We start from the raw sequence: 55,762 nt of genomic DNA, 5'->3' as shown, positions 1-55,762 counted from the left end.
CGGGCAGGCCCAGGCCCGCAAGGTGGCCTCGGCGCTGTCCGGGCACGACGTCACCTACGTGCTGGCCTCCCCGCTGCAGCGGGCGCAGGAGACGGCCGCGCCGGTCGCCGAGGCGCACGGGCTCACCATCGAGACCGACGACCGGCTGATCGAGGCCGGCAACCAGTTCGAGGGCCTGCGGGTGGCGGTGGGTGACGGCGCGCTGAGCCGGCCGCGGCACTGGAGCAAGCTGCGCGACCCGTTCACCCCGTCGTGGGGCGAGCCGTACCTGGAGATCGCCCACCGCATGCTCGGCGCCGTGCACCGCGCCCGTGCCGCCGCGGAGGGGCACGAGGCGGTGTGCGTCAGCCACCAGCTGCCGGTGTGGACCCTGCGACGCTTCGTGCAGGGTCAGCGGCTCTGGCACGACCCGCGTCGGCGGCAGTGCGGCCTGGCCTCGCTGACCAGCCTCGTCTTCGAGGGCGACGAGATCGTGGACATGGTCTACTCCGAGCCCGCCGGAGCCTCCGACCCCCGGGTCACCGGGGCATGACTGCGCCCGCAACCCGCACGCCCCGCCGCGCCACCGCCGTGCGGGCCAAGGTGTGGACGGCGCTGCTGGCCGGGCTGACCGTGCTGGTCACCGGCTGTGCCACCGGGCAGGACGCGGTGGCCCAGGGCGGCACCTTCGACTTCGTCTCGCCGGGCGGCAAGACCACGCTGACCTACGACCCCGCCGACACCCGCGGCACCATCGGCAACCTGACCGGTCCGGACCTGCTCACCGGCGAGCCGATCACGCTGGGGCAGTTCCAGGACGAGGTGGTGGTGATCAACCTGTGGGGCCAGTGGTGCGGCCCGTGCCGGGCCGAGGCGGGCACCCTGCAGAAGGTCTACGCCGACACCAAGGACACCGGCGTGCAGTTCCTGGGGATCAACGTCAAGGACCCGCAGCAGGACAAGCCGCGCGACTTCGTCCGGGACAACAACATCACCTACCCGTCGATCTACGACCCGTCCATGCGCAGCCTCATCGCGCTGGGCAGCAAGTACCCCACCAGCGTCATCCCCTCCACCATCGTGCTGGACCGCGAGCACCGCGTCGCGGCGGTGTTCCTGCAGACCCTCACCGCCGACGACCTGCTGCCCGTGGTCACCCGGCTCGCCGCCGAGTCGCCGTGACCGTGCTGGCCGAGGGGATCGGCGACAGCTTCCAGAGCACCGCGGCCACCGGGCCGCTGCTGCTCGCGCTCGCGGCGTGCGTGCTGGCCGGCATCGTCTCGTTCGCCTCGCCGTGCGTGGTGCCGCTGGTGCCGGGCTACCTGTCCTACCTGGCCGGCGTGGTGGGCGCCGACGCCCCGGCCGTGACCGCCACCGACACCAAGGTGCGCACCAGCGGACGCTGGCGGGTGGCCGGGGCTGCCGGGCTGTTCGTCGCCGGCTTCACCGTGGTGTTCGTGCTGGCCACCGTGTCGGTGTTCGGCCTTATCTCGGTGCTGCGGCTGAACACCGAGGTGCTGCAGCGGGTGGGCGGGGTGGTCACCATCGTCATGGGGCTGGTCTTCGTCGGCCTGGTCCCCGCCCTGCAGCGCGACACCCGCCCCGAGCCCCGACGCATCCCCGCCCTGGTGGGCGCGCCGCTGCTGGGTGCGGTGTTCGGCCTGGGCTGGACGCCGTGCCTGGGCCCCACGCTGACGGGCGTGCTGTCGGTGGCCGCCGGCACCGAGGGGGCCACCGCGGCCCGGGGCGTGGTGCTGGTGGTGGCCTACTGCCTGGGCCTGGGGCTGCCGTTCGTGGTGCTGGCGCTGGGCTCGACCCGGGCCCTGCGCAGCGTGGGCTGGTTGCGCCGGCACTCCCGCACCATCCAGGTGGTCGGCGGCATCGCGCTGGTGGCGGTGGGCGTCGCCCTGGTCACCGGCACCTGGACAGACCTGGTCGGCTGGCTGCGTGACGGGCCGATCGCCGAAGTGACCCTCCCGATATGAACGAGCTTCCGAATGAGTGAGCGGCCATGACTGTGACTGAGGACCGCCCGCGCCCCGCGCCGGCGTCCCCGCCGAGCGCCCCCCGGCGAGCCTGGGAGCTCGTCCGCAACGCCTGGCGCGTGCTGGTGAGCATGCGCACCGCGCTGATCCTGCTGTTCCTGCTGGCGCTGGGGGCCATCCCCGGCGCGCTGCTGCCCCAGCGCAGCCTGAACGAGGGCAAGGTCGCCGACTACATCGCCGAGCACTCGGTGCTGGGCCCGCTGTTCGACCGGGTGGGGCTGTTCGAGGTCTTCGCGAGCCCCTGGTTCGCCGCCATCTACGTGCTGCTGTTCATCTCCCTGGTGGGCTGCATCCTGCCGCGCACCGTCGAGCACTTCCGGGTGCTGCGCTCGGAGCCGGTGGCCACTCCCCGCAACCTGGCCCGGCTGCCGCACCACCACACCGCCGAGATGGCCACCGACGTGGACAGCGCCGCGGCACTGGTGCAGGACCGGCTGCGCCGCTGGCGCACCGTGCGGCGCACCGAGGTCAGCGGCGAGGTGACCATCTCCGCCGAGCGCGGCTACCTGCGCGAGGCCGGCAACCTGGTCTTCCACCTGTCGCTGGTGGGCCTGCTGGTGGGCATCGCCGCGGGCAAGCTGTTCGGCTACGAGGGGCAGGTCATCTCCATCGCCGACGGCGGCGGAGGTTCCACCTTCTGCAACACCTCCACGGCGGCCTACGACTCCTTCCGGGCCGGGCTCAGCGCCGACGGCACCGGCCTCGAGCCGTTCTGCGTGCGCACCGAGTCCTTCGAGGCGCACTACCTGGAGACCGGTCAGGCCGACTCCTTCCACGCCAAGGTCAGCTACCAGACCGGCGAGGACCTGCAGACCAACACCTGGCGCCCCTACGACCTCAAGGTGAACTCGCCGCTGCGCCTCGGCGGTGAGCGGGTGTACCTGCTGGGCCACGGCTACGCCCCGCGGTTCACCGTCACCTACCCCAACGGCGAGACCCGCACCGACATGGTGCAGTTCCGCCCGGCCGACGCCACCACGCTGCTGTCCGAGGGTGCGCTGCGGATAGACCCACCGGCCGGGATGTACCCCAGCGCGGAGGAGCGCCGCAAGAACCAGCTGGCCATCGAAGGCCTGTTCGCCCCCACCGCGCTGTTCAACGGCACCATCCTGGGCTCGTCGTTCCCCGACCTGCGGGACCCGGCCGTCGCGGTGGACATCTACCGCGGTGACACCGGCCTGGACGCGGGCAAGGCCTCGTCCATCTTCTCCCTGGACCCGCAGCTGGCGGCTGACGGCCGGCTGGTCAAGGAGGAGCGGGTGAACCTGCGCCCGGGCGAGCTCGCCACCCTGCCCGACGGCACCACGGTGAAGCTCGACGGCGTGGAGGAGTGGGTCTCGCTGCAGACCTCCCACGACCCGGCGCAGATGTACGTGCTGGTCTTCGCGCTCACCATGACCGCGGGCCTGATGGTGTCGCTGCTGGTCAAGCGGCGCCGGGTCTGGGCGCGGCTCACCCCGGCCACCGCTACCGACGGGACCCCGACAGGCCGTACCGTCATCGAGCTAGGGGGGCTGGCCCGCACCGACCAGGCGGGCTGGGGCGAGGAGTTCACTCACCTCTCCGAGGAGCTCGTCAGCACCGACGGCCCCGACAACAGCGCCGCGCACTCCCGCAGCACCCAGCCCGGCTCCACCGAGCCCGCGTCACAGTCACCCGATCCAGAGGACGGTCGCTCCTAATGCCCATCGATCCTGACCTGTCGCGCTACAGCGACCTCGCCTTCGGCTCCTCGATCGCGGTCTACATCCTGGCGCTGGTCTTCGTCCTGGTGGACTTCGCCGGCTCGCGCAACGGCGTGCTGCAGTCCCGGGCCGCCGGGTCCCGCACCCGGGAGAAGGCGCTCGTCGGCGCCGGCAGCACGCCGACCGGCCCCGGCCGGGTGGAGGCCGCACCGACCCGTCCGGTCTCGGAGCGCTTCGGCCGCATGGGAGTCGCCCTGGTGGCGCTCGGCATGCTGCTCAACGTCGCCTCCCTGGTGCTGCGCGGCATGGCGGCGAGCCGGGCGCCCTGGGGCAACATGTACGAGTTCGTCTCGCTGATGTGCGCCATCGCGGTGGCGGCGTGGCTGGTGGTGATCCGCAAGCCCGGCATGCGGCAGCTGACCGTCTTCCTGCTCGCCCCGGTGATCTTGCTGATGTTCCTGGCCGGCACCGTCCTGTACGCCCGCACCGCCCCGGTGGTGCCGGCGCTGCGCTCGTACTGGCTGGTCATCCACGTCTCGGTGATCACCGCCTCCACCGCGGTGATGATGGTCTCCGGCGTGGCCAGCCTGCTGTTCCTGCTGCGCCGCCGCCACCCGGCAGGCAGCGAGGGCTCCTCGGCGCTGGGCCGGCTCGCGCTGCGCATGCCCACCGACGCCGCGCTCGACCGGGTTGCCTACCGCACCGCCATCTTCGGCTTCCCGCTGTTCACCGCGGGGGTCATCCTGGGCGCCATCTGGGCGGAGGCAGCCTGGGGCCGGTTCTGGGGCTGGGACCCCAAGGAGACGACGGCCTTCATCGCGTGGGTGCTCTACGCGGCCTACCTGCACGCCCGCGCCACCGCGGGCTGGCGCAACACCCGCGCGGCCTGGATCAACATCGCCGGCCTCGCGGTGATGATGTTCAACCTCTTCTTCATCAACATGGTGGTGTCCGGCCTGCACTCCTACGCAGGGCTCAACTGACCACCACTTCACCTCTGGCACAACGACGCACCGCGGCACTGAGCCGCGGTGCGTCGTTGTTCGTCCTGCCGTTCGGGGGTTGTGCGAGGTTTCCCACACGCCAGCGCAGTCTTCGATAGCGTTGGTGCTGGCCTGCGTTGCCGCTGCGACCAGCGGCAGCACACGTCGGGGTGTGTGGCCGCCGAGCGGAGCGAGGGGAGCAACACGGGTGAGTGACCAGCAGGACCCAGGCCCGGCATCGCCGGGGTGGGCAGAGTCCTCCGCCAATCCGCCCCAACCACCCCAGCACCAGACCTCCCCGCGGGAGCGCCGCGAGCCCCCGGCCGGCGCGCACGGCGGGGGCGGGGCGCACTCGGCGAGCCGGGGCGGCGCGGCCCTGCAGACCGGGCCGATGCCGACGCCGCTGTCCCCGCAGGGCTCGCCCCGGGACCCGCACCCCTCGGCCCCGCCCCAGGCGGCCCCGCCGCTGCAGGTGCCGCAGCAGCCCGCGGTGGGCTACTCCTACGCCGTGCCGCCACAGCCCGCTGTGCCCGACCAGACCCCGCGGGGCACCGGGGAGCGCACGCTCACGGTGGAGGACCTCTCAGCCGCGTCGCTGCTGGCCCAGCCGCGCAGCGTGCCACGCAGCGGCTGGCGCAAGGCCGTGTACCTGGCGTCCGGGCGCACCGTGAACTTCGGCCCCAGCGCCGCCGACCTCGCCCGCGCCGAGCTGGTGGCGCGGATCAACCAGCCACTGCAGGGCTGCTACAAGATCGCCATGCTCAGCCTGAAGGGCGGCGTGGGCAAGACCACCACCACGGTGACCCTGGGCTCCACGTTCGCCTCGCTGCGCGGCGACCGGGTGGTCGCGGTGGACGCCAACCCCGATCGCGGCACGTTGAGCCAGAAGATCCCGCTGGAGACCGCGGCCACGGTGCGGCACTTGCTGCGCGACGCCCACCGGATCACCCGGTACAGCGACGTGCGCGCCTACACCTCGCAGGGGCCCTCCCGGCTGGAGGTGCTGGCCAGCGACAGCGACCCAGCCGTGTCCGAGGCGTTCAGCGAGGAGGACTACCGGCGCACGGTGGACCTGCTCGAGCACTTCTACAACATCGTGCTCACCGACTGCGGCACCGGTCTGATGCACTCGGCGATGAAGGGGGTGCTGGACGAGGCCGACTGCCTGGTGCTGGTCAGCTCCACGTCCATCGACGGTGCCCGCAGCGCGGCGGCCACCCTGGACTGGCTGGACATGCACGGCTACCAGGACCTGGTGCGGCGCTCGGTGGCGGTGATCAACGCGGTGCGCGCCGGGTCGGGCAAGGTCGACGTCAACAAGCTGGTGGAGCACTTCGCTGCCCGGTGCCGCGCGGTGCACGTGCTGCCGTTCGACCCGCACCTGGAGGAGGGCGCGGAGGTCGACCTGGAGCGGCTGCGGCTGGGCACCCGCGCGGCCATGCTGGACCTGGCGGCCACCATCGCCGACGACTTCCCTGCCTTCGCCGCCCGGTAGGGGCGTCTGCAAGTACGCCCTAGCGGCGTCCAGGGAGTCTGCAACCGCTACCGAGTGCGTCGGTAGCGGTGTCGGTGGCGGTAGCGGTGACCCGGCCGGGGCTGCCCCGGAGCGCCGAACGCCGCCCAGCGCGGGGCTGAGCGGCGTTCGGTGGTGGTGATCAGTCTGGCGGGGGGATCGAGTCGGTCTCGCCGTTGCCCCGGCGCCCGTTGCTTCCTGGGTCGAGCCGGCGCAGGAAGTCCGGGTCGTCGTCGGGCCCCACCACCCGCGTGGTGCGGCTGCGGGTGGGCCTGGCCGGCTGTTGGGGGCCGAACGCCTTCCAGCAGAGCGCGGTCAGGGCGACGAGCACGATGATGGCAGCTAGGTAGAGCACGGGCGCACCTCCTGGTGCCAGGCTAGCCCGTCTGCCAGACGCTGCCGGCGACCCCCGGCCGGAGGCCTAGACCGCGTCGCTGGTCGGCTCGGTGGTGAGCGCGGTGATGAGCGCCTGCACCTCGGACTCCCGGAAGCGGCGGTGGCCACCCGGGGTGCGGATGGAGCCGAGTCGACCGGCCGAGGCCCAACGGGTCACGGTCTTGGGATCCACCCGGAACATGGTGGCGACCTCTCCGGGGGTCAGCAAACGCTCCGAGCGCGACGTGGTGACCAGTGGTGTGAGTGCCATGGGGTGCCTCCAGCATTCCAGACGATTCGGACGTGCGCCGTCATAGTGACAGCGAAACCTCCAGGTACTCGAGTGGTTGTGCGCTGGTAAAGAGCAAGTAAGGGGCAAAAGGGACGTCCCGGGCATACGTCCGGCCCGCGTAACCTGGACTCGTGGCGCACTCTGACCCCAGCTCCCCGTCCTCCTCGTCCCCGGCATCTGCGTCTGCGCAGCAGCGGTCCAGCACCCGTTCGGCGGCCGCCGAGCCCCAGCTCGACGTCCGGGTGGCCAAGCGCTCCCTGATGCTCAACGTGCTGGCCTACACCGGCGCGCGGCTGCTCATCGTCGTGGTCGTGGTGGCCATCCTGCTCGGCGCCGCCGCCCTGCTCGACGTGACCATCCCGCTGATCGTGGCACTGGCCATCGGCGTGGTGATCCAGCTGCCCCTGTCGTACGTGCTGCTGGCCCGCCTGCGGGTGCGGCTGGCCGGCGACCTGGACGTGGTGGGCGCCCGCCGCCGCGAGGACAAGGCCCACCTGCGCGCCCAGCTGCGCGGGGACGGCTGAGCGGTGGCCGAGGCCGCGGAGGTCGTCGACCGCTCCGCCTCCCGGGCGTGGGTGGACAACGCCGTGCGGCTGCTGGAGGCCGACGCCCAGCGCAGCGCCGACACCCACCTGCTGCGCTACCCGCTGCCCGAGGAGTGGGGCGTGCAGCTGTACCTGAAGGACGAGTCCACCCACCCGACCGGCAGCCTCAAGCACCGCCTGGCCCGGTCGCTGTTCCTGTACTCCATCTGCAACGGCTGGGTCGGCGAGGGCACCACCGTCATCGAGGCCTCGTCCGGGTCCACCGCCATCAGCGAGGCTTACTTCGCCAAGCTGTTGGGACTGCCCTTCGTCGCGGTGGTGCCCGCCCGCACCAGCCCCGCCAAGCTGGCGCTGATCGAGGAGCAGGGCGGCCGCTGCCACCTGGTGTCGGACCCGTCCACCCTCTACGCGGAGTCGCGACGGCTGGCGCAGGAGAGCACGACCCGCGGCGGCGGGCACTTCATGGACCAGTTCACCCACGCCGAGCGGGCCACCGACTGGCGGGGAAACAACAACATCGCGGAGTCGATCTTCACCCAGATGCGGCTGGAGGAGCACCCGGTGCCCACCTGGGTGGTGGTGGGCGCGGGCACCGGCGGCACCAGCGCCACCATCGGCCGCTACGTGCGCTACCGGCGGCTGGCCACCCGGCTGTGCGTCGTCGACCCGGAGGGCTCGGTGTTCTTCGACGCCTGGCGCAGCGACCAGCCGGAGCTGGTCCGCGCGTGTGGCTCCCGCATCGAGGGCATCGGCCGCCCCCGGGTGGAGCCGTCCTTCGTCGGACAGGTGATCGACCGCATGGAGCGAGTGCCCGACGCCTGCTCCATCGCCGCCGCCCGGCACGCCAGCCGCGCCCTGGGCCGCCGCGTGGGCGGGTCCACCGGCACCAACCTGTGGGGCGCGTTCAGCCTCGTGGCGAACATGGTGGAGCGCGGCCAGCGCGGCAGCGTGGTGACCCTGCTGTGCGACGCCGGCGAGCGCTACGCTGCCACCTACTTCGACGACGACTGGGTGGCCGCCGAGGGCCTCGACCTGGGCCCGGCCACCGCGCAGCTCGCGGAGTTCACCAGCACGGGAGCCTGGCCGCGCTGACCGGAACCGAGCAGGCGGGAGTGCGCCGGACCGTCAGGCGAGGCCGAGCGCCAGCCCGGTGAGCACCGACCACGCCAGCATGGCCAGGCCGGTGTCGCGCAGCGCAGGGATCAGCGCCAGCCCCATCGCCCGCTGCCGCACCGGGGCGTTGGCCTTCCACGCCAGCGGCAGCGCCAGCACGCCCACCAGCGCCCACGGGGTGGCGAAGGCCAGCGCCACGCTGACCAGGAAGGGCACGGCCAGCAGCGCGGCGTGCAGCCCGCGGGTGCCCGGGTCGCCCAGCCGCACGGCCAGGGTGCGCTTGCCGGCGACGGTGTCGGAGGCGATGTCGCGCAGGTTGTTGGCCACCAGCACGGCGCTGGAGAAGGCGCCGACCGCCACGGCCGCGAGCACCCCCACCCAGTCGATGCGCTCCGCCTGCACGTACTGGGTGCCCAGCACGGCGATCAACCCGAAGTACACGAACACCGAGATCTCACCGAAGCCGCTGTAGCCGTACGGGTTCTTGCCACCGGTGTAGTACCAGGCGCCGGCGATGCAGAACGCGCCCACGATGATCAGCCACCAGGCGCTGGACAGGGCCAGGGCGAGGCCGGCCACGCCGGCGACGGCGAAGCACGCCAGGGCGGCCAGCTTCACCGCACGCGGGCTGGCGACCTTGGATCCCACCAGGCGCAGCGGGCCCACCCGCTCGTCGTCGGTGCCGCGGATGCCGTCGGAGTAGTCGTTGGCGAAGTTCACGCCGATGATCAGCGCCAGCGCCACCACCAGGGCCAGCAGCGCCTTCCACCACACCGCGCCGGGTGCGCCGTCGTGCCCGAGCGCCGCCGCGGCACCGGTTCCCACGATCACCGGTGCGATCGCGTTGGGCAGGGTGCGGGGTCGGGCCCCCTCGATCCATTCAGCAGTGGTGGCCATGGGCTGATTCTCTCAGGCGGCGCCGACGGTCCGCGTCCCCTGCCCGCCTGGGGGCTAGTGCTCGGTCGCTCCCAGCTGGTCGGCGAGGCCGCGCCGGTCCACCTTGCCGGGCCCGCGCAGCGGCAGCGTGTCCACCAGGTGCAGCTGCTTGGGGGCGGCGGTGGGGTCCAGCGTCAACGCCACGTGGGCGCGCACCTCGGCCAGGGTGGGCGCGGCGGCCGGGTTGTGCGGCACCACCACCGCCACCACCCGCTGGCCCCACTGCTCGTCGGCCACGCCCACCACGGCGCACTCGCGAACGTTCGGGTGGGTGGCCAGCGCCGCCTCCACCACCTGGGGCAGCACGGTGAGCCCGCCGGTGGTGATGGCGTCGTCCAGGCGTCCGTGCACGGTGAGCACCCCGTCGGTGACGGTGCCCGCGTCGTCGGTGCGGAACCAGCCGGGCTCGGCGAAGGCGGGATGGTCGGGCTGGTTGCGATAGCCCAGGGCCAGCGGGGCACCGCCCAGCAGCACCCGGCCGTCCTCGATGCGCACCCGCACGCCGTCCAGCGGCACGCCGTCGTAGACGCACCCCCCGCAGGTCTCGCTCATCCCGTAGGTGAGCACCACGGCGATGCCCGCCTGCTCGGCGGCGGCGCGCAGCGCCGGGGGAGTGGCGGCACCGCCCAGCAGCAGCGCGTCCAGCTCGGCCAGCGCAGCGGTGGCCTCGGGGTGCTCCAGCGCTCGCACCAGCTGGGTGGGCACCAGGGAGGTGTAGCGACGCCCGGGGCCCATGGCGGCGACCGCGGCGGGCAGCAGCGCGGGGTCGAAGCCGTCGGCGGTGGGCAGCACGGTGGGGGTGGTGCCGGCCAGCACGGAGCGCAGCAGCACCTGCATGCCGGCCACGTGGTGCGGGGCCAGGGCCAGCAGCCACGAGCCCGGCCCGCCCAGGCGCTCGTGGGTGGCCTCCCCGCTGGCTCGCAGCGCGGCGGCGGAGAGCATCGCGCCCTTGGGGGTGCCGGTGGAGCCGGAGGTGGCCATCACCAGCGCCACCTCCTCGGCGATGGGGGTGTCCACCGCCAGCGCCCCGGCCAGCCGGGCGGTCTCCCGCGCGTCGCCGGCGGGGACGGGCAGCCAGGCGGGGCCGGCACCCTGCAGCGCCGCGGCCAGCACCGGCAGCAGGTCGAGCACCTGCTCGCCGGCGGGCATCGGCAGCGCCCGCAGCGGGTGGGTCACGAGCGGGTGTCGCGCCGCAGCGGGTGGTCGGCGGGAACCTCGACGAAGACCAGGCGTACCCCGTCGGGGTCGCTCACCCACATCTCGTGCAGCCCCCACGGCTCCTGCCGGGGCTCGCGGTCGATGGTCACCCCCTTCTCGGCCAGCTCGGCGGCCGTGGCGGCCAGGTCACGCACCTGCAGCCACACCACCGTGCTGGCCGAGCCTTGCCTGTCGGTGTCCGAGCCGTGCCCGGAGACCTCCAGCAGGCCCTGGCCCAGGTAGAACACCGTGCCGCCGGGAAACTCCCGGCCGATGGCCAGGCCCAGGGTGTCGCGGTAGAAGCGCACCGACGCCTCCGGGTCGGCCGGGCGCAGGATGATGCGGCTGTTCAGGATCTCCACTACGGCAACACCTTTCAGGTGGTGAGCGGTGTCGGGGTGCTCAGAAGTACCAGGGGTAGGGCGACCAGTCCGGGTCGCGCTTCTCCAGGAAGGAGTCCCGGCCCTCCACGGCCTCGTCGGTCATGTAGGCGAGCCGGGTGGCCTCGCCGGCGAAGAGCTGCTGGCCCACCAACCCGTCGTCGGGAAGGTTGAAGGCGTACTTCAGCATCCGCTGCGCGGTGGGGGACTTGCCGTTGATCTCCGCGCCCCACTGGATGGCGGTGGCCTCCAGCTCGGCGTGGTCGACCACCTCGTTCACCGCGCCCATCCGCTGCATCTGCTCACCGGTGTAGGCCCGCCCCAGGTGGAAGATCTCCCGCGCGTTCTTCTGCCCCACCAGCTTGGCCAGGTACGCCGAGCCGTAGCCGCCGTCGAAGCTGCCCACGTCGGCATCGGTCTGCTTGAACCGGGCGTGCTCGCGGCTGGCCAGCGTCAGGTCGCACACCACGTGCAGGCTGTGCCCGCCGCCGGCTGCCCAGCCGTTGACCACCGCGATGACCACCTTGGGCATGAAGCGGATGAGCCGCTGCACCTCCAGGATGTGCAGCCGGCCGGCGCGGGCGGGGTCCACCGTCTCCGCGGTGTCACCGCCGGCGTACTGGTAGCCGCTGCGGCCCCGGATGCGCTGGTCGCCGCCGGAGCAGAACGCCCACCCGCCGTCCTTGGGGCTGGGGCCGTTGCCGGTGAGCAGCACGCAGCCCACGTCGGAGGTCATCCGGGCGTGGTCCAGGGCGCGGTAGAGCTCGTCCACGGTGTGCGGCCGGAAGGCGTTGCGCACCTCGGGCCGGTCGAAGGCGACGCGGACGGTCCCGTCGGTGACGTGCCGGTGGTAGGTGATGTCGGTGAGGTTGTCGAAGCCGGGCACCGTGCGCCACACGCTGGGGTCGAAGGTCATGGGCATCACCCTAGTTCGGGGCCGCCGCCGGGTTTCCGGCCCACAGCACCCGTCAGCGCCGCCGGATGGGCAGGATGAGGGGCATGTCGAGCGCCGTCTCTCCGAGTGCCGTGCCACTGCCCAGCCTGGACGAGGTGGTCGCGCAGCTGCACGTGGTGGCGCTGCCGCTGCAGGTGCGCTTCCGCGGGATCGATGTGCGGGAGGTGTCGCTGCTGCGCGGGCCCGCTGGCTGGGGGGAGTTCGCCCCGTTCACCGAGTACGACGACGCGGAGTCGGCGTGGTGGCTGGCCGCCGCCCTGGAGTCCGCGTGGTGGGGCCCGCCGCCGGCGCTGCGCGAGCAGGTGACGGTCAACGCCACCGTCCCCGCGGTGCCGGCCGAGCAGGTGCCCGCGGTGCTCGCGCGCTTCCCCGGCTGCACCACCGCCAAGGTCAAGGTGGCCGAGCGCGGGCAGGCCCTGGCCGACGACCTGGCCCGGGTGGCGGCGGTGCGCCGGCTGGTGCCCACCGTGCGGGTGGACGCCAACGGCGGCTGGGCTCCGCACGAGGCGCTGGGCGCACTGGTGGCGCTGCACGAGCAGGGTCCGCTGGAGTACGCCGAGCAGCCCTGCGCCAGTGTGGCGGAGCTGGCCGACCTGCGGGTGCGCCTGCGCGCGGCCGGTGCCGACGTGCCGGTGGCTGCCGACGAGAGCATCCGCCGGGCCGAGGACCCGCTGCGGGTGGCGCAGGCCGGCGCGGCCGACGTGGCCGTGCTCAAGGTGCCGCCGCTGGGCGGGATGCGGCGGGTGCTGGCCCTGGCGAGGGTGCTGCGGCGCGAGCACGGGCTGCCGGTGGTGGTCTCCAGCGCGCTGGACTCCGCGGTGGGCATCGGCGCCGGCCTGGCGGCGGCGGCGGCGCTGCCGGACCTGGAGCACGCCTGCGGGCTGGCCACCGGCGGACTGCTCACCGAGGACGTCACCGCGCCGGTGCGCCCGGTGGGCGGGGTGCTACCGGTGCGCTCGGTGCACCCCGACCTCGACCGGCTGCAGGCGCTGGCGGTGGCCCCCGACCGCGAGCACTGGTGGCGGGAGCGGATCAGTCGCGCCCACGCCCGGCTGGCGGCGGGCCACCCGGCGTGGCCCCCGCCGGGCCTGGCCTGAGCAGCCGCGCGAGCCCCCGAGCCAGGGCCGGAGCGACGGCGAGCATGAGCACCACCCGCACCACCTGCACGGCGAGGACGAAGGTGACGTCCACCCCGCCGTCGCGCGCGGTGGCCAGCACCGCGTAGAGCCCGCCAGGGGTGGTGGCCAGGTAGCCGGTGAGCTGGCTGACCCCGGCCAGCTCGGCCAGCAGGGCACCCAGCGCCGCGCACGCCAGCAGCGCCACCCCGATGAGCAGCATCGCCAGCGGCAGGATGCGCCGGATCTGCTGCAGGCTCTGCCGGGTGAAGCGCAGGCCCGCCTGCAGGCCGATCACCACGTAGGCCAGCACCGCCAGCGCGGCCGGGGCGGTGGCGTCGAACGACCAGCCGGCCACCGTGAGCACCGCAGCCACGGCCAGCGGGCCCAGCAGCGCACCCGCCGGCAGGTGCGCCAGCCGACCCAGCGGCAGCCCCACCGCGCAGCACACCACCAGGAACACCACGTCCAGGTACCAGGCGGCACCTGCGGCAGCCTCCGGCTGGGCGCCACCACCGGGGTGGAACACCACCGCGACGGCCAGCGGCATCAGCGCGATCACCAGCACCACCCGCAGGTACTGCACCACGGCCACCACCCGGTCGTCGGCGCCCAGCTCCCGGCTGATCGCGGTGAGCCCGGAGGCGCCGCCGGCGGTGAGCGCCAGCGACCCGGTGAGCGGGTCCACGTCGCGGTGCAGCCCCAGCAGCAGCCCGCCGCCCACGCTCAGCGCCAGGGTGGCCAGGCTCACCCCGAGCACCGGCAGCCAGGAGTGGCCCACCGCCACCAAGGTGTCGCTGCGCACCAGCGCGCCGATCACCACGCCGAGCACGGCCTGGGCCCCGCGCATCGCCCAGGACGGCACCGGGGCGGGGGCGTGCCCGCTGAGGGCGAAGACGATGCCCACCAGCAGCGCTCCCACCAGCGCCGGCGACGGCACCCCCAGCAGCGCCAGGCCCGCCACCACCGCAGCCGTCGCCACGGCCAGCGGCAGCCAGCGCCGGATCACCGCCCACCAGCGTGCTGGAGCGGACCCCTGCTGCCCGCGGCGGGGCATCACCCCTTCCGGTAGTGGCCCGGCCACTGCTCCACGGGGATGCGGGTGATCTCGCGGACCTGCGGCGGTTCCCCCCACTCGTCGCGGCCCAGCCGGCTCAGCGGCGCCAGCCGGTCCAGCGTGGGCAACCCGTCCTCGCCCAGGGTCTCGGTGTGCACCGCGGCGTGCAGCACGTCGCCCAGCACCAGGAAGCAGCTGCCCACCTCCACCACCTGCCGCAGCCGGCACTCCAGCGCCACCGGTGAGGAGGCCACCCGCGGCGGGGCCACGGTGCGGCTGGGCTCGCGGACCAGGCCCACCGTGTCGAACTCGCTGGTGTCGTCGTCGAAGTCGGTACCGGTGGCGTTGACCTGCTCGAACAGTGGCTCGGGGGTCAGGCACACCACGAACTCACCGGTGGCCTCGATGTTGCGCAGGCTGTCCTTGCGCCCCACGGAGGTGAACTGCACCACCGGCGGTGCCACCCCGGCGACGGTGAAGAAGCTGTGCGGAGCCAGGTTGTCCACGCCCGCCGCGGACCGGGTGGACACCCAGGCGATGGGCCGGGGCACGACCACCGAGGTCATCAGCTGGTAGAAGCGTCTGGTGCCCGTCTCGGCGGGATCGAAGTCGGTTCGCACCCGGCTAACGCTGCCACGTCGCAGAGCCCCCAGCCATCTCTGCCAGTCTCTCTGGTGTGAATCCGTCTTCCGTGCAGGCTCAGGTGCTCGTGGACGAGCTGGTGCGTGGCGGCGTGCGCGAGGCGGTGCTGTGTCCCGGCTCGCGCAACGCCCCGCTGTCCTACGCGCTGCACGAGGCCGACCGCGCCGGGCAGCTGCGGCTGCACGTGCGCATCGACGAGCGCAGCGCCGGCTTCCTCGCCCTGGGCCTGGCCCGCGCATCGGCCACCCCGGTGCCGGTGTGCACCACCTCCGGCACTGCGGTGGCCAATCTGCACCCGGCGGTGCTGGAGGCCTCGCACTCCCGGGTGCCGCTGGTGGTGCTCAGCGCCGACCGGCCGCCGGAGCTGCTGGGCACCGGGGCCAACCAGACCGTGCGCCAGGACGCGATGTTCGGCGACACGGTGCGCCTCGGGGTGACGCTGAGCCCGGCCACCGACAACCCGGGCCCCCAGCACGAGGCGGGGCAGAACGCGCGCTGGCGCTCGGCGGTGTGCCGTGTGCTCGCCGCGGCCACCGGCGCCCGCGACGGCAACGCCGGACCGGTGCACCTCAACGTGGGCCTGCGCGAGCCGCTGGTGCCGGACGGGCCGCTGGGCCCGGTGCCCTGGCCCGGTCGCGCCGACGGCGGGCCCTGGTCGGCGGTGGCCCCGGCCCGGGTGGACGCCCCGGTGGAGGTGGACCTGTCCGTGCCCACCCTGGTGGTGGCCGGCGACGGGGCCGTGGCGCTGCCCGAGCTGGCCGCGGTGCCCACGGTGGCCGAGCCCTCCGCGCCCGCCCCGGTGCTGCCGGTGCACCCGCTGGCGCTCGGCGCGACGGCACGGCTGCGCCCGCAGCAGGTGGTGGTCACCGGCCGGCCCACCCTGCACCGCCCGGTGCTGAGCCTGCTCGGCGCTGACGACGTCGCGGTGCACGTGGTCACCCAGGGCACCGCGTGGACCGACGTCGCCGGCACCGCTCGCTCGGTGGGCACGCGGGTGGTGGCTCGCGGCGCGCCCAGCCAGGAGTGGACGCAGGGCTGGGCCCGCGCCTCCAGCGCGGCCGAGCAGCACGTGGCGCAGCAGCTGACGACCTGGCTGGCGGCCGGCTCCGCCACCGGACTGCACGTGGCCCGGGTGGTGGCCGACAGCCTGCGCTCGGGCGACCTGCTGGTGCTGGGCTCGTCCAACCCGGTGCGCGACGCCGCCTACGCGGGGCTGCCCAAGCCGGGGGTGCGGGTGCTGGCCAACCGCGGGGTGGCCGGCATCGACGGCACGGTGTCCACCGCTCTCGGGGCTGCGCTGGCCCACGCCGCGGGCCACCACGTGCCGGGCTCGCGCACCGTGGCGCTGATGGGTGACCTGACCTTCCTGCACGACAGCGGGGGGCTGCTCGCCGGGCCGCAGGAGCCGCGCGCCGACCTGACCATCGTGGTGCCCAACGACGACGGCGGCGGCATCTTCGGGCTGCTGGAGCAGGGTGCGCCCGAGCACGCCGGTGCCTTCGAGCGGGTCTTCGGTACTGCGCACGGCACCGACCTGGGTGCGCTGTGCGCCGCGCACGGGGTGGCCCATCGCCGGGTGGACCTGGTGGAGCTGGCTGCGGAGCTGGTCGAGGCGCCCCGAGGGGTGAGCTCGCCCAGGCTGCGTGTGCTGGAGGTGGCCACCACGCGGACCGACCTTCGCGTCCTGCACAGCCGGTTGCGCGTTCCGACCACGTGAACCGCCCGGGGGTGGCACGGTCGTGAGATTGCGGTGAGACTGGGAGGGGCACCCAAGCAGTTGGAGAGCCCCGTGAAGAGCAGCACCGCTCCCGTCACCCCGCGCACCCGGATCGCCGCAGTCGACGTCCGACCCTGGGAGAACGTCGCCGAGACCGCCACCGACGTCCTGACCATGCTGCGCGAGAACGTCGGCCTCGACGTCTGGATGCTCAACCGCCTGGACGGTGACATCCACACCACCGTCGCGGTCTACCCGGAGGGTCTGGTGCGCCCCGGCATGTCGCTTCCCTGGGGAGCCACCTTCTGTCGGGTCATGGTGGCCGGCGAGGCCCCACAGGTCGCCTCGGTGGTCTCCGCCGTGCCCGAGTACGTGGTGCTGCGCGAGGAGCTGACCCGGCTGGGGCTGGAGCGGATGGGGATGCCCGGTGCGTACGTGGGGGTGCCGGTGCGGCGTGCCGACCAGACGCTCTACGGCACCCTGTGCGGCTACGCCCGTCGCGCCCAGTCGCCCAACCTGCGGCGGCAGCTGGGGCTGGTGCGCTTCGGCGGCCAGGTGCTGGCCACCGCGCTGGAGGGGGTGCCCCCGGCCAAGACACCGCTGCCGGTGCCCTTCCCCGCGGCCGACCTGCTCAAGGACACGCTGTAGCCCCGGGCTTCAGCCCCCGCGGGCCGGGTCTGCACGGTGCGGGCCGGGCTACTGCTCCGCCTGCAGCGCGTCGCGCACCGCGGAGAGCTTGGCGTCGGTCTCGTTGACCTCGTCGTCGGGATCGGACTCGGCCACGATCCCGCCGCCGGCGAACAGCCGTGCGCGGGGCCCCACGATCTCCGCGCTGCGCAGGGCCAGTCCCAGCTCACCGTTGCCCGCGGCATCCACCCAGCCGACCGGGGCGGCGTAGCGGCCGCGGTCCATGTCCTCCAGCTCAGCGATCAGCGCGGTGGCCGCGCTGGTGGGGGTGCCGCCCACCGCAGCGGTGGGGTGCAGGGCCTCGGCCAGCTCCAGCACACCGGCCCCGGGGCGGGCCAGCCGCGCCCGCACGGTGGTGGACAGGTGCGCCACGTTGGGCAGCTGCAGCACCTGCACGTCGTCGGCCTGCACCTCGGTGCACACCGAGCGCAGCGACTCGAGCAGCGAGGTCACCGCGTACCGGTGCTCGCTGGTGTTCTTGGGCGAGGCCAGCAGCTCGGCGGCCAGCTCGGCGCTGGTGCTGTCCGGGCGCGGCCAGGTGGTGCCCGCCAGCACCCGGGAGGACACCTCCTCGCCCTGCAGGCGGACCAGCAGCTCGGGCGTGGCGCCGACCAGCCCGTCCACGGCGAAGGTCCAGCACTGCGGGTAGCTCCGGGCCAGCCGCGCCAGCACGTAGCGGGAGTCCAGCGGCGCGGCGGCCTGCAGGTGCAGGTCGCGGGCCAGCACCACCTTCTGCAGCTCACCGCCGCGGATGCGCCGCACCGCCTCGGCCACCGCGCCCCGCCAGCGGACCACGGAGTCGGTGCCGGCGGGCTGGTGCAGCCCGCGCGGCGCCGTGACGGGCACCACCGGGCCGGCCGCGGACACCGCGTCCACCCCGGGCGCTCCTGCGCCGGCGTCGATCTCGGTGATCCAGGTGCGTCCGTGCCGGCGGCCCACCACCACCTGGGGCACCACCAGCGCGGAGCTGCCAGGGGAGTCGGAGAAGGCCATCGAGGCGAACGCCACCAGCCCGGAGCCCGGGGCGCCCACCTCGTCGCGCACCTGGGCACGGGCGCACAGCTGCTGCCACCACTGCGCGGCGTCGCGGTATCGGGCGGCGCCGAAGGTCTGCACCCGCGCCGCCTCGCCCCAGCCGACCAGGCCGTCGCCGTCACGCACCCACGCGCACACGCCGTCGGGCGTGGGCAGCAGGTCGAGGAGGTCCCCGCGGAAGCTCGGCAGCAGCCGGGTGCGCACCACCATCAGCCGTGCGGGCGCATCGGGGGCAGGAATCACCGGTTCAGCGTAGGAGTCGCCCACGCGTGATGTTGCCCCCGCCCCGAGCCGCCGCCCCCGACCTGCGCGACCACAGCCGGTTACTCTCGCCCCTCGTGAGCAACCGGACCCTGACGCGCCTGCGCCGCACCATCGTCGTGCTGGCTCTGGCGGTGACGGCCATGGCCGTGCTGATGGTCGCCGGTGCCGTGCGCAACGACGTCACCATCGGCCGGGACGAGGGACGGGCCACCGCGGACGTGCTCTCGGTCACCCCGGTGTTCGCGGCCATCAGCTTCATCACCCCCGACGGTGTCACCCACAGCCCCAAGCTGGGCGTGCTCTACCCCACGGGCCTGTCCGCCGGCCAGCGCATCGACGTGGAGTACTCCCTGGCGGACCCCGACCTGGTGCGGGTGGCCGGACGCAACGCCGGCCTGGCCCTGCTGCCCGCGGGCTCGTTGGTGGTGCTGGCGTGGGGCGTGGCCGGGGGACTGCTGCTGGTGCTGCGCCGCGTCGCCGGTCCGGGCAACAGTGCCTTGCACTCCGGCACAGGTCCCTCTGGCGGCTCCGGCCGCACCGACCCCAGGTAACGTCTCCGGGGTGGCAAGAGCTGGGCTCGACAAGAATCCGCGCGACGTGGCGGTGATGTTCGACGGCGTCGCCAAGCGCTACGACCTCACCAACTCGGTGCTCTCCTTCGCCCAGGACCGCCGCTGGCGCCGCCTGACCCGGGAGGCCCTCGCGCCCCAGCCGGGCGAGCTGGTGCTGGACCTGGCCGCGGGGACCGGAGTGTCCACGGTGGAGCTGGCCCGCTCCGGCGCCTGGTGCGTGGCCACCGACTTCTCCCAGGGCATGCTCCGGGCCGGTGCCTCCCGGGGCGTTCCGATGGTCGCCGGCGACGCGCTGCACCTGCCCTACACCGACGAGGTCTTCGACGCGGTCACCATCTCCTTCGGGCTGCGCAACGTGGTGGCGCACGAGCAGGGCCTGGCCGAGCTGGCCCGGGTGACCAAGCCCGGCGGGCGGCTGGTCATCTGCGAGTTCTCCACCCCCACCTGGACGCCGTTTCGCACCCTGTACCTGGAGTACCTGATGCGCGCGCTGCCTGCGGTGGCCCGCACGGTGAGCAGCAACCCCGATGCCTACGTCTACCTGGCGGAGTCGATCCGGGAGTGGCCCCACCAGGCCGAGCTGGCGGCGCAGATCCAGGCCGCCGGCTGGGGCTCGGTGGCGTGGCGCAACCTCACCGGCGGCATCGTGGCGCTGCACCGCGCGGTCAAGCCCTAGCGGTCCGAACCGGCTGCGCACGCTGCGCGCGCGGTCTCAGCCCTGCCGGGCGGTAGCGACCTCGCTGTCCGGTTGCGGGATGGTTGAGAGGTGCAGCCGCCCAGGTCAGGCGTGATTTCTCACCCGGCGCCTGGCCGTGGGCCGGGGTTACCGTGGAGTGGTCGCTGGCGGGTCCAGCAGCGCAACAGCGCGTGGTCGGCGGCGCAGCTTTGCCGGGTGAACCTGCTTTCAGGAGCCGCACCATGACCAACCGCGCCACGACCGACCGCGCCCACGCTGATCAGGGCGAGTCCAAGGCCCAGCGTCGCCTCGCCGCCCAGGCCACCTGGACCGACGAGCGCTACCACCTCGCCGGCGGGATGCGCCGGCAGATCAACAAGGTCTTCCCGCACCACTGGTCGTTCCTGCTCGGCGAGATGGCGCTGTACAGCTTCATCATCTTGCTGCTGAGCGGGGTGTACCTGTCGTTCTTCTTCGACCCATCGATGGCGGAGGTCACCTACGACGGGGTGTACGGCCCGCTGCGCGGGGTGGAGATGTCGCGGGCGTACGAGACCGCGCTGAACATCTCCTTCGACGTGCGTGGCGGGTTGTTCATGCGCCAGATCCACCACTGGGCGGCGCTGCTGTTCCTGGCCGCCATGGTGGTGCACCTGCTGCGGATCTTCTTCACCGGCGCGTTCCGCAAGCCTCGCGAGGCCAACTGGGTCATCGGGTCGCTGCTGCTGGTCCTGGGCATCGTGGAGGGCTTCGCCGGCTACTCCCTGCCCGACGACCTGCTCTCCGGCACGGGCCTGCGGATCGCCGGAGCCATCATGCTGTCCATCCCGGTGATCGGCACCTGGGTGCAGTGGCTGGTCTTCGACGGCGAGTTCCCCGGCACCATCATCATCGACCGCTTCTACATCGCCCACGTGCTGCTCATCCCGGGCATCCTGCTGGCCCTCATCGCCGCGCACCTGGCACTGGTCTGGTACCAGAAGCACACCCAGTTCCCCGGGGTCGGCGCCTCGGAGAAGAACGTGGTGGGGGTGCGCATCGTGCCGCTGTTCGCGCTGAGCGGCGGTGGGTGGTTCGGCATCGTGTTCGGCGTGCTCGCCGGCATGGGCGGCCTGCTGCAGATCAACCCGATCTGGAACCTGGGGCCCTACGACCCGTCACAGGTCTCCGCCGGCTCGCAGCCCGACTGGTACATGGGCTTCACCGACGGGGCGGCGCGCGTCTTCCCGCCGTGGGAGATCTACCTGGGCAGCTACACCATTCCGCAGCCGTTCTTCGTCGCGCTGCTGCTGGGCGTGGTCCTCGGGCTGATGTTCGCCTACCCGTGGATCGAGCGCCGGCTCGCCCATCCCGACAACCTGCCGCACAACCTGCTGCAGCGACCGCGGGACGCCCCTGTCCGCACCGCGCTGGGGGCGATGGCCGTGGCCTTCTACGTGGTGCTGCTGCTCTCCGGCGCCAACGACATCATCGCGCTGAAGTTCGACATGTCCATCAACGCGCTGATCTGGGCCGGCCGCATCGGGCTGCTCGTGGTGCCGCCGGTGGCCTACTGGATCACCTACCGCTACTGCGTGGGGCTGCAGCGCTCCGACCTGGAGGTGCTGCAGCACGGGGTGGAGACCGGCATCATCCGGCGGGACACCAACGGCGCGTTCGTGGAGGTGCACCAGCCGCTCGGCGAGGTGGACCGCTCCGGGCACCCGGTTCCGCTGGAGTACCAGGGAGCGCCGGTGCCCAAGCGGATGAACAAGCTGGGCATGGCCGGCGTGCCGGTGCCGGGCACCCTGTTCACGCCGGACCCCACCGACGAGCAGGACCAGGTGATGCACTCCGAGCGGGCGTCCCGTCGCGAGGAGCAGGAGGAGCTGTCGGGCATCCCGGAGGCGGGCGGAGGGAGACCGTCCGAGCCCCGCGAGTGAGGCGGCACCGAGCCCCGCGAGTGACCCCGGGGAGCCGCTGTCCGGTCAGCGCCGCAGGTCGGCAGCCGGGAAGGGCGGCCGGGCGTCCAGCCGGACCGACGCGCGCCCGGCCAGCCGCCACGCTCGCGCGGTGAGGTCGCGGTCCTCGTCGGTCACCAGGTTGCCCATCACCCGCAGCGCCGCGGTCATCAGCGCGGTGGACCGCATGCCCACCGGTCCGGCGGCGGGCAGGAACCGCGGCAGGGTGAGCAGCCCGGCGAGCCGGCGGGCGATGGAGAACGCGGTGCCGTAGTGCCCGCGCAGCAGCGCCGGCCAGGCGAGGGAGAGGTCGACGGTGTCGCCGAGCAGGTCGGCGACCAGGCGGCCGGTCTCCAGCCCGTAGTCGATGCCCTCGCCGTTGAGCGGGTTGACGCAGCCGGCGGCGTCGCCGATCAGCGCCCAGTTGGCCCCGGCCACGTGGGACACCGCGCCGCCCATCGGCAGCAGCGCCGACGCCACGTGGCGCACCGGCCCCTCCAGCTCCCAGTCCGCGCGCCGGGCCTCGGCGTAGAGGTCCACCAGGGCCCGCAGCCGCACGGCGGCGGGGCGCTTGGCGGTGGCCAGGGTGCCCACCCCGAGGTTCACCTCGCCGTTGCCCAGCGGGAACACCCAGCCGTAGCCGGAGAGCAAGTTGTGCTCGGCGTCGCGCAGCTCCAGGTGCGAGGAGATCCACTCGTCGTCGCTGCGCCCGGAGCGCACGTAGCTGCGGGCGGCCACGCCGTAGGCGGTCTCCTGGTGCCACTGCCGACCCAGCACGCGGCCCAGCGGCGAGCGGGCGCCGTCAGCGACGACCAGGCGCCGGCAGGACACCTCGTGGGTCGCCCCGTCGGCCAGCCGGAAGCACACTCCCGACACCCGCGACCCGTCCCGCACCACGTCCACCGCCCGCGCGCCCTGCAGCTCGGTGGCACCGTCGGCCACCGCCACGGCGCGGATCCGGTCGTCCAGCTCGGTGCGGGGCACCGCGGAGCCGTGGCTGGGCAGCGAGCCGCCGGGCCACGGCAGCAGCAGCTCCTGGCCGAAGCCGGCCGCCCGCAGCCCGCGGTTGGTGCCGTGCGCGGCCACCCACTCGCCCAGCCCCAGCCGGTCGAGCTCGGCGATGGCTCGTGGGGTGAGCCCGTCCCCGCACGTCTTGTCCCGCGGGAAGGTGGCGGCGTCGGCCAGCACCACCTCGGTGCCGGCCCGGGCAGCCCACGCGGCGGCGGCGGAGCCGGCGGGTCCGGCGCCGACCACCAGCACGTCGGTCGAGCGAGGAAGGGCTGCGGAATCTGGCATCGGACCAGTATCCTGCCCGCCCCCGACCAGGCGAGATGGGGCCTCCGCGACACGGAATGTGGTTTAGATCACCCCTACTGGCGTTCTGGGCGAATGCTCTGCGTACTGTGAGGTGCGTCATGTGGTGAGCGTCGCTTCTGCGGAGGCGACGGTTCGGTGGCACTGCCGAAAGGGGGCGGTTGGCGATGCTCGATCCCTACATCCCGCTCGTCGTCATGGCCGCGCTGGCGGCGGCCTTCGCGCTCTTCTCGGTGGCGGTGGCACCGTTCGTCGGGCCCCGCCGCTACAACCGGGCCAAGCTCGACTCCTACGAGTGCGGCATCGAGCCCTCGCCGCAGCCGGTGGCCGGCGGCGGGCGCATGCCGGTGGCCTACTACCTCACCGCGATGCTGTTCATCCTCTTCGACATCGAGATGGTCTTCCTCTACCCGTTCGCCGTGTCCGCCGATGCCATCGGGCTCTTCGGCGTGGTGGAGGTGGTCCTGTTCATCGGCACGGTGGGCATCGCCTACGCCTACGTGTGGCGCCGCGGCGGGCTGGACTGGAACTGACCGTGGCCGGACCTGAGAGTGGCGGAGGCAAACATGGGACTTGAGGAGAAGCTGCCCAACGGGATCGTGCTGGCCAGCGTGGAGAAGCTGGTCAACTGGTCGCGCAAGAGCTCGGTGTGGCCGGCGACCTTCGGGCTGGCCTGCTGCGCCATCGAGATGATGACGGTGGGCGGCTCCCGCTACGACCTGGCCCGCTTCGGGATGGAGCGCTTCAGCGCCACCCCGCGCCAGGCCGACCTGATGATCGTGGCCGGCCGGGTCACCAACAAGATGGCCCCGGTCCTGCGCCAGATCTACGACCAGATGCCCGAGCCGCGCTGGGTGATCGCCATGGGCGTGTGTGCCTCCTCGGGCGGGATGTTCAACAACTACGCGGTGGTGCAGGGCGTGGACCACGTGGTTCCGGTGGACATCTACCTCCCGGGCTGTCCGCCGCGCCCGGAGATGCTCATCGACGCCATCCTCAAGCTGCACGCCACGATCATGGACGAGCCGCTGGGCCCCGTCCGCGCCGCCGAGCGGCTGGCCAGCGGCAGCAGCACCGAGATGGTGCCGTCCTCGGTGCGCTACGCCAAGGGCTACCGGGCCTCCGCCGAGCAGCCCACCCAGGGACAGCCGTGAGCACGCCCGGCCAGGGTGTGCCGGAGCCCACCGACGTCGCCGAGCACGGCGGCCTGGCCTCCTCCGGCCACAGCGGCGGCGCCGAGGAGGAGCGGCAGGAGCGCGGGGGACTGGTGGCCGGCCGCGCCAGGCAGGGCATGTTCGGCATCCGTGGGTCGGGGGACACCTCCGGCTACGGCGGCCTGCGGCTGCCCGCCTACAGCCCGGCGCCGGCGCAACGGCCCTACGGGGGCTGGTTCGACCAGGTCACCGACGACCTGCTGGCGGCGCTGGCGCAGCGTGGGCTGGACCAGGCGGTGCAGCAGGTGGTGGTCGACCGCGGCGAGATCACCTACTACCTGCGCCCGGACACGGTGCTCGAGGTGTGCCGGGTGCTGCGCGACGAGCCCGCCCTGCGGTTCGAGCTGTGCTCGTCGGTGTCCGGCGTGGACTACGGGTTCGACGGGGACCAGCCGGTGGACCAGCGGCTGCACGTGGTCTACCACCTGACGTCGATGACCTTCCGGCACCGGGTGCGCCTGGAGGTGGCCCTGGACGTGCCCGGCAGCGGGGGAATGAGCGAGCACCCGCACCTGCCCAGCGTGGTGCAGGTCTACCCCACCGCCGACTGGCAGGAGCGGGAGGTGTGGGACATGTTCGGCATCGTCTTCGACGGTCACCCCGGGCTCACCCGCATCCTCATGCCCGACGACTGGGCCGGGCACCCGCAGCGCAAGGACTACCCCCTGGGCGGGATCCCCGTGGAGTACAAGGGTGCGGAGATCCCCCCGCCCGAGCAGCGGAGGGCGTACTCATGAGCCGGGACACGAGCTCCGAGTCCGAGCGGGACACCACCCGGCCCGGCGCCTCCGACACCGGCGGCGCGGACACCCGGCAGGCGGCGGAGGGCACCGTGCCCGACTCCGGCGGCGGCCAGTCCCGCGCGGACGGCTCGGCCACCAGCACCACCTACGACACCCACACCACCACCGCCACCGACGAGGGTCCGCAGCCCAGCCCGGCGGGGGAGCGCCAGACCACCGAGGGCCGCGTCTACACCGTCACCGGGGCCGACTGGGACACCTTCACCGACGACCTGGCCGCCGACTCCGACATCGGCGCCGACGAGCGCATCGTCATCAACATGGGCCCCCAGCACCCGTCCACCCACGGCGTGCTGCGCCTGGTGCTGGAGCTGGAGGGCGAGACGGTCACCCAGCTGCGCTCGGTGATCGGCTACCTGCACACCGGCATCGAGAAGAACATCGAGGCCCGCACCTGGACGCAGGGCACCACCTTCGTCACCCGCATGGACTACCTGTCCCCGCTGTTCAACGAGACCGCGTACTGCCTCGCGGTGGAGAAGCTGCTGGGCATCGAGGTGCCCGAGCGGGCGCAAGCGGCACGGGTGCTGCTGATGGAGCTCAACCGCGTCGCCTCGCACCTGGTGTACCTGGCCACCGGCGGCATGGAGCTGGGCTCGTCCACCGCGATGACCTTCGGCTTCCGCGAGCGGGAGACGGTGCTGCACCTGCTGGAGGAGCTCACCGGGCTGCGGATGAACCACGCCTTCGTCCGCCCCGGCGGCATCGCCCGCGACCTGCCCGCCGGCTTCGAGAAGAAGGTGGCGGAGTTCCTGGTGGAGATGCGGCGCCGGCTGCCCGAGTACGACACCCTGCTCACCGGCCAGCCGATCTGGCGCAACCGGCTGGAAGGGGTGGGCTACCTGCCGCTGGACGGCTGCCTGGCCCTGGGCGTCACCGGGCCGGTGCTGCGCTCGGCCGGCCTGGCCTGGGACCTGCGCAAGATCGAGCCCTACTGCGGCTACGACAGCTACGAGTTCGACGTCCCCACCGCCACCGAGGCCGACTGCTTCGCCCGCTACCGGCTGCGGGTGCAGGAGATGCGGGAGAGCCTCAAGCTGGTGGAGCAGGCCACCGACCGCCTCGCCGGGCTCGCCGGCCAGCCGGTGATGGTGGCCGATCGCAAGATCGCCTGGCCCGCGCAGCTGTCGGTGGGCAGCGACGGGCTGGGCAACTCCCTGGAGCACGTCCGCACGATCATGGGCCAGTCCATGGAGTCGCTGATCCACCACTTCAAGCTGGTCACCGAGGGCTTCCGGGTGCCGCCGGGGCAGGTCTACACCTCCATCGAGTCCCCGCGCGGCGAGCTGGGCGTGCACCTGGTCTCCGACGGGGGCACCCGGCCGCTGCGCGCCCACGTGCGCGATCCCAGCTTCGTGAACCTGCAGGCCATGCCCGCGATGAGCGAGGGTGGCCTGGTCGCCGACGTCATCGCCTCGGTGGCCTCGCTCGACCCGGTGATGGGAGGAGTGGACCGATGAGCCAGGCGCAGCGGCACGAGGCAGGGTTCCCCGGCGCACGGGATCCGGGCGCAGGGGATCCGGGCGCAGGGGATCCGGGTACCGGGGAGACCTTCGACGCGCTCACCCACGACCGGGCGCAGGAGATCATCGCCCGCTACCCGCAGGCCCGCTCGGCGCTGCTGCCGATGCTGCACCTGGTGCAGAGCGTGCAGGGCTGGGTCAGCCCCGACGGCATCGCCTTCTGCGCCGACCACCTCCACCTCACCCCCGCCGAGGTGCGCGCGGTGGCCACCTTCTACACGATGTACAAGCGGCGTCCGTGCGGCGAGCACCTGGTGAGCGTGTGCACCAACACCTTGTGCGCGGTGCTCGGCGGCGACGACATCTACAAGGCACTGCAGACCGAGCTGGGCCAGGACGAGGCGCTGCTGGGCCACGAGGAGACGGCCGGCGTTCCCGGTGCGCCCGGATCGATCACCCTGGAGCACGCCGAGTGCCTGGCCGCCTGCGACCTGGGCCCGGTGCTGCAGGTGAACTACGAGTACTTCGACAACCAGACGCCGCAGACCGCGCTGGAGCTGGTGCGGGCCCTGCGCAGCGGACAGCGCCCCGACCCGAGCCGGGGCGCCCCGCTGACCGACCTGCGCGACGCCGAGCTGCAGCTGGCCGGGTTCTTCACCAGCGACCCGGAGCTGCACGGACCGTCCGCCGCCCCGGAGACGCTGCGCGGCGTGGTGCAGGCCCAGGAGCACGGCTGGCAGGCCCCCGCCCTGCCGGAGAGCGTCCCACCGCTTCCCGTCCCGGAGAAGAAGTCATGACCGATCCGCTCACCCCGGTCCTCACCCGCCGCTGGTCCTCCCCGCGGTCGTGGACGCTGCAGACCTACGCCGAGCTGGACGGCTACACCGCCCTGCGCACCGCGCTGGCCGCCGAGCCCGACCAGCTGATCGAGCTGGTCAAGGCCTCCGGGCTGCGCGGACGCGGCGGGGCGGGCTTCCCCACCGGGATGAAGTGGGGCTTCATCCCGCAGGCCGCGCCCGGCCAGCTCAGCGGGCCCGCGGCCAAGCCCAAGTACCTGGTGGTCAACGCGGACGAGGGCGAGCCGGGCACCTGCAAGGACATCCCGCTGATGATGGCCGACCCGCACTCGCTGATCGAGGGCGCCATCATCACCAGCTACGCCATCCGGGCCAGCTTCTGCGCCATCTACGTGCGCGGGGAGGCGCTGCACTGCATCCGGCGGCTGCAGCACGCCGTGAACGAGGCCCGGGCCGCCGGCTACCTGGGCACCGACATCCTGGGCTCGGGCTTCGACCTGGAGATCGTGGTGCACGCCGGCGCCGGTGCCTACATCTGCGGCGAGGAGACGGCGCTGCTGGACTCGCTGGAGGGCCGTCGCGGCCAGCCCCGCCTCAAGCCGCCCTTCCCCGCCACCTCCGGGCTCTACGCCAGCCCCACCGTGGTGAACAACGTGGAGACCATCGCCACCATCCCGTTCATCGTCAACGGCGGCAGCGACTGGTTCCGCAGCATGGGTCGGGAGAAGTCACCGGGACCCAAGATCTTCTCGCTGTCCGGGCACGTGGAGCGGCCCGGCCAGTACGAGGTGCCGATGGGCACCACGCTGCGCCAGCTGCTGGAGCTGGCCGGCGGGATGAAGGACGGGATCCCGCTGAAGTTCTGGACGCCGGGCGGCTCTTCCACCCCGCTGCTCACCGCCGAGCACCTGGACGTGCCGCTGGACTTCGAGGGCGCGGTGGAGGCGGGCACCATCCTGGGCACCACCGCGGTGCAGGTGTTCAACGAGACCGTCAGCGTGCCGTGGGCGGTGATGAAGTGGACCGAGTTCTACAAGCACGAGAGCTGCGGCAAGTGCACCCCGTGCCGGGAGGGCACCTACTGGCTGGAGCAGGTGCTGCACCGGATGGTGGCCGGCCGAGGCACCCCCGAGGACGTGGACACCCTGCTGGACGTGTGCGACAACATCCTCGGCCGCAGCTTCTGCGCGCTGGCCGACGGCGCCGTCAGCCCGATCACCAGCGGCATCAAGCACTTCCGGCAGGAGTTCCTCGACCTGTGTGCCGCCCAGCCCGGCGGCGGCCCGTCCCCAGACCCGCAGCTGGCAGGAGCCCTCCGATGACCGTTGCGCAGGACAAGCCCGCCGCCGAGCCACCGCCGGTGCCCGAGGGGCACGTCCGCCTGGAGATCGACGGTGCGCAGGTCGACGCGCCCAAGGGCGAGCTGATCATCCGCACCTGCGAGCGTCTCGGCATCATCGTGCCGCGCTTCTGCGACCACCCGCTGCTCGATCCCGCGGGCGCCTGCCGGCAGTGCCTGGTGGAGGTGGAGATGGGCGGGCGGCCCATGCCCAAGCCGCAGGCCTCCTGCACCATGACCGTCGCCGACGGGATGGTGGTGCGCACCCAGCACAGCTCGGACGTGGCCAAGAAGGCCCAGGCCGGGATCATGGAGCTGCTGCTGATCAACCACCCGCTGGACTGCCCGGTCTGCGACAAGGGCGGGGAGTGCCCGCTGCAGAACCAGGCCATGGCCCACGGGCGCACCGAGTCCCGCTTCACCGAGACCAAGCGCACCTTCCCCAAGCCCGTCCCCATCTCCACCGAGGTGCTGCTGGACCGGGAGCGCTGCGTGCTCTGCCAGCGCTGCACCCGCTTCTCCGAGCAGATCGCCGGCGACCCGTTCATCGACCTGCTCGAGCGCGGCGCCCACCAGCAGATCGGCACGGCCAGCGGGCACCCCTTCCACAGCTACTTCTCCGGCAACACCATCCAGATCTGCCCGGTGGGTGCGCTCACCAGCGCCTCCTACCGGTTCCGCTCGCGGCCCTTCGACCTGATGTCCACGCCCGGGGTGTGCGAGCACTGCGCGTCCGGCTGCGCCCAGCGCACCGACTGGCGCCGCGGCACGGTGCAGCGCCGCCTGGCCGGGGCCGACCCGGAGGTGAACGAGGAGTGGACCTGCGACAAGGGCCGCTTCGGCTTCGGCTACCTCACCGACGACCAGCGCATCACCGTGCCGCTGGTGCGCGGCACTGACGGCGTGCTGCACGAGGCGTCCTGGACCGACGCCCTGCGCACCGCGGCCGAGGGGCTGCTGGCCGCCCGGGACTCCGGCGGGGTGGGCACCCTGGCCGGTGGTCGGCTCACCACCGAGGACGCCTACGCCTACGCCAAGTTCGCCCGCCTGGCCCTGCACAGCAACGACGTGGACTTCCGCGCGCGCCGGCACTCCGCCGAGGAGCAGGACTTCCTGGCCGCGCACGTGGTGGGCAGCACGCCGGACACCGGCGGGGTCACCTACGCCGACCTCGAGCACGCCCCCGCGGTGCTGTGCGTGGCGCTCGACCCGGAGGAGGAGTCGCCCATCGTCTTCCTGCGGCTGCGCAAGGCCGTGCACCAGCACCAGGCCGTGGTGGCGCACCTGGGCTCCTGGGTCAGCCCCGCCGTGGCCAAGACCGGCGGCCGGCTGGTGCCCGCGGTGCCGGGCGGGGAGGTGGCGGCCCTGGAGCAGCTGGACACCGAGCTGGGCCAGAGCCTGTCCGCCGACGGCGCGGTGCTGCTGGTGGGCGAGCGGGCCGCCGAGGTGCCGGGCCTGCTGACGGCCGTGCTGGCCCTGGCCACCCGCACCGGTGCGCGACTGGCCTGGGTGCCCCGGCGCGCCGGTGAGCGGGGCGCGCTGGCGGCCGGGGCGCTGCCCACCCTGCTGCCCGGCGGCTTCGCGGTGACCGACCCCGCGGCCCGGGCGCACTGCGAGCAGGTCTGGCGGCTCGCCCCGGGCACCCTGCCCCCCGAGCCCGGCCGCGACACCAGCGCCATGCTGGCCGCGGCCGCTGCCGGTGAGCTGGCCGGGCTGGTGGTCGGCGGCGTGGAGCTGGGTGACCTGCCCGATCCCGCGCTGGCCCGCCGCGCCCTGGACGGTGCGCAGTTCGTGGTCAGCCTGGAGCTGCGCCGCAGCGAGGCCACCGAGCGGGCGGACGTGGTGCTGCCGGTGGCGCCGGCGGTGCACAAGGCCGGCTCCTACCTCGACTGGGAGGGCCGCGAGCGCCCCTTCCAGACCACGGTGGACGGCAGCACCCTGCTGCCGGACTGCCGGGTGCTGGACACCCTCGCCGTGGAGATGGACGTGGACCTGTTCACCCAGACCCCCGCCGCCGCCGCCGGCGAGCTGCGCCGGCTGGGCGCGGCGCACCACGGCCAGGCTCCGCCGCCACCGCACGCGCCGAGCCGACCCGCGGCCCGGCCGGGAGTGGGCCAGGCGGTGCTGGCCACCTGGCGGCGGCTGCTGGACGACGCGGCCCTGCAGTCGAACGAGCCGGCGCTGGCCGGCACCCGGCGCCCGGCCCGTGCGGTGATGTCGCCCGCGACCGCGGCCGGCCTCGGCGCGCTGGCCGGTGACCTGGTGGCCCTGGCCGACGGCCACGGTGGCGCCACCCTGCCGGTCGAGCTGGCGGAGGTGGTCGACGGCGTGGTGTGGATACCGGGTGGCACCGGGCTGCGCTCCGGCCACGGTGACGTGGTGTCGGTGGCGGTCGCCCCGGTCGGGGAGCCGCACGAGGGGCTGCGGGCATGATCCGCGCGGAGGGCGGGCTGGTCACCCCGGGCACCGAGGTGCTGATGGACGACCCGATCTGGTTGGTGCTGGTCAAGGTCGTCGGCGTCTTCGTCCTGCTGCTGCTCATGACGCTGCTGATGATCTGGTGGGAGCGCCGGATGATCGGGCGGATGCAGAACCGGTACGGGCCCAACCGCACCGGCAAGTTCGGGCTGCTGCAGTCGCTGGCCGACGGGATCAAGCTGGCGTTCAAGGAGGACATCCGGCCGCTGCTGGCCGACAAGTGGGTCTACTTCCTGGCGCCGGTGATCTCCACCGTGCCCGCGTTCGTGGCCTTCTCGGTCATCCCGCTCGGCGGCGAGGTCTCGATCTTCGGCGAGCCCACCCTGCTGCAGGTCGCCGACCTGCCGGTGGGGGTGCTGGTGATCCTGGCCGCGTCCTCGGTCGGGGTGTACGGCATCGTGCTGGCCGGCTGGTCCTCCGGCTCGCCCTACCCGCTGCTGGGCGCGCTGCGCTCGGCGGCGCAGGTCATCTCCTACGAGATCGCGATGGGCCTGTCCATCGTGGCGGTGGTGCTCTACACCGGGTCGCTGTCCACCGCGGCCATCGTCGGCGCGCAGGCCGACCGCTGGTTCGTGGTGGTGCTGCTGGGCAGCTTCGCGGTGTACGTGGTCTCCATGATCGGGGAGACCAACCGGGCCCCGTTCGACCTGGCCGAGGCCGAGAGCGAGCTGGTCGGCGGCTTCCACACCGAGTACTCGTCGCTGAAGTTCGCGCTGTTCTTCCTGTCCGAGTACGTCAACATGGTCACCGTCTCGGCCCTGGCCACCACCATGTTCCTGGGCGGCTGGCGGGCGCCGTGGCCGCTGTCGGCGGTGGGCGACGGGGTGCTCAACACCGGCTGGTGGCCGCTGCTGTGGTTCCTGGTCAAGACCATCGGCTTCCTGTTCCTGTTCATCTGGCTGCGCGGTGCCCTGCCCCGCTTCCGCTACGACCAGTTCATGGCGCTGGGCTGGAAGGTGCTCGTGCCGTTCAGCCTGCTGTGGATCGTCGCGGTGGCCACGGTGCGGGCCCTGCAGCGCAGCGAGGACGTCTCCGCCACCACGATCCTGGTCATCGGCGGCGTGGTGCTGGTGATCCTGCTGGCCGTGGCCTTCCTGGTGCCCGACCGCTCGGTGCCCGACGACGACGGGCAGCCGCCGGTGGTCGGGTCGTTCCCGGTGCCGCCGCTGGACCTGGTGGTCCCGCCGCACCCGGGGATCGCGCGGGCCGAGCAGACGGCCGTCAGCGGCCCGGCCGCCGACGTGCCGGCCCAGCCCGGGGCGCTGCGGGCGAAGCGCCGCGGCCGGGTCTCCGCCCGCCCCGACCAGCCCGACCCCGATCCCGCCCCGTCCGGCACCCGCAGGGAGGACCGCCATGGGTCTGCTTGACCCGGTGAGGGGCTTCGGCCTCACCTTCGCGACGATGTTCACCAAGGCCGCCACCGAGCAGTACCCGGAGGAGGTGAAGATCCCCGCCAAGGGCTACCACGGCCGCCACCAGCTCAACCGGCACCCGGACGGGCTGGAGAAGTGCGTGGGCTGCGAGCTGTGCGCCTGGGCCTGCCCGGCCGACGCCATCTTCGTGGAGGGTGCGGACAACACCGACGCGGTCCGCTACTCGCCCGGGGAGCGCTACGGCGCGGACTACCAGATCAACTACCTGCGCTGCATCGGCTGCGGGTTGTGCGTGGAGGCGTGCCCCACCCGGGCGCTGACCATGACCCCGGTGTACGAGCTGGCCGAGAACAACCGGCAGGCGCTGATCTACACCAAGGAGGACCTGCTGGCGCCGCTGCTGGCCGGCATGGAGCAACCCCCGCACCCCATGCGGCTGGGCGAGGACGAGCAGGACTACTACGTCAACGGCCCCCGCCTGGCCCGGGAGCCCGCCGAGGGTGAGCCGACCGTGCGCGGCCCCGGGACGGGGCGGGCGTGATGGGCGGCGCCGCCATGACCACCACCCTGCTGGCCCAGGGCGCCAGCGGGGTGAGCACCGGCGAGGCGGTGGTGTTCTGGATCCTCGGCCCGCTCGCCCTGGCCGGTGGGCTGGGCATGGTGCTGGCCCGCAACGCGGTGCACTCGGCGCTGTTCCTGGCCATGAGCATGCTCAGCCTCGGGGTGCTCTACCTGGTGCAGCAGGCCCCGTTCCTGGGCTTCGTGCAGATCATCGTCTACACCGGCGCCATCATGATGCTGTTCCTGTTCGTGCTCATGCTGGTGGGCCGCGACGCCTCGGACTCGGTGGTGGAGGTGCTGCGCGGGCACCGGCTGGCCGGCATCGGCCTGGGGCTGGGCTTCGCGGTGCTGGTGGTCGCGGCGCTGGCCCGCGCCCTCACCGACGTGCACGCCACCGGGCTGACGGCCGCCAACGACGCCGACGGCGGCAACGTCGGGCAGATCGGCCGGCTGCTGTTCACCGACTACCTGTTCCCCTTCGAGCTCACGTCCGCGCTGCTGATCACCGCCGCCCTGGGCGCGATGGTGCTCGCCTACGTCGGCAGGGGCGCGCAGGACAAGTCCAGCCAGCGCGAGCGGGTGGTGGCTCGGCTGCGCGGCGACCGCATCTCCCCGCTGCCCGGGCCTGGGGTGTTCGCCACCACCAGCTCCGTGGCCACCCCCGCCCTGCTGCCGGACGGCTCGGTCGCCCCGGAGTCGATCTCGGCGATCATCGAGGCCACCGCCACCGAGCGGCTCACCCGGGACCTCGCCCAGGTCCGCAGCCGCCACGACAGCCGCGACCCGCACCAGCTCACCGGCGACGGCACGCGGGAGGAGGAGCAGTGACCCCGGCCTACTACCTGCTGCTGTCGGCGCTGCTGTTCGCGGTCGGCGCCGTCGGGGTGCTGGTGCGCCGCAACGCCATCGTGGTGTTCATGTGCATCGAGCTGATGCTCAACGCGGTGAACCTGACGCTGGTCACCTTCGCCCGCATCAACGGCAACCTCTCCGGCCAGCTCATGGCGTTCTTCGTCATGGTGGTGGCTGCCGCCGAGGTGGTCGTCGGGCTCGCGATCATCATGGCGATGTTCCGCTCACGCCGCTCGGCCTCGGTCGACGACGCCAGCTTGCTGAAGTACTGACGGGGGCGGGGACGGATGAACGGGACACACGCAGCGGTGGACGCGCTGGGCACCCTGGCCGCGGAGCTGCCGGCGACCGCCTCCACCCAGGCCAGCGGGCTGCAGTCGGCGGCGTGGCTGCTGGTGGCGCTGCCCGCGCTGGGTGCGGTGGTGCTGCTGCTCGGGGGGCGTCGCACCGACCGCTGGGGCCACTGGCTGGGGTGCGCCACCGTGCTCGCCGCGCTCGGCTACGGCGCGGCGCTGTTCGCCGAGCGGGACGCCGGCTCACCGGTCACCGACGTCACCCTCTTCGACTGGATGAGCGTCGGCTCCTACCAGCTGAGCTTCGGGATGCGGATCGACCCGCTCTCGCTGACCTTCGTGCTGCTGATCACCGGCGTCGGCTTCCTCATCCACCTGTACTCGGTGGGCTACCTCGACCACGACCCCGGCCGGCGCCGGTTCTTCGCCTACCTCAACCTGTTCATCGCCGCCATGGTGGTGCTGGTGCTGGCGGACAACCTGGTGGTGCTCTACCTGGGCTGGGAGGGCGTGGGCGTCGCCTCCTACCTGCTCATCGGCTACTACCAGGACCGCCCGTCCGCGGCCACGGCCGCCAAGAAGGCCTTCCTGATGAACCGGGTGGGCGACGTGGGGCTGGCGCTGGCCATCTTCCTGCTCTGGACCAACCTGGGCACCGTCAGCTACGCCGGCATCTTCGCCGAGACCGGTGGCATCGCCGACCTCGCCGCCCGCAGCCCCGGCACGGTGGTGGCCATCTGCCTGCTGCTGCTGCTGGGCGCCTGCGGCAAGTCCGGGCAGTTCCCGCTGCAGTCCTGGCTACCCGACGCCATGGAGGGCCCCACGCCGGTGTCGGCGCTCATCCACGCCGCCACCATGGTCACCGCGGGGGTGTACCTCATCGCCCGGTGCAACCCGATCTTCGACCAGAGCAGCTCGGCCCGGCTGGTGGTGATGATCATCGGCGCGGTCACCATCACCATCGGCTGCATCGCGGGCTGCGCCCACGACGACCTGAAGAAGGTGCTGGCCTACTCCACCGTCAGCCAGATCGGCTACATGATCCTGGCGGTCGGGCTGGGCACCGCGGGCTACGCGCTGGCCATCGCGCACCTGCTGGCGCACGGCTTCTTCAAGGCCGGCCTCTTCCTCGGTGCCGGGTCCGTCATGCACGCCATGCACGACGAGACCGACATGCGCCGCTTCGGCGGGCTGTGGCGGCAGATGCCCGTCACCTTCGCCACCTTCGGGCTCGGGTACCTGGCCATCATCGGCTTCCCGTTCCTGTCCGGGTACTTCACCAAGGACGCCATCATCGAGGCCTCGTTCGCGCAGAGCGGGTGGCAGGGCTGGGTGTTCGGGCTGGTCACCGTCCTGGGTGCCTTCCTCACCGCCTTCTACATGACCCGCCTGATGCTGATGACCTTCTTCGGCGAGGCCCGCTGGGCGCAGCTGCGCACCGCCGCGGGCGACCAGCTGCGCCCGCACGAGCCCGGCTGGGTGATGACGGTGCCGATGGTGCTGCTGGCCGTCGGGTCGGTGGGGGCGGGCTACGTGCTCGTGCACGGCGAGCGGCTGGCCGGGTTCCTCACCCCGTCGCTGGGCGAGCTGGTCGAGCACCACGAGGACGCGCCGCTGTCGGCCGGGGCCATCGTCACGCTGACGCTGCTGCTCTCGGCCGCCGGTGCGCTGCTGGGCTGGCTGGCGGTGGGGCGCCGGCCGGTGCCGCTGGAGCGCCCCACCCGGGTGTCGGCCCCGGTGGCCGCCGCCCGCGCGGGGCTCTACGCCGACGCCGTCAACGAGGCGCTCATCGCCCGGCCGGGCACCTGGCTCACCCGGGCGCTGGTGTTCGTGGACAACCGTGGGGTGGACGGGGTGGTCACCGGCGGGGCCGCGCTGCTGGGCGGGTCGTCCTCCCGCACCCGGCGGCTGCAGACCGGGTTTGTCCGTAGCTACGCACTGGGGATGCTGGGAGGAACGGTGGTCATCGTCGCCGCACTGCTGATGGTGAGCAGCACATGAGCTCCTCGGCCCTGCTCCTGGCCCTGCTGCTCCTGCCGCTGGCCGGCGCCGCCCTGGTGCTCACCCTGGGCCGCACCGTGGGCGACGCCCCGGCCAAGGTCGCCGCGCTGGGCACCGCGCTCGTGGAGCTGGCGCTGGTGGCGGTGGTCTGGGCGGGCTACTCCACCACCGAGGCCGCGAACGGCTCACGGCTGCAGATGGCGCTGTCGGCCGACTGGATCCCCGCCTTCGGGGTGCACTTCGCCCTCGGCCTGGACGGCATCGCGCTGGTGCTGGTGGCCCTGGTCGGCGTGCTGGTCCCGGTGGTGCTGCTGGGGTCGTGGAAGCACGGCACCACCGAGGGTGAGCTGCCCGCGGGCAGCCGCTTCGCCGGCTACTTCGCCACCCTGCTGGTGCTGGAGACGTTCATGATGGGCGTCTTCCTGGCCACCGACGTCTTCCTGTTCTACGTGTTCTTCGAGGGCATGCTCGTGCCGATGTACTTCCTCATCGGGCGGTGGGGCGGGCCGCGACGGCAGTTCGCGGCGATGAAGTTCTTCCTGTACTCCCTCTTCGGCGGCCTGGTGATGCTGGCCGCGCTGATCGGGCTGTACGTCGAGTCGTCCAAGATCCTGGGCACCGGCACCTTCGACTGGCGCGAGCTGGTGGCGGTGGCGCCACAGATCCCGCACAGCACCCAGGTGTGGCTGTTCCTCGGCTTCTTCCTCGCCTTCGCGATCAAGGCGCCGCTGGTGCCGCTGCACACCTGGCTGCCTGACGCCGGCGCGGAGGCCCCCATCGGCTCGGCCGTGCTGCTGGTGGGCGTGCTGGACAAGGTGGGCACCTTCGGCTTCCTGCGCTACTGCCTGCCGCTGTTCCCCTCCGCCAGCCGCAGCCTGGCCTGGCTGGTGCTGGTGATGGCGGTGCTGGGCGTGCTCTACGGGGCCCTGGTCGCGGTGGGCCAGACCGACCTCAAGCGCTGGGTGGCCTACACCTCGGTCGCGCACTTCGGCTTCATCGCCCTCGGGGTGTTCGCCTTCACCCAGCAGTCGGCCACCGGCGCCGTGCTCTACATGGTCAACCACGGGGTGGCCACCGGCCTGCTGTTCCTGGTGGTGGGCATGGTGATCGCTCGTGGCGGGTCCCGGCGGATCAGCGACTACCGGGGCATGGCGCGTGCCACCCCGGTGCTGGCCGGGCTGTTCCTGCTGGCGGCGCTGTGCGCGCTGGCGCTGCCGGGGACCAGCTCGTTCGTGTCGGAGTTCCTGGTGCTGCTGGGCTCCTACCCCACGCAGCCGGTGTACACGATCCTGGCCACCGTGGGCATCATCCTCGCCGCGCTGTACTCGCTGTGGGTCTACCAGCGGGTGATGCAGGGACCCGAGGGCGGTGCCGGGGTGGAGGCCGCCCGGGCCAAGGGGCGGCTGCGTGACGTCACCGGGCTGGAGGTCACCGCGGTGGCCCCGCTGGTGGCGCTGATCCTGCTGCTCGGCTTCTACCCCAAGCCGGTGCTCGACGTCATCACCCCGTCGGTGAGCGCCACGCTCACCGAGCTGGGCGTGGCGCCCGAGGCCGTCACCGTGCCCGCCCAGGGAGGCCAGCGCTGATGTCCGTGCTCATCCAGAACCTTCCCGTGCTCGTCCAGGACGTCCCGCTCACCCAGCACGTGCTGGCCCAGGAGACCGTGCAGGCGCCGTCGGTGGACTACGCGGCGATCAGCCCGCTGCTGGTGCTGCTGGCGGCGGCCTGCCTGGGGGTGCTGGTGGAGGCCTTCGTGCCCCGCAGCTCCCGCTGGGCGGCGCAGGTCGGACTCTCCCTGGCCGCCCTGGTCACGGCCGGGGTGGCGCTGACGCTGCACGCCTCCGCCAGCGGCCGCACCGACGTGCAGACGCTGGCGGGCACGCTGACGGTGGACCGTCCCGCGCTGTTCCTGTGGGGCAGCCTGCTGGTGCTGGCCGCCGCGGCGGTGCTGCTCATCGCCGACCGCTCGGTGGAGCCCGGCGGGGCCTTCCTCTCCGACGTCACCGCCGGCACCGTCCAGTCGCGGCAGGAGGCCGGCGCCCGGTCCACCCACACCGAGGTCTTCCCGCTCACCCTGTTCTCCCTGGCCGGGATGATGGCCTTCGTCGCCGCCAACGACCTGCTCACCATGTTCGTGGCGCTGGAGGTGCTCTCGCTGCCGCTGTACCTGCTGTGCGGGCTGGCCCGGCGCCGGCAGCTGCTCTCCCAGGAGGCGGCGCTGAAGTACTTCCTGCTCGGCGCGTTCGCGTCCGCGATCTTCCTGTACGGCCTGGCCCTGCTCTACGGCTACGCCGGCTCGGTGCGCCTGGCCGACATCGCCACGGCCGCCTCGGGCACCGACCGCTCCGACATCCTGCTGTTCGCGGGGCTGGCCATGCTGCTGGTGGGGCTGTGCTTCAAGGCCAGCATCGGCCCGTTCCACACCTGGACCCCGGACGTCTACCAGGGCGCCCCCACCCCGGTGACCGCGCTGATGGCGGCCTGCACCAAGGTGGCCGCCTTCGGGGCGCTGCTGCGGGTGCTGCACGTGGGCTTCGCCGGGGTGCAGTGGGACTGGCGGCCGGTGATGTGGGCGGTGGCCATCATCTCCATGGTGGTCGGCACCATCATCGGCATCACCCAGACCGACATGAAGCGGCTGATCGCCTACTCCTCGGTGGCCCACGCCGGCTTCATCCTCGTGGGCACCATCGCCATCACCCCGGACGGGCTGTCCGCCACCCTGTTCTACCTGCTGGTCTACGGGCTCACCGTGATCGCGGCCCTCGGGGTGGTGACGCTGGTGCGGGACTCCCGGGGAGAGGCCGCGCACCTGTCGCAGTGGAGCGGGCTGGGCCGGCGCTCGCCGCTGGTGGCGGGGATCTTCGCGTTCCTCATGCTCTCGCTGGCGGGCATCCCGCTCACCGGCGGGTTCATCGCCAAGTTCGGGGTGTTCTCCGCCGGCCTGCAGGACGGGATGGCCCCGCTGGTGGTCGTGGGCGTGCTGATGAGCGCCGTGGCGGCCTTCTTCTACCTCCGCGTGATCGTGCTGATGTTCTTCAGCGAACCCGCCGTGGACGGGCCGACCGTCACGGTGCCGGGGGTATTTACTACCGTTGCCGTTGGTATCGGGTTCCTCGGCACCCTCGTCCTGGGGGTTGTCCCTGGGCCGGTGCTTGACCTGTCGGCTGTTCAGTCGTTCATGAGCAGCCTCCCGTCCTGAGAGAGGCATGTCCTTGAGCGCGACTGAGCAGGGGTTCGCCGGCCAGTACCGAGTGGCCGGTGTCGACCTCGGTGACCCGGCTCTTGCTGAGGCGGTGCAGGGCGGGCTCGACGCGGTCGAGGAGCTGCTGACCACCGAGCTCAGCACCGGCGACCTCTTCATCACCGAGAAGGCGCTGCACCTGGTGCGCGCCGGCGGCAAGCGCTTCCGGCCGTTGTTCACGCTGCTGGCGGCCCAGCTGGGCCCGGACGCGGGCTCGCCCGACGTGGTCACCGCGGGCGGGGTGGTGGAGCTGATCCACCTGGCCACGCTCTACCACGACGACGTGATGGACGAGGCGACCATGCGCCGTGGCGCGGTGAGCGCCAACGCCCGCTGGGACAACAGCATCGCCATCCTCGCCGGCGACTTCCTCTTCGCCCACGCCTCGCGCCTGGTGGCCCGGCTGGGCCCCGACGCGGTGCGGATCATCGCCGAGACCTTCGCCGAGCTGGCCACCGGCCAGATGCGCGAGACCGTGGGCCTGGCCGAGGGCCAGGACCCGGTGCAGCACTACCTGCGCGTGGTGGCGGAGAAGACCGGCTCGCTCATCGCCACCTGCGGGCGCTACGGCGGCATGTTCTCCGGCGCCGACGACGAGCAGGTGGAGCGGCTGCACCGGCTCGGCGAGGCGGTGGGCACCGCGTTCCAGATCTCCGACGACATCATCGACATCGCCTCGGACTCCACCGAGTCGGGCAAGACGCCGGGCACCGACCTGCGCGAGGGCGTGCACACCCTGCCGGTGCTGCTCGCCCTCACCGAGTCCGGCCCGGACGCCGAGCGGCTGCGGGTGCTGCTGGACGGCCCCGTCACCGACGACGCCGACGTGAACGAGGCGCTGGAGCTGCTGTCCCGCTCAGCCGGGCTGGTGGCGGCCAAGGCCACCCTGGGCCGCTACGCCGACGCCGCGCACGCCGAGCTGGCGGCACTGCCGCAGGGGCCGGCCAACACCGCGCTGCGGCGGCTGGTCGACTACACCGTCGCCCGGACGGGTTAGCGGGCGGGTGAGCCTGGCCGCCGCGCCCAGCACCGTCTGGGCGATCAGCGACCTGCACGTCGGGCACGGCGACAACAAGGCGGTGCTGGAGAGCCTGCGCCCGGTGGGGGAGCAGGACTGGCTGCTGGTGGTCGGCGACGTGGCCGACCGGGTGGACGACATCGCCTGGGCGCTGCGGCTGCTCACCGACCGCTTCCGCCGGGTGGTGTGGGTGCCGGGCAACCACGAGCTGTGGACCACCCAGCGCGGTGACGGGGCCGGGCTGCGGGGCCAGGCCCGCTACGACCACCTGGTGGCGCTGTGCCGCAGCCTGGGGGTGCTCACCCCGGAGGACCCGTACCCGGTGTGGCGCGGGCCGGACGGGCCGGTGACGGTGGCTCCGCTGTTCCTGCTCTACGACTACACCTTCCGGCCGGCCGGCACCTCCACCAAGGAGGAGGCGCTGGCCTACGCCCACTCCACCGGCGTGGTGTGCTCCGACGAGTTCCTGCTGCACCCCGACCCGCACGCGGGCATCGACGACTGGTGCCGCGAGCGGGTCGCGGTGACCGAGCGCCGGCTGGCCGCGGTGACCAACCCGGTGGTGCTGGTCAACCACTGGCCGCTGGTGCGCACCCCCACCGACGTGCTGCGCTACCCGGAGTTCGCGCAGTGGTGCGGCACCGAGCTGACCGCCGACTGGCACACCCGCTTCGGGGCGGTGGCCATGGTCTACGGGCACCTGCACATCCCGCGCACCACCCACTACGACGGCGTGCGCTTCGAGGAGGTCTCGCTGGGCTACCCGCGGGAGTGGAAGCGCCGCTCCGCCCAGCCCGGGGTGCTGCGCCAGATCCTGCCGCCGCCGCCGTGATCGAGCGCATCGTCGACGCCGCGGTCGCCACCCAGGAGACCTTCGGCCCACCCCCCGAGCGCGAGCTGTTCCCCACCGAGCGCGAGCGGATCGAGCGAGCGGTGCAGCGCCGTCGGCGCGACTTCGCCGACGTGCGCTGGTGCGCCCGCCAGGCGATGGCCCAGCTCGGGGTGCCGGCCGCGGCGATCCTGCCCGGTGACCGCGGCGCCCCCCAGTGGCCGGCGGGGGTGGTGGGCAGCATGACCCACTGCGAGGGCTACCGCGGCGCCGCGGTGGCGCTGGCCGCCCACGTGCACGGCGTGGGCATCGACGCCGAGCCGCACGGGCCGCTGCCCGACGGCGTGCTGGACGTGATCAGCCTGCCCGCCGAGCGCGAGTGGCTGGCGCAGGCACCGCCGGGGGTGCACTGGGACAAGCTGCTGTTCAGCGCCAAGGAGAGCACCTACAAGGTCTGGTTCCCGCTCACGGGCCGCTGGCTGGGCTTCGAGGACGCCCACATCAGCATCGACCCGGACGCGGGCACCTTCACCACCCGGCTGCTGGTGCCCGGCCCGGTGGTGGACGGGGTGCCGCTCACCGAGCTCAGGGGACGATGGACGACGTCGCCAGAGCTGGTGCTGACCGCGATCTCGCTGACCGCCTGGCCGTGACCACGGCGTCGGCGGTGAAGATCGCCAGCGCCACCCAGATGATGACGAACCCGGCCCACCGCGAGGCGGGCATAGTCTCGTGCACCACCAGCAGTCCCCAGCACAGCTGCAGCACCGGGGTGAGGTACTGCAGCATGCCGATGGTCACCAGCGGCACCCGCTGGGCAGCGCCGCCGAAGAGCAGCAGCGGCAGGGCGGTGACGACCCCGGCGGTGACCAGCAGCAGCGCGTGGCCCGCCCCGTGCGTGGTGAAGGTGGACTCTCCGCTGACCTGCAGCCACACCAGGTAGCCGACCGCGAGCGGCGCCACCACGATGCCCTCCGCGGTGAGGCTGGTGCGCGGATCCAGCTTGATGGTCTTCTTCACCAGCCCGTACAGGCCGAAGGAGCAGGCCAGGGTGAGCGCGATGAAGGGCGGCCGCCCGTAGGCCACCGTGAGCACCACCACCGCCGACAGGGCCACCAGCAGCGCCACCAGCTGCCAGCGACGCAGCCGCTCCCGCAGCACCACCACGCCCAGCAGCACGCTCAGCAGCGGGTTGATGAAGTACCCCAGCGCTGCCTCCACCACGTGGTCGGAGTTCACCGCGTAGATGTAGGTGCCCCAGTTCACCGCGATCAGCACCGAGGCGGCCGCGGCCATCAGCCAGGTGCGGGCCGGGATGCCCCGCAGCCGGGCCAGCCGCCCGGTCAGCGCCAGCAGCCCCAGCATGAACACCAGCGTCCACACCATCCGGTGCGCGAGGATCTCCACCGCGCCCGCGGGCTTGAGCAGCGGGAAGAAGGCTGGGAACAGCCCCCACATCCCGTAGGCGCCGAACCCCATGAGGAGCCCAGTCTGGGCCGCCGTGCGCGCGGGTCGGGGCTGGTCGTGGCTCACCAGGACAAAAATAGACCGGCCCCACGAGGGGGCCGGTCCAGGGTGGTGCGGGGTGGTCGGGCTGCTAGGCCACGGTCCAGGTGTCCTTGCCGGACAGCAGGCCCTGCAGGGCCTCGTCGCCGCCGGGCCGGGCGTCCTTGGCCGTCTGCACCTGCTCGCGGACCGAGTCGTCGTAGGTGGGCTTGGTGACCCGCCGGAAGACACCCGTGACCGTGTGGTTCAGGTCCTGGTCGGACAGTCGGCTCAGCGCGAAGTGGTACTCGGGGTTGTCGGTGGTGGCGTCGTGCACCACGATCTCCGACGCGGCCACGCTGTTGGTGTCCACCACCTTCAGGCTGAACCCGTCGCGGACGACGCAGTGCTCGCCGTCCGGGCCGAAGATGATCGGCTCGCCGTGGCTGAGCGGGATCAGCCGGTGCGGCGCCTCCTCGCCCTTGCGCAGGACGTCGAAGGAGCCGTCGTTGAAGATCGGGCAGTCCTGGAAGATCTCGATGAACGCGGTGCCCCGGTGCTCGGCGGCCTGGCGCAGCACCTCGGCGAGGCCCTTGCGGTCGGAGTCCATCGCCCGGGCCACGAAGGTGGCCTCGGCGCCCAGCGCCAGCGACAGCGGGTTGAACGGGTTGTCCAGCGAGCCCATCGGGGTGGACTTGGTGACCTTGCCGACCTCGGAGGTGGGGGAGTACTGCCCCTTGGTGAGGCCGTAGATCCGGTTGTTGAACAGCAGGATCTTCAGGTTCACGTTGCGGCGCAGGGTGTGGATCAGGTGGTTGCCGCCGATGGACAGCGCGTCGCCGTCACCGGTGACCACCCACACCGACAGGTCCGGCCGCGACACCGACAGGCCGGTGGCGATGGCCGGGGCGCGGCCGTGGATGGAGTGCATCCCGTAGGTCTCGAGGTAGTACGGGAACCGCGAGGAGCAGCCGATGCCGGAGACGAACACGATGTTCTCGCGCTTGAGGCCCAGCTCGGGCAGGAAGCCGCGGATGGTGGCCAGGATGGCGTAGTCGCCACACCCGGGGCACCAGCGGACCTCGGAGCCGGAGGTGAAGTCCTTGGCCTTCTGCGGGGTGTCCGTGGTCGGGATGCCCGCGAGAGCGGTCAGTCCCAGGTCATTGCCGACAGTGGCGGTCATGCGGAAACCTCTCCAGTGGTTGCGGCAGCGGCGCGCGCGTCCGTGTTCTTGGCGGCCTCCGACGCCGCCAGGGTCCCGGCCTCGGCCTCCAGGAGCACGTCCTGCAGCTCCTCGGCCAGGAAGGCCAGCCCGGCCACCTTGGTGACGGGCTGGATGTCCACGAGGTAGCGCGCACGCAGCATCATGGACAGCTGCCCGAGGTTCATCTCGGGAACGACCACCCGCTCGTAGCGGCGGAGCACCTCACCGAGGTTCGCCGGCAGCGGGTTGAGGTGGCGCAGGTGCGCCTGGGCGATGGGGGTGCCGAGCTTGCGCACCCGGCGGGCAGCGGCACCGATGGGGCCGTAGGAGCTGCCCCAGCCGAGCACCAGCGTCGTGGCCGCGCCGCTGGGGTCGTCCACGATGACGTCGGGCACGGTGATGCCGTCGATCTTGGCCTGGCGCAGCCGGACCATCAGCGAGTGGTTGGCCGGGTCGTAGGAGATGGCGCCGGGGCCGTTGGACTTCTCCAGGCCGCCGATGCGGTGCTCCAGGCCCGCGGTGCCGGGGATGGCCCACGGGCGGGCGAGCGTCTCCGGGTCGCGCTCGTAGGGGGCGAACTCGGACTTGCCCAGGCCCACGCCGGCTGCGGCGTCGCCACCGGCGGGAGCCTCGGCGAACGCGGGGTCGATGCGGGGCAGGTCGTCCACCTCGGGCACCGCCCACGGCTCGGAGCCGTTGGCGATCGCACCGTCGGAGAGCAGCAGCACCGGGGTGCGGTAGGTGATCGCGATCCGCGCGGCCTCCAGGGCGGCGGCGAAGCAGTCCGAGGGGGACTGCGGTGCCACGATCGGCACCGGCGACTCACCGTTGCGGCCGTACATCGCCTGCAGCAGGTCGGCCTGCTCGGTCTTGGTGGGCAGACCCGTGGAGGGGCCACCGCGCTGGACGTCGATGATGAGCATCGGCAGCTCGGTCATCACGGCCAGGCCGATGGTCTCGCTCTTGAGCGCCAGGCCGGGGCCGGACGTGGTGGTCACCCCGAGCGCGCCACCGAAGGCCGCACCCAGCGCCGCGCCGACGCCGGCGATCTCGTCCTCGGCCTGCAGCGTGGTCACGTCGAAGTTCTTGTGCTTGCTCAGCTCATGCAGGATGTCCGACGCCGGGGTGATGGGGTAGGAGCCCAGGAACACCGGCAGGCCGGAGCGCTTGCCAGCAGCGACCAGGCCGTAGGCCAGCGCGGTGTTGCCGGTGACCTGGCGGTAGGTCCCCTTGGGCAGCGAGGCGGCAGCCACCTTGTAGGTGGTGGCGAAGGCCTCCGTGGTCTCGCCGTAGTTCCAGCCGGCCTTGTAGGCGAGCACGTTGGCCTCGGCCACCGCGGGGATCTTGGCGAACTTCTCCCGCAGGAACGCCTCGGTGCCCTCCACCGGGCGGTGGTACATCCAGGACAGCAGCCCGAGGGCGAACATGTTCTTCGCGCGCTCGGCGTCCTTCTTGGACAGCCCGGTCGACTCCACCGCGCCGCGGGTCAGCGTGGCCATGGCCACCGGGTGCACCACGAAGTCGTGGAGCTCGTCGGTCTCCAGCGGGTTGGCCGCGTAGCCGGCCGTGGTGAGGTTGCGCTTGCTGAACTCATCGGTGTTGACGATCAGCGTGCCGCCGCGGGGGAGGTCGCCGATGTTGGCCTTGAGCGCGGCGGGGTTCATCGCCACCAGGACGTCGGGGCGGTCGCCGGCGGTGAGGATGTCGTAGTCGGCGAAGTGGATCTGGAAGCTCGAGACTCCCGCCAGGGTGCCGCGGGGGGCCCGGATCTCGGCCGGGAAGTTGGGCTGGGTGGCCAGGTCGTTGCCGAACGCTGCCGCCTCGGAGGTGAACCGGTCGCCTGCCAGCTGCATGCCGTCACCGGAGTCACCGGCGAATCGGATGACCACGCGGTCGATCTCGCGGGTCTCACGGGGCAGACCGGTGTCGGTCGAGATATCGGTAGTCATCGAGAAAGGGACCCCTTCCGGGCCGTCATCCTGCATCGCACGAGGCCGGGGTACTCTCCGGCCACCTGGACCAGTCCACGACGATACGTGGGACGGTCAAGGTGCTGCTCCTGGGTATCCTACGGCCGTCGCGCCGTCCAACCGGGTGTGACCAGTGTCACTGTGGCCTAGCTGATTTGCTGCTGATCTTCTGCTGCAACGCCGCCAGGCGGGCGGTGAATTCCGGGGACGTGATCGAGGAGACCTGCGGGCCGAGCTCCGCGGCCAGCGCGGTGGCGTGCAGGTCGGTGTCCAGCGCGCCCGGCACCCCCGTGGCCCGCATCGTCGCCTTGGTGGCCAGCACGAGCTCGCGGGGCGCGGCCGCCGGCGCGGCGCACAGCTGCACCGCCGCCGCCACCACGTCCTCGTGCCGGGCCAGCGCCAGCCCGTTGGCCACCGCGGCGTCGGCGTCACAGATCTCGCCGAAGAGCACCATGGCGCGTGCCGTGGCCGGACCGACCGCGCGCTGCAGCATCCAGGTCATGCCACCGCCGGGGTGGATGCCCAGCTGCAGGAAGCGTGCGTCGAAGCGGGCGCGGGGTCCGGCCAGGCGCACGTCGGCCGCCAGGGCGAGGTTGAGCCCAGCGCCCACGGCCGCGCCGTTCACCGCGGCCACCGTGGGCAGCGTGCACCGGGCCACGGCCAGGAAGCCGGCGTAGATGCGCCGCAGACCTTCCTCCTTGGCCGCGCCGAGCGCGCTGAGGTCCGCGCCGGCGCAGAACGCCGGTGCTGCCCCAGTCACCACCACGGCGTGCACGTCCTCGTCGGCCTCGCAGGCCTGCACCGCCGCGGCCAGGTCCTCGGACAGCTGCAAGGTGAGGGCGTTGCGCCGCTCGGGGTCGCTCACGGTGATCACCGCGACGCGGCCGGAGACCTCGGTGTGCACCCCGACGCTGGGGCTCGGCTGGCTCATGGCTGCATCCTGCCAGCCGGGCACCCGCGCGCCAGGGACCTGCGCCGCGGCTCCACTACTCTCGGCGCTGTGCAGACAACGGTCGAGGTGGCAGGCGTGGCGCTCACGGTGCAGGTGCTCGACCTGGGCCTGGCCTGCTGCGGGGTGGAGGTGATGGCGGCCCTGCAGGACGGCTCCCGCACCCCGCTCACCCCGGCCGAGCCGCCGCCCGGTGCGCCCACCGCACAGGTGCTGGTGGTGTCCGGGACCGTCACCGACGTGCTGGCCGGCGCCGTGCGCGCGGCCTACGAGCGGCTGCCCGAACCTCGCTACGTGGTGTCCATCGGGGCGTGCTGCGCCACCGGTGGTCCGTACTGGGACTCCTACAGCGTCACCAAGGGCGTGGACCAGCTGGTGCCGGTGCACGTCTCGGTGCCCGGCTGCCCGCCCCGGCCGGAGGCGGTGCTCGACGGGCTGCGTGCCCTGGCGCCGGTGGTCCTCGCGGAGCGGGCGGCGGCGTGAGCGTCGGTGACGCCGGGCTGGCGCGCGCCCTGGTGCAGGCGCTGGGCGTCGGCGAGGTGACCGAGTCCTTCGGCCAGCACACCGCGCAGGTGCCGCTGCCGGAGTGGGTGCGGGCCGCCACCGTCGCCCGCGACGAGCTGGGCTGCAGCATGTTCGACCACCTCGCCGTGCACGACGCCGGCGGGCCCGGCGGCAGCGGCGCGAGCTGGGAGGTGACCGCGCACGTGGTGGTGCCGGCCGGGTGCCGCGGGCTGCTGGTGCGCACCACGGTGGCCGTCGACGGCGAGCTGCCCAGCATCACCGGCGTGTGGGCCGGCGCGGCGTGGCACGAGCGGGAGGCCGCGGAGATGGCCGGCCTGGAGGTCACCGGGCACCCGGACCTGCGACCGCTGCTGCTGGCCCCCGGCGCCGGCCTGCACCCGCTGCGCAAGGACACCGTGCTCGCCTCGCGCGGAGTGCGGCCGTGGCCGGGCCGGATGGAGCCGGGGGAGGGTGCCGCGCCCACGTCGGCCGGCCGCCGTCGGGCCAGCGCCCCTGGTGTGCCGGGGCAGCAGTGGGAGCAGCCCGGGGAGGAGCAGCAGTGACCGTGCTCGATCGTGCCCGCGGGGTCATCGCGCTGCTGGCGGAGAACTGCACCAGCTGCATGATCTGCGCCCGCGAGTGCCCCGACTGGTGCATCCACATCGAGTCCAGCACCGAGCAGCCCGACCGCGACGCCGCCGGCCGCTCCCGGGCGCGGGCCCGGCCGGTGCTGGAGCGCTTCGCCATCGACTACGGGCAGTGCATGTACTGCGGCATCTGCGTGGACGCGTGCCCGTTCGACGCGCTGCACTGGTCGCCGGCGCACGACTATCCCGGCGTCGACCCCGCGGGCAGCGCCGCCGTGGTGGAGCTGGTGGCCGAGCGCGACGTGCTGGCCGAGCTGGTGGCGCAGGTGCCCCCACCAGGGAACTGACGCCTGCGACCCGGCGTTGTCGTGGTGAGCAAGCAGACATGGGGACACGGAAGGACTGGGCAGGATGCACCGGCACGCCAACGGACTGAAGACGGCCCTGCTGCTGGGTGCGATGTCCGCGCTCATCGTGCTGGTCGGCGGGCTCTTCGGCCGCACCGCGCTGCTCGTCGCGGTGGTGTTCGCGGTGGGGATGAACGCCTACGTCTACTTCCGCAGCGACACCCTGGCGCTCAAGGCCATGCACGCCCGGCCGGTCACCGAGGCGGAGCAGCCGCGGATGTACGCCATCGTCCGCGAGCTCGCCACCGTGGCGCACCAGCCGATGCCGCGGCTCTACGTCAGCCCCACCGTGGCACCCAACGCGTTCGCCACCGGCCGCAACCCCCGGCACGCCGCGGTCTGCTGCACCACCGGGATCCTGCAGCTGCTCGACGACCGGGAGCTGCGAGCAGTGCTGGGCCACGAGCTGTCGCACGTGTACAACCGCGACATCCTCATCTCCTCGGTGGCCGGCGCGCTGGCCTCGGTCATCACCGGGCTGGCCAACATGGCGATGTTCTCCAGCTTCTTCGGCGGCAACGGCGGCAACCGCCCCAACCCGCTGGTGATGATCCTGGTGTCGCTGCTCGGCCCCATCGCCGCCGGCGTGGTGCAGATGGCGGTGTCGCGCTCCCGGGAGTACCAGGCCGACGCCTCCGGCGCCGAGCTCACCGGCGACCCGCTGGCCCTGGCCTCGGCCCTGCGCAAGCTGGAGCTGGGCACCCAGGCGGCCCCCCTGCCGCCCGAGCCCGCGCTCACCAGCCAGTCTCACCTGATGATCGCCAACCCGTTCCGGGTGGGCGACCGGGCGGCACGGCTGTTCTCCACCCACCCGCCCATCGCCGAGCGCATCGAGCGACTGCAGCGGATGGCGGGCAAGCAGCTGCCCTGAGGCTGGCGCCCGGCGGCCCTAGGCCGGCTGGGTCGCCCCGAAGGACTGGGCGACCTGCATGACGTACTGGCCGTAGCCGGACTTGGCCAGCGCGCTGCCCAGGGCCATGCACGCGTCGGCGTCGATGAAGCCCATCCGCAGCGCGACCTCCTCCAGGCACGCCACCCGGATGCCCTGACGGTGCTCGATCACCTGGACGTACTGGCCGGCCTCCAGCAGGGAGTCGTGCGTGCCGGTGTCCAGCCAGGCGAAGCCGCGACCCAGGTCCACCAGACGGGCCTTGCCCTTGGCCAGGTAGTGCAGGTTGACGTCGGTGATCTCCAGCTCGCCGCGCGGCGACGGCCGCAGCCCGCTGGCGATGTCCACCACGTCGCCGTCGTAGAAGTACAGGCCGGTGATGGCGTGGTTGGACTTGGGCTTGGCCGGCTTCTCCTCGATGGAGAGCAACGTGCCGTCCGCGTCGATCTCCCCGACGCCGTAGCGCTCGGGGTCGCGCACCGGGTAGCCGAACAGCACGCAGCCGTCCAGGCCTGCGGTGTGCTCGCGGAGCTTTCCGGAGAAGCCGTGGCCGTAGAAGATGTTGTCGCCCAGCACCAGTGCCACGTCGTCGCTGCCGATGTGCTTGGCGCCGATGATGAAGGCCTCGGCCAGCCCGTTGGGCGCAGCCTGCTCGGCGTAGGACAGGTCCATGCCCCACTGCGAGCCGTCACCCAGCAGTCGCCGGAACATCGGCAGGTCGTGCGGGGTGGAGATGATCAGCACCTCGCGGATGCCGGCGAGCATCAGCACCGACAGCGGGTAGTAGATCATCGGCTTGTCGTAGACCGGCAGCAGCTGCTTGCTCACCGCCTGCGTGATCGGGTGCAGCCGGGTGCCGCTGCCCCCGGCCAGCACGATCCCCTTCATCGGTAGTTCACGAACTGCAGGGCGACGCCGAAGTCTCCGTCCTTGAGCAGCGCGATGACGGCCTGCAGGTCGTCGCGCTTCTTGCCGCTCACCCGCAGCTCGTCACCCTGGATGCGCGCCTGCACGTTCTTCAGGCCGGAGTCGCGAATGGCCTTGGTGATCTTCTTGGCGTGCTCGTTGTCGATGCCCTCGACCAGCTTGCCGGTGATCTTGAAGGTCTTGCCCGACGCGGTGGGCTCGCCGGCGTCGAAGGCCTTCATGGAGATGCCGCGACGCACCAGCTTCTCGATGAACACCTCCAGGGCGGCGTTGACCCGGTCCTCGGTGCTCGCGGTGATGGTGATGGCCTCGTCGCCGGCCCACTCGATGCCGGCGCCGGTGTTGCGGAAGTCGAAGCGCTGGGACAGCTCCTTGGCTGCCTGGTTCAGCGCGTTGTCCACCTCCTGGCGGTCGACCTTGCTCACCACGTCGAAGGACGCATCGGCCATGAAGGGCTCCTCACTCGAGCGACTGGGCTGCCGCGGGAGGACGTCCCGCGGAGCCGGCACTGGCACTACCTACCCCGGTGCGGCGGACCCGTACCGAGGTCTAGTAGTCTGCCTTGCGCACCCCTTGAAGCGGGACCCGGACCAGTGCCGGCGTCGCGGAGAGGAAGTGTTACGGCAGGTTGCCCGAGTGGCCAAAGGGAGCGGACTGTAAATCCGCCGGCATCGCCTACGTAGGTTCGAACCCTACACCTGCCACCATGTCTGACCTGCGGGTTCCTCCTCCGGGAGGGGCCCGCAGCGTCATTCTTGGAGCGTCATTTCTGGCTCGCGTCATCGCGTGCTCCAGCCAGGTCGCCTGGCCACGTCCCGCTAGCCACGCCGCCCTGGCCACCGCCCGCCCGTCACCAGCGCGAGGCTGCCCGCCAGCACCGCCATCCCCGCCGCGAGCTGGGCCGCCTCGGTGACGTCCCGCCCGCGCCACAGCGCCAGCCCGAGCACTACCGCAGCGGCCAGCAGGACCCCCAGCAGCACGCGCGCCAGCACAGGGAGCTCGCGGAGCCACCGCCGCACGTGTCCGGGCACGCGTCCTGTCTACCTGCTCCGGCGGGGACACGGAGCAGGAGCGCCGATCGGTGCCCACGACGCAGCCGAGCCCCCGACCGGGTGTGGTCGGGGGCTCGGCGGGGGCAGGTGCGGGTGGGTCAGCCCAGCCGCTCGATGATGGTGACGTTGGCCTGGCCGCCGCCCTCACACATCGTCTGCATGCCGTAGCGCCCACCGGTGCGCTCCAGCTCGTGCAGCATCGTGGTCATCAGCCGGGCGCCGGTGGCCCCCAGCGGGTGCCCCAGGGCGATGGCGCCGCCGTTGACGTTCACCTTGGCCATGTCGTAGCCGGTCTCCTGGCCCCAGGCCATCACCACCGACGCGAAGGCCTCGTTGATCTCCACCAGGTCGATGTCGTCGAGCTTCATGCCCGACTTCTCCATCGCGTGTGCGGTGGCGGGGATCGGTGCGGTCAGCATCCACACCGGGTCGGCGCCGCGCACCGACATGTGGTGGATCCGGGCCCTCGGGGTGAGCCCGTGGGTCTTCAGGCCCCGCTCGTTGGTGATGAGCAGGGCGGCCGAGGCGTCGGAGGTCTGGCTGGCCAGCGCCGCGGTCAGCCGCCCGTCCTGCACCAGGGTGGGCAGCGAGCGGATCTTCTCCCAGTTGGGCTGGCGGGGGCCCTGGTCGGCGGTGGCCTCGCCGGCGGCGACGATCTCGCGGTCGAAGCGGCCCTCGGCCTGCGCGCGCAGCGCCTTCTCGTGCGAGCCGACGGAGAACTCCTCCATCTGCTCGCGGGTGAGGCCCCACTTCTCGGCGATCATCTCCGCGGAGCGGAACTGCGAGACCTCCTGGCTGCCGTAGCGCTTCTGCCAGCCGGTGGAGCCGGAGAACGGGTCACCGAAGCCGTAGGCCTCGCCGGCGTACATCGCTGCGGAGATCGGGATCGCGCTCATGTTCTGCACACCGCCGGCGACGATGACGTCCGCGGTGTTGCTCATCACTGCCTGTGCCGCGAAGTGCACCGCCTGTTGTGACGATCCACACTGCCGGTCGATGGTGGTGCCCGGCACGTGGTCCGGCAGTCCGGCGGCCAGCCATGCGGTGCGGGCGATGTCACCGGCCTGCGGACCGATGGTGTCCACGCAGCCGAAGATGACGTCCTCGACGGCGCCCGGGTCGATTCCGCTGCGCTCGACCAGGGCGTTGAGGGCGTATGCCCCCAGGTCAGCGGGGTGCGTGGCGGCAAAGGCGCCGCCGCGCTTGCCCACTGGGGTGCGTACCGCGTCGACGATGTACGCCTCGTTGATGTGCCCTGCGTTCACGGGTGCAGCCTCTTTCTCGTGTTCCTGCGACGACCGCGGCGGAGTGCTCCGGACGGACGTCGACGTCCTGCCGGAATCTACCCCTCGCGAGGTAGCAAGCGCTTGGTTGGGGCATCGTCGCTGGTCGCCGGGTTCTGCGGTGGTCGTCGGTACGCTGGCGACCGGCAAGTGGGGGACCGGTTTCGCAAATCGGCACCCGTCTGTGTAATCTTCACACCGCTTCACCCGGTGCGCGGCTCACGCCCAGCACCACGAGGCACGCCCCTTTAGCTCAGTCGGCAGAGCGTCTCCATGGTAAGGAGAAGGTCTACGGTTCGATTCCGTAAAGGGGCTCGCTGGATCAGCCGCCACCCGCGAGGGCAGCGCTGTTCGGCTGTCGCGGTCGAGGGCGCAGCCCGAGGCCGCATGGCGGTGTAGCTCAGCTGGCAGAGCAAGCGACTCATAATCGCTGTGTCGCCGGTTCAAGTCCGGCCATCGCTACCCAAGGATCTGTCGCACGGCGCAGACGTACGATGGACATGACCGTTTCGTTCCCAGATCCACCGAAGAGAGGCACCCCGTGGCCGCCACTGACGTCCGCCCGAAGATCACGCTGGCCTGCGAGGACTGCAAGCACCGCAACTACATCACCCGCAAGAACCGTCGGAACGACCCCGACCGCATGGAGATGAAGAAGTTCTGCTCCAACTGCGGCACCCACAAGACCCACCGCGAGACCCGCTGAGCTGACGCGCGACAGCGCGCCGCAGCAGCAGGGCAGACACGGGGTGGGCGTCAACACGGCTTACGTGGGTCGACAGTTCGGGACCGACGCGGTCTACGAGGTCGGCCGGGAGAAGATCCGCGAGTTCGCGACGGCCGTCGGTGCAACCGACCCGGCCCACCACGACGAGGCAGCAGCACAGGCCCTGGGATACCAGGGCCTTGTTGCGCCTCCGACCTTTCCGATCATCCTCACCATGGGCGCCGAGCTGCGCCTGATGGCTGATCCCGATCTCGGCCTGGACTTCACCAAGGTGGTCCACCGAGAGCAGCGGTTCGTCCACCACCGTCCCGTCGTGGCCGGTGACCGGCTGTCCACCACCGTCGTCGTGGACGCCATCCGGGTGGTGGCGGGCAACGACCTGGTCACCACCCGTACCGAGGTGCACGCCGAGGACGGCTCACCCGTGGTCACCGCCTACTCCACCGTCGTCGCTCGCGGCACTGCCGCAGAGAACGAGGAGTAGCCGTGCCCGTGCGCACCTTCGACCAGGTCTCCGTCGGCGACGAGCTGCCGTCGCTGCAGGTGCCGCTCACCCGCGCCGACCTGGTGCGCTACGCCGGGGCCTCCGGCGACTTCAACCCGATCCACTGGAACCCCGCCGTCGCCACGGCCGTCGGCCTTCCTGACGTGATCGCCCACGGCATGCTCACCATGGCGCTGGGCGCCCGGGTGCTCACTGCCTGGACGGGTGACCCCGGCTCCGTGCTCGACTACTCCGTCACCTTCACCCGCCCGGTCGTGGTCCCTGCCGACGAGGCTGTGGTCGTCCAGATCGCCGGTGTGGTCAAGAAGCTGGACCCCGGTGCCCGCACCGCCACCGTGGCAGTCTCGGTCGCCGTGCAGGGCCAGCGGGTGTTCGGCCGCTCCATCGCGCTGCTGCGCCTGGCCTGACCAGCCGTTTCGCCGCTCCGCCCGGTGTCCACGCCCGAGGCAGTGGGTGCGAGTTGGAATCCAAGCACCGTGGTGTCGTACACTGACGTTTCTGGGGCGTTCGTGTGCTGCCCGAATCTCAGGTGTCCACCTCGTGGATGCTGCGAGCCTCGGGTCAGGGCATGGACGCTTCGGCGCGACCGGCGCAGAGCGTTGGTCGTAGGGGCGTAGCTCAACTGGCAGAGCAGCGGTCTCCAAAACCGCAGGTTGCAGGTTCAAGTCCTGTCGCCCCTGCGCCTGAATTGCAGCGACTGGAGGACGACGGTGAGCGACGATCGCGACGACGTCACACCCGAGCCGGTAGAAGGCTCGGAGACAGGTGACACCGCCGCAGCAGGTGACTCGCACACCGATCCCGACGCTGCGGCCGGGCTGGGCTCGGAGGACGACTCCGACGACGTGAGCACGGCGGCCGCACGGCCGGCAGGCAAGCGTCGCAGCCCGGCAGCCCGGTCCACCCGCAAGCCCGCCGCCGCTGGGGCCCGCAAGCCCGACGCTGAGCGGGCCGGCACCAAGGGTCGACCCACCCCGGCGGCGAGCAAGCAGACGAAGACGAGCAGCGGCAACCCCGCCACTCGGGTGATCCGCTACCTCCGCGAGGTCGTGGCGGAGCTCCGCAAGGTGATCTGGCCGACCCGCAACCAGCTCATCACCTACACGACCGTCGTCCTGGTGTTCGTCGCCTTCATGGTGGCCCTCACCTACCTGCTGGACCTGGCGTTCGCCAAGGCCGTGCTGACGGTGTTCGGCTGATCGACCACGCCACCTCGGCCGACCTGGCCGTAGCGGCGGGGACTGACGGTGGATCCTGGAGACAGGCGCCAGCCGGAAGTACTGCACATGACGAGAGGAAGCGAGTCCACACGTGAGCACCCCCGAGGGCGGCCAGAACATGGCTGACCAGCCCGAGGCCGGCTTGCCCGACTCTGTCGAGACCTCGGAGTCCGAGGCTCCGGAGTCGGTAGCGGCTGCCGACGCGCTCGTGGCCGAGGCCACGGCGCAGCCCGAGGCGACCGACGAGGCCCCCGTGCAGGACACCGACCTCGCTGTCGCCGAGGGCGACGCCGCTGCTGGCGCGCCCGACGAGGACGCTGCCGTCGCCGACGTCGTCGAGGAAGAGGTCGACCCGGTCGAGGAGATGCGCGCCGCCCTGCGCCGCGCTCCCGGCGACTGGTACGTCGTGCACTCCTACGCCGGCTACGAGAACAAGGTGAAGACCAACCTCGAGACCCGGGTGCAGACCCTGGACGTGGAGGACTACATCTTCCAGGTCGAGGTGCCCACCGAAGAGGTCACCGAGATCAAGAACGGCCAGCGCAAGCAGGTCAGCCGCAAGGTGCTGCCCGGCTACATCCTGGTTCGGATGGAGCTCAACGACGAGTCGTGGGGCGCGGTGCGCAACACCCCGGGCGTCACCGGCTTCGTCGGGGCGACCTCGCGGCCGTCCCCGCTGACCATCAACGAGGTCATCAAGTTCCTCCTGCCCGCCCAGGACCGCAAGAAGACCGCGGAGACCGGCAAGACCGGTGGGGCGGACGAGGCGAC

The 55,762-nt window shown here is 72.5% G+C and carries 57 protein-coding genes, 4 tRNA genes and 1 pseudogene (2 of these 62 running past the window's edge); 44 read left to right on the top strand and 18 right to left on the bottom strand.

All coding sequences use genetic code 11. The features are described from left to right. The 6 genes from AC3YNX_RS01785 to AC3YNX_RS01760 all read left to right on the top strand — a co-directional run. Positions 1-532: the 3' portion of a histidine phosphatase family protein gene (locus tag AC3YNX_RS01785; protein WP_127784938.1), read on the top strand. Its footprint begins 128 nt before the window's first position; 532 of the gene's 660 nt are visible here — the last part of the coding sequence; the start codon falls outside the window, past its left edge; its stop codon occupies positions 530-532. Then, on the top strand, positions 529-1,161 hold the full coding sequence (locus tag AC3YNX_RS01780) for a TlpA disulfide reductase family protein (RefSeq protein ID WP_489981925.1): 633 nt from the start codon (positions 529-531) through the stop codon (positions 1,159-1,161). Before AC3YNX_RS01785 ends, AC3YNX_RS01780 begins: the two co-directional genes overlap by 4 nt. Then, positions 1,158-1,964: a cytochrome c biogenesis CcdA family protein gene (locus AC3YNX_RS01775; RefSeq protein ID WP_127784054.1), complete on the top strand. Its 807-nt coding sequence runs from the start codon at positions 1,158-1,160 to the stop codon at positions 1,962-1,964. The genes AC3YNX_RS01780 and AC3YNX_RS01775 overlap by 4 nt, the downstream gene beginning before the upstream one ends. 26 nt (positions 1,965-1,990) lie before the next feature. Beyond that, on the top strand, positions 1,991-3,706 hold the full coding sequence (gene resB, locus AC3YNX_RS01770; RefSeq protein ID WP_489994418.1) for a cytochrome c biogenesis protein ResB: 1,716 nt from the start codon (positions 1,991-1,993) through the stop codon (positions 3,704-3,706). Further along, positions 3,706-4,692 (top strand): c-type cytochrome biogenesis protein CcsB, encoded by a 987-nt coding sequence (gene ccsB, locus AC3YNX_RS01765; protein WP_127784052.1) that lies wholly within the window; start codon positions 3,706-3,708, stop codon positions 4,690-4,692. Before resB ends, ccsB begins: the two co-directional genes overlap by 1 nt. Positions 4,693-4,900: 208 nt before the next feature. Beyond that, positions 4,901-6,187, top strand: coding sequence for a MinD/ParA family ATP-binding protein (locus AC3YNX_RS01760; RefSeq protein WP_489994417.1), 1,287 nt, complete (start codon positions 4,901-4,903; stop codon positions 6,185-6,187). A gap of 160 nt (positions 6,188-6,347) precedes the next feature. Here AC3YNX_RS01760 and AC3YNX_RS01755 read toward each other — a convergent pair whose 3' ends face one another. Both AC3YNX_RS01755 and AC3YNX_RS01750 read right to left on the bottom strand, forming a co-directional pair. Beyond that, the gene (locus AC3YNX_RS01755; protein ID WP_127784051.1) at positions 6,348-6,560 is read right to left on the bottom strand and encodes a hypothetical protein; all 213 of its coding nucleotides are present in this window, start codon (positions 6,558-6,560) and stop codon (positions 6,348-6,350) included. Positions 6,561-6,626: 66 nt separating this feature from the next. Beyond that, entirely contained in the window at positions 6,627-6,851 is a 225-nt protein-coding gene (locus AC3YNX_RS01750) for a BldC family transcriptional regulator (protein ID WP_127784050.1), read from the bottom strand. A gap of 152 nt (positions 6,852-7,003) precedes the next feature. On the opposite strand from AC3YNX_RS01750, the gene AC3YNX_RS01745 reads away from it, so the two are divergent. Next, positions 7,004-7,396, top strand: coding sequence for a DUF4229 domain-containing protein (locus AC3YNX_RS01745; protein ID WP_489994416.1), 393 nt, complete (start codon positions 7,004-7,006; stop codon positions 7,394-7,396). 3 nt (positions 7,397-7,399) lie between these two features. Further along, positions 7,400-8,509, top strand: coding sequence for an L-cysteine desulfhydrase Cds1 (cds1, locus tag AC3YNX_RS01740; protein WP_489994415.1), 1,110 nt, complete (start codon positions 7,400-7,402; stop codon positions 8,507-8,509). Positions 8,510-8,542: 33 nt separating this feature from the next. On the opposite strand, the gene AC3YNX_RS01735 is transcribed toward cds1, so the two are convergent. From AC3YNX_RS01735 to AC3YNX_RS01720, 4 genes are read right to left on the bottom strand one after another with little or no spacing between them, the layout of a single operon-like run. Then, positions 8,543-9,427, bottom strand: coding sequence for a 1,4-dihydroxy-2-naphthoate polyprenyltransferase (locus tag AC3YNX_RS01735; RefSeq protein WP_127784047.1), 885 nt, complete (start codon positions 9,425-9,427; stop codon positions 8,543-8,545). A gap of 54 nt (positions 9,428-9,481) precedes the next feature. Next, the gene (gene menE / locus AC3YNX_RS01730; protein WP_489994964.1) at positions 9,482-10,615 is read right to left on the bottom strand and encodes an o-succinylbenzoate--CoA ligase; all 1,134 of its coding nucleotides are present in this window, start codon (positions 10,613-10,615) and stop codon (positions 9,482-9,484) included. 23 nt (positions 10,616-10,638) lie between these two features. Then, a complete protein-coding gene (locus tag AC3YNX_RS01725) occupies positions 10,639-11,025 on the bottom strand; it encodes a VOC family protein (RefSeq protein WP_489994414.1) in 387 nt (128 codons plus the stop codon). A gap of 40 nt (positions 11,026-11,065) precedes the next feature. After that, positions 11,066-11,959: a 1,4-dihydroxy-2-naphthoyl-CoA synthase gene (locus AC3YNX_RS01720; RefSeq protein WP_489994413.1), complete on the bottom strand. Its 894-nt coding sequence runs from the start codon at positions 11,957-11,959 to the stop codon at positions 11,066-11,068. An 83-nt stretch (positions 11,960-12,042) separates the two neighbouring features. Here AC3YNX_RS01720 and AC3YNX_RS01715 point away from each other — a divergent pair, with 83 nt between their 5' ends. After that, complete coding sequence (locus AC3YNX_RS01715; protein ID WP_489994412.1) at positions 12,043-13,095, top strand: o-succinylbenzoate synthase; 1,053 nt, start codon at positions 12,043-12,045, stop codon at positions 13,093-13,095. Here the strand turns inward: AC3YNX_RS01715 and AC3YNX_RS01710 are convergent. Next, complete coding sequence (locus AC3YNX_RS01710; RefSeq protein WP_489994411.1) at positions 13,031-14,122, bottom strand: AbrB family transcriptional regulator; 1,092 nt, start codon at positions 14,120-14,122, stop codon at positions 13,031-13,033. The genes AC3YNX_RS01715 and AC3YNX_RS01710 overlap by 65 nt on opposite strands. Before the next feature lie 47 nt (positions 14,123-14,169). Beyond that, a complete protein-coding gene (locus AC3YNX_RS01705) occupies positions 14,170-14,790 on the bottom strand; it encodes a flavin reductase family protein (protein ID WP_489994410.1) in 621 nt (206 codons plus the stop codon). 56 nt (positions 14,791-14,846) lie between these two features. On the opposite strand from AC3YNX_RS01705, the gene menD reads away from it, so the two are divergent. Both menD and AC3YNX_RS01695 read left to right on the top strand, forming a co-directional pair. Beyond that, positions 14,847-16,529 (top strand): 2-succinyl-5-enolpyruvyl-6-hydroxy-3-cyclohexene-1-carboxylic-acid synthase, encoded by a 1,683-nt coding sequence (gene menD / locus AC3YNX_RS01700; protein WP_489994409.1) that lies wholly within the window; start codon positions 14,847-14,849, stop codon positions 16,527-16,529. 72 nt (positions 16,530-16,601) lie between these two features. Next, positions 16,602-17,177 (top strand): GAF domain-containing protein, encoded by a 576-nt coding sequence (locus AC3YNX_RS01695; protein ID WP_489994408.1) that lies wholly within the window; start codon positions 16,602-16,604, stop codon positions 17,175-17,177. A 48-nt stretch (positions 17,178-17,225) separates the two neighbouring features. Here AC3YNX_RS01695 and AC3YNX_RS01690 read toward each other — a convergent pair whose 3' ends face one another. Continuing rightward, on the bottom strand, positions 17,226-18,494 hold the full coding sequence (locus AC3YNX_RS01690; RefSeq protein ID WP_489994407.1) for an isochorismate synthase: 1,269 nt from the start codon (positions 18,492-18,494) through the stop codon (positions 17,226-17,228). A gap of 95 nt (positions 18,495-18,589) precedes the next feature. Here AC3YNX_RS01690 and AC3YNX_RS01685 point away from each other — a divergent pair, with 95 nt between their 5' ends. The 3 genes from AC3YNX_RS01685 to qcrB all read left to right on the top strand — a co-directional run bounded on the left by AC3YNX_RS01685 (position 18,590) and on the right by qcrB (position 21,685). After that, complete coding sequence (locus AC3YNX_RS01685; RefSeq protein WP_489994406.1) at positions 18,590-19,066, top strand: DUF3592 domain-containing protein; 477 nt, start codon at positions 18,590-18,592, stop codon at positions 19,064-19,066. A 10-nt stretch (positions 19,067-19,076) separates the two neighbouring features. Continuing rightward, a complete protein-coding gene (locus AC3YNX_RS01680) occupies positions 19,077-19,763 on the top strand; it encodes a demethylmenaquinone methyltransferase (protein WP_489994405.1) in 687 nt (228 codons plus the stop codon). Positions 19,764-20,005: 242 nt separating this feature from the next. Next, the gene (gene qcrB / locus AC3YNX_RS01675) at positions 20,006-21,685 is read left to right on the top strand and encodes a cytochrome bc1 complex cytochrome b subunit (RefSeq protein ID WP_127784037.1); all 1,680 of its coding nucleotides are present in this window, start codon (positions 20,006-20,008) and stop codon (positions 21,683-21,685) included. Between the two features lie 45 nt (positions 21,686-21,730). Here the strand turns inward: qcrB and AC3YNX_RS01670 are convergent, their stop codons facing one another. Next, positions 21,731-22,999 (bottom strand): geranylgeranyl reductase family protein, encoded by a 1,269-nt coding sequence (locus AC3YNX_RS01670; RefSeq protein WP_489994404.1) that lies wholly within the window; start codon positions 22,997-22,999, stop codon positions 21,731-21,733. 185 nt (positions 23,000-23,184) lie between these two features. Between AC3YNX_RS01670 and AC3YNX_RS01665 the strand changes: the two genes are divergently transcribed. The 17 genes and pseudogenes from AC3YNX_RS01665 (at position 23,185) to AC3YNX_RS01585 (ending at position 41,935) form a co-directional block, all read left to right on the top strand. Then, on the top strand, positions 23,185-23,550 hold the full coding sequence (locus tag AC3YNX_RS01665) for an NADH-quinone oxidoreductase subunit A (protein ID WP_127784035.1): 366 nt from the start codon (positions 23,185-23,187) through the stop codon (positions 23,548-23,550). Positions 23,551-23,583: 33 nt separating this feature from the next. Beyond that, positions 23,584-24,171: a NuoB/complex I 20 kDa subunit family protein gene (locus AC3YNX_RS01660; protein WP_489981916.1), complete on the top strand. Its 588-nt coding sequence runs from the start codon at positions 23,584-23,586 to the stop codon at positions 24,169-24,171. Then, positions 24,168-24,968 carry an NADH-quinone oxidoreductase subunit C gene (locus AC3YNX_RS01655; RefSeq protein WP_489994403.1) on the top strand — a complete coding sequence of 267 codons (801 nt, stop codon included), beginning with the start codon at positions 24,168-24,170 and terminating at the stop codon, positions 24,966-24,968. Before AC3YNX_RS01660 ends, AC3YNX_RS01655 begins: the two co-directional genes overlap by 4 nt. Continuing rightward, positions 24,965-26,494 carry an NADH-quinone oxidoreductase subunit D gene (locus AC3YNX_RS01650; protein ID WP_489994402.1) on the top strand — a complete coding sequence of 510 codons (1,530 nt, stop codon included), beginning with the start codon at positions 24,965-24,967 and terminating at the stop codon, positions 26,492-26,494. The genes AC3YNX_RS01655 and AC3YNX_RS01650 overlap by 4 nt, the downstream gene beginning before the upstream one ends. Further along, entirely contained in the window at positions 26,491-27,294 is an 804-nt protein-coding gene (nuoE, locus tag AC3YNX_RS01645; RefSeq protein WP_489994401.1) for an NADH-quinone oxidoreductase subunit NuoE, read from the top strand. The genes AC3YNX_RS01650 and nuoE overlap by 4 nt, the downstream gene beginning before the upstream one ends. Then, complete coding sequence (gene nuoF / locus AC3YNX_RS01640; RefSeq protein ID WP_489994400.1) at positions 27,291-28,616, top strand: NADH-quinone oxidoreductase subunit NuoF; 1,326 nt, start codon at positions 27,291-27,293, stop codon at positions 28,614-28,616. The genes nuoE and nuoF overlap by 4 nt, the downstream gene beginning before the upstream one ends. Next, positions 28,613-31,066 carry an NADH-quinone oxidoreductase subunit G gene (locus AC3YNX_RS01635; protein WP_489994399.1) on the top strand — a complete coding sequence of 818 codons (2,454 nt, stop codon included), beginning with the start codon at positions 28,613-28,615 and terminating at the stop codon, positions 31,064-31,066. The genes nuoF and AC3YNX_RS01635 overlap by 4 nt, the downstream gene beginning before the upstream one ends. A 17-nt stretch (positions 31,067-31,083) precedes the next feature. Beyond that, positions 31,084-32,355: pseudogene (gene nuoH / locus AC3YNX_RS01630) on the top strand (NADH-quinone oxidoreductase subunit NuoH); the annotation flags it as partial. A 109-nt stretch (positions 32,356-32,464) separates the two neighbouring features. After that, positions 32,465-33,025 (top strand): NADH-quinone oxidoreductase subunit NuoI, encoded by a 561-nt coding sequence (gene nuoI, locus AC3YNX_RS01625; RefSeq protein WP_127784027.1) that lies wholly within the window; start codon positions 32,465-32,467, stop codon positions 33,023-33,025. Positions 33,026-33,039: 14 nt separating this feature from the next. Next, on the top strand, positions 33,040-33,873 hold the full coding sequence (locus AC3YNX_RS01620; RefSeq protein ID WP_127784935.1) for an NADH-quinone oxidoreductase subunit J: 834 nt from the start codon (positions 33,040-33,042) through the stop codon (positions 33,871-33,873). After that, positions 33,870-34,169: an NADH-quinone oxidoreductase subunit NuoK gene (nuoK, locus tag AC3YNX_RS01615; protein ID WP_127784026.1), complete on the top strand. Its 300-nt coding sequence runs from the start codon at positions 33,870-33,872 to the stop codon at positions 34,167-34,169. Before AC3YNX_RS01620 ends, nuoK begins: the two co-directional genes overlap by 4 nt. 15 nt (positions 34,170-34,184) lie before the next feature. Then, on the top strand, positions 34,185-36,191 hold the full coding sequence (nuoL, locus tag AC3YNX_RS01610) for an NADH-quinone oxidoreductase subunit L (protein WP_489981910.1): 2,007 nt from the start codon (positions 34,185-34,187) through the stop codon (positions 36,189-36,191). After that, a complete protein-coding gene (locus AC3YNX_RS01605) occupies positions 36,188-37,777 on the top strand; it encodes an NADH-quinone oxidoreductase subunit M (RefSeq protein ID WP_489981909.1) in 1,590 nt (529 codons plus the stop codon). The genes nuoL and AC3YNX_RS01605 overlap by 4 nt, the downstream gene beginning before the upstream one ends. Then, positions 37,777-39,393 carry an NADH-quinone oxidoreductase subunit NuoN gene (gene nuoN, locus AC3YNX_RS01600; protein ID WP_489994398.1) on the top strand — a complete coding sequence of 539 codons (1,617 nt, stop codon included), beginning with the start codon at positions 37,777-37,779 and terminating at the stop codon, positions 39,391-39,393. The genes AC3YNX_RS01605 and nuoN overlap by 1 nt, the downstream gene beginning before the upstream one ends. Before the next feature lie 13 nt (positions 39,394-39,406). Next, the gene (locus tag AC3YNX_RS01595; RefSeq protein ID WP_241249076.1) at positions 39,407-40,432 is read left to right on the top strand and encodes a polyprenyl synthetase family protein; all 1,026 of its coding nucleotides are present in this window, start codon (positions 39,407-39,409) and stop codon (positions 40,430-40,432) included. A gap of 7 nt (positions 40,433-40,439) precedes the next feature. Then, complete coding sequence (locus tag AC3YNX_RS01590) at positions 40,440-41,285, top strand: metallophosphoesterase family protein (RefSeq protein WP_489994397.1); 846 nt, start codon at positions 40,440-40,442, stop codon at positions 41,283-41,285. Then, complete coding sequence (locus AC3YNX_RS01585) at positions 41,282-41,935, top strand: 4'-phosphopantetheinyl transferase family protein (protein WP_489981906.1); 654 nt, start codon at positions 41,282-41,284, stop codon at positions 41,933-41,935. Before AC3YNX_RS01590 ends, AC3YNX_RS01585 begins: the two co-directional genes overlap by 4 nt. On the opposite strand, the gene rarD is transcribed toward AC3YNX_RS01585, so the two are convergent. The 4 genes from rarD to AC3YNX_RS01565 form a co-directional block, all read right to left on the bottom strand. Next, positions 41,868-42,761 carry an EamA family transporter RarD gene (rarD, locus tag AC3YNX_RS01580; RefSeq protein ID WP_489982551.1) on the bottom strand — a complete coding sequence of 298 codons (894 nt, stop codon included), beginning with the start codon at positions 42,759-42,761 and terminating at the stop codon, positions 41,868-41,870. The two genes, AC3YNX_RS01585 and rarD, sit on opposite strands and share 68 nt — an antisense overlap. A gap of 118 nt (positions 42,762-42,879) precedes the next feature. Then, a complete protein-coding gene (locus tag AC3YNX_RS01575) occupies positions 42,880-43,950 on the bottom strand; it encodes a 2-oxoacid:ferredoxin oxidoreductase subunit beta (RefSeq protein WP_127784022.1) in 1,071 nt (356 codons plus the stop codon). Further along, on the bottom strand, positions 43,947-45,920 hold the full coding sequence (locus AC3YNX_RS01570; protein ID WP_241249071.1) for a 2-oxoacid:acceptor oxidoreductase subunit alpha: 1,974 nt from the start codon (positions 45,918-45,920) through the stop codon (positions 43,947-43,949). The genes AC3YNX_RS01575 and AC3YNX_RS01570 overlap by 4 nt, the downstream gene beginning before the upstream one ends. A 157-nt stretch (positions 45,921-46,077) precedes the next feature. Further along, on the bottom strand, positions 46,078-46,872 hold the full coding sequence (locus tag AC3YNX_RS01565; protein WP_489994396.1) for an enoyl-CoA hydratase: 795 nt from the start codon (positions 46,870-46,872) through the stop codon (positions 46,078-46,080). A gap of 69 nt (positions 46,873-46,941) precedes the next feature. Between AC3YNX_RS01565 and AC3YNX_RS01560 the strand changes: the two genes are divergently transcribed. From AC3YNX_RS01560 to htpX, 4 genes are all read left to right on the top strand, one after another. Next, a complete protein-coding gene (locus tag AC3YNX_RS01560; RefSeq protein WP_489994395.1) occupies positions 46,942-47,373 on the top strand; it encodes an NADH-quinone oxidoreductase subunit B in 432 nt (143 codons plus the stop codon). Next, positions 47,370-47,957, top strand: a complete 588-nt coding sequence (locus AC3YNX_RS01555; protein WP_489994394.1) for an NADH-quinone oxidoreductase subunit C — start codon at positions 47,370-47,372, stop codon at positions 47,955-47,957. The genes AC3YNX_RS01560 and AC3YNX_RS01555 overlap by 4 nt, the downstream gene beginning before the upstream one ends. Next, positions 47,954-48,328, top strand: coding sequence for a 4Fe-4S binding protein (locus AC3YNX_RS01550; RefSeq protein WP_489994393.1), 375 nt, complete (start codon positions 47,954-47,956; stop codon positions 48,326-48,328). Before AC3YNX_RS01555 ends, AC3YNX_RS01550 begins: the two co-directional genes overlap by 4 nt. A 64-nt stretch (positions 48,329-48,392) precedes the next feature. After that, positions 48,393-49,259, top strand: a complete 867-nt coding sequence (gene htpX, locus AC3YNX_RS01545) for a zinc metalloprotease HtpX (protein WP_489981901.1) — start codon at positions 48,393-48,395, stop codon at positions 49,257-49,259. A gap of 18 nt (positions 49,260-49,277) precedes the next feature. Here the strand turns inward: htpX and rfbA are convergent, their stop codons facing one another. Together rfbA and AC3YNX_RS01535 are read right to left on the bottom strand one after the other, a co-directional pair. Beyond that, positions 49,278-50,165 carry a glucose-1-phosphate thymidylyltransferase RfbA gene (rfbA, locus tag AC3YNX_RS01540; RefSeq protein WP_489981900.1) on the bottom strand — a complete coding sequence of 296 codons (888 nt, stop codon included), beginning with the start codon at positions 50,163-50,165 and terminating at the stop codon, positions 49,278-49,280. Continuing rightward, entirely contained in the window at positions 50,162-50,653 is a 492-nt protein-coding gene (locus AC3YNX_RS01535; protein ID WP_127784017.1) for a YajQ family cyclic di-GMP-binding protein, read from the bottom strand. The genes rfbA and AC3YNX_RS01535 overlap by 4 nt, the downstream gene beginning before the upstream one ends. A 173-nt stretch (positions 50,654-50,826) precedes the next feature. Here AC3YNX_RS01535 and AC3YNX_RS01530 point away from each other — a divergent pair. Beyond that, positions 50,827-50,911 (top strand) — tRNA-Tyr (locus AC3YNX_RS01530). 111 nt (positions 50,912-51,022) lie between these two features. Here the strand turns inward: AC3YNX_RS01530 and AC3YNX_RS01525 are convergent. Further along, the gene (locus tag AC3YNX_RS01525) at positions 51,023-51,235 is read right to left on the bottom strand and encodes a hypothetical protein (protein ID WP_489981899.1); all 213 of its coding nucleotides are present in this window, start codon (positions 51,233-51,235) and stop codon (positions 51,023-51,025) included. A gap of 119 nt (positions 51,236-51,354) precedes the next feature. Next, positions 51,355-52,506 (bottom strand): acetyl-CoA C-acetyltransferase, encoded by a 1,152-nt coding sequence (locus AC3YNX_RS01520; protein ID WP_127784928.1) that lies wholly within the window; start codon positions 52,504-52,506, stop codon positions 51,355-51,357. Positions 52,507-52,781: 275 nt separating this feature from the next. Here AC3YNX_RS01520 and AC3YNX_RS01515 point away from each other — a divergent pair. From AC3YNX_RS01515 to nusG, 8 genes are all read left to right on the top strand, one after another. Next, a tRNA-Thr gene (locus AC3YNX_RS01515) sits at positions 52,782-52,854 on the top strand. 74 nt (positions 52,855-52,928) lie between these two features. Then, positions 52,929-53,001 (top strand) — tRNA-Met (locus tag AC3YNX_RS01510). A gap of 79 nt (positions 53,002-53,080) precedes the next feature. After that, positions 53,081-53,245, top strand: coding sequence for a 50S ribosomal protein L33 (rpmG, locus tag AC3YNX_RS01505; RefSeq protein WP_127784015.1), 165 nt, complete (start codon positions 53,081-53,083; stop codon positions 53,243-53,245). Positions 53,246-53,309: 64 nt separating this feature from the next. Next, positions 53,310-53,750 (top strand): FAS1-like dehydratase domain-containing protein, encoded by a 441-nt coding sequence (locus tag AC3YNX_RS01500; protein WP_489994392.1) that lies wholly within the window; start codon positions 53,310-53,312, stop codon positions 53,748-53,750. A gap of 2 nt (positions 53,751-53,752) precedes the next feature. Further along, positions 53,753-54,178, top strand: a complete 426-nt coding sequence (locus tag AC3YNX_RS01495; protein ID WP_489994391.1) for a MaoC/PaaZ C-terminal domain-containing protein — start codon at positions 53,753-53,755, stop codon at positions 54,176-54,178. A gap of 200 nt (positions 54,179-54,378) precedes the next feature. Continuing rightward, a tRNA-Trp gene (locus tag AC3YNX_RS01490) sits at positions 54,379-54,451 on the top strand. A 30-nt stretch (positions 54,452-54,481) separates the two neighbouring features. Continuing rightward, positions 54,482-54,970 (top strand): preprotein translocase subunit SecE, encoded by a 489-nt coding sequence (secE, locus tag AC3YNX_RS01485; protein WP_489994390.1) that lies wholly within the window; start codon positions 54,482-54,484, stop codon positions 54,968-54,970. A 112-nt stretch (positions 54,971-55,082) separates the two neighbouring features. Beyond that, positions 55,083-55,762, top strand: partial view of a transcription termination/antitermination protein NusG gene (gene nusG, locus AC3YNX_RS01480; RefSeq protein ID WP_489994389.1) — the 5' portion only. The gene runs 187 nt beyond the window's last position; 680 of the gene's 867 nt are visible here — the first part of the coding sequence; the start codon lies at positions 55,083-55,085; its stop codon lies off the right edge, out of view.

Source organism: Rhodococcus sp. Z13_19A, from assembly GCF_058133575.1.
Note: the sequence above shows the minus strand (reverse complement) of the source record. Positions and strands in the feature narration are given on the sequence as shown.

Bases quoted from the DNA above. Each gene is read 5' to 3' on its own strand.
- AC3YNX_RS01780 (WP_489981925.1), top strand. From the start codon at position 529: ATGACTGCGCCCGCAACCCGCACGCCCCGCCGCGCCACCGCCGTGCGG.
- resB (WP_489994418.1), top strand. From the start codon at position 1,991: ATGACTGTGACTGAGGACCGCCCGCGCCCCGCGCCGGCGTCCCCGCCG.
- ccsB (WP_127784052.1), top strand. From the start codon at position 3,706: ATGCCCATCGATCCTGACCTGTCGCGCTACAGCGACCTCGCCTTCGGC.
- AC3YNX_RS01750 (WP_127784050.1), bottom strand. From the start codon at position 6,851: ATGGCACTCACACCACTGGTCACCACGTCGCGCTCGGAGCGTTTGCTG.
- AC3YNX_RS01735 (WP_127784047.1), bottom strand. From the start codon at position 9,427: ATGGCCACCACTGCTGAATGGATCGAGGGGGCCCGACCCCGCACCCTG.
- menE (WP_489994964.1), bottom strand. From the start codon at position 10,615: ATGCCCGCCGGCGAGCAGGTGCTCGACCTGCTGCCGGTGCTGGCCGCG.
- AC3YNX_RS01720 (WP_489994413.1), bottom strand. From the start codon at position 11,959: ATGACCTTCGACCCCAGCGTGTGGCGCACGGTGCCCGGCTTCGACAAC.
- AC3YNX_RS01715 (WP_489994412.1), top strand. From the start codon at position 12,043: ATGTCGAGCGCCGTCTCTCCGAGTGCCGTGCCACTGCCCAGCCTGGAC.
- qcrB (WP_127784037.1), top strand. From the start codon at position 20,006: ATGACCAACCGCGCCACGACCGACCGCGCCCACGCTGATCAGGGCGAG.
- AC3YNX_RS01670 (WP_489994404.1), bottom strand. From the start codon at position 22,999: ATGCCAGATTCCGCAGCCCTTCCTCGCTCGACCGACGTGCTGGTGGTC.
- AC3YNX_RS01665 (WP_127784035.1), top strand. From the start codon at position 23,185: ATGCTCGATCCCTACATCCCGCTCGTCGTCATGGCCGCGCTGGCGGCG.
- AC3YNX_RS01660 (WP_489981916.1), top strand. From the start codon at position 23,584: ATGGGACTTGAGGAGAAGCTGCCCAACGGGATCGTGCTGGCCAGCGTG.
- AC3YNX_RS01650 (WP_489994402.1), top strand. From the start codon at position 24,965: ATGAGCCGGGACACGAGCTCCGAGTCCGAGCGGGACACCACCCGGCCC.
- nuoE (WP_489994401.1), top strand. From the start codon at position 26,491: ATGAGCCAGGCGCAGCGGCACGAGGCAGGGTTCCCCGGCGCACGGGAT.
- nuoF (WP_489994400.1), top strand. From the start codon at position 27,291: ATGACCGATCCGCTCACCCCGGTCCTCACCCGCCGCTGGTCCTCCCCG.
- AC3YNX_RS01635 (WP_489994399.1), top strand. From the start codon at position 28,613: ATGACCGTTGCGCAGGACAAGCCCGCCGCCGAGCCACCGCCGGTGCCC.
- nuoI (WP_127784027.1), top strand. From the start codon at position 32,465: ATGGGTCTGCTTGACCCGGTGAGGGGCTTCGGCCTCACCTTCGCGACG.
- AC3YNX_RS01620 (WP_127784935.1), top strand. From the start codon at position 33,040: ATGACCACCACCCTGCTGGCCCAGGGCGCCAGCGGGGTGAGCACCGGC.
- nuoL (WP_489981910.1), top strand. From the start codon at position 34,185: ATGAACGGGACACACGCAGCGGTGGACGCGCTGGGCACCCTGGCCGCG.
- AC3YNX_RS01605 (WP_489981909.1), top strand. From the start codon at position 36,188: ATGAGCTCCTCGGCCCTGCTCCTGGCCCTGCTGCTCCTGCCGCTGGCC.
- nuoN (WP_489994398.1), top strand. From the start codon at position 37,777: ATGTCCGTGCTCATCCAGAACCTTCCCGTGCTCGTCCAGGACGTCCCG.
- rarD (WP_489982551.1), bottom strand. From the start codon at position 42,761: ATGGGGTTCGGCGCCTACGGGATGTGGGGGCTGTTCCCAGCCTTCTTC.
- AC3YNX_RS01575 (WP_127784022.1), bottom strand. From the start codon at position 43,950: ATGACCGCCACTGTCGGCAATGACCTGGGACTGACCGCTCTCGCGGGC.
- AC3YNX_RS01570 (WP_241249071.1), bottom strand. From the start codon at position 45,920: ATGACTACCGATATCTCGACCGACACCGGTCTGCCCCGTGAGACCCGC.
- AC3YNX_RS01565 (WP_489994396.1), bottom strand. From the start codon at position 46,872: ATGAGCCAGCCGAGCCCCAGCGTCGGGGTGCACACCGAGGTCTCCGGC.
- htpX (WP_489981901.1), top strand. From the start codon at position 48,393: ATGCACCGGCACGCCAACGGACTGAAGACGGCCCTGCTGCTGGGTGCG.
- rfbA (WP_489981900.1), bottom strand. From the start codon at position 50,165: ATGAAGGGGATCGTGCTGGCCGGGGGCAGCGGCACCCGGCTGCACCCG.
- AC3YNX_RS01535 (WP_127784017.1), bottom strand. From the start codon at position 50,653: ATGGCCGATGCGTCCTTCGACGTGGTGAGCAAGGTCGACCGCCAGGAG.